This is a genomic window from Francisella sp. SYW-9, assembly GCF_008711465.1.
Classification (GTDB): domain Bacteria; phylum Pseudomonadota; class Gammaproteobacteria; order Francisellales; family Francisellaceae; genus Francisella.
The window spans coordinates 57,672-102,869 of the sequence record NZ_VXKQ01000012.1 but is presented as its reverse complement, the minus strand read 5'-3'; the positions used below and the strand labels follow the sequence as shown (position 1 = coordinate 102,869).

Below are 45,198 nucleotides of genomic sequence, written 5' to 3'. Positions count from 1 at the left end.
CTAAAGTATCTCCGTGTTTATCTATAGCTCTATATAAATAAACATCTTTACCTTTAAGCTTAAGGTAAGTTTCATCCATCTTCCAGCTTATATAGCTACCATATTTTCTAAAACTATTACTAAAAACTGTCTCTAATTCTTTAGCATATTTGATAACCCAACGATTGATGGTGCTATGGTCTACCTTAACTCCTCGCTCTTTCATTAACTCTTCTACTTGTCTATAACTTAACGGATATGATAAATACCATCTGATTGCTTGAAGTATCAATAATTTGGTAAAGTGCCTACCTGTGAAATCTATCATTTATATTTTGATATAAAATCTGTGATAAATTTATGCTACTAGCAGTTTGCGACAGAGCCCAAAATAGGCAGTTTGGATATTAGTGATTGCTAAATTAAATAGCCATAACTTATAAGTATGGGAAAAGTTGTTTCTATCTCTTGGTGCTTTTACCTATTTTTAGGATTCTATTTATATTTTATAATATAAATTATAAACCAAAATAGTGGTAAACCTGCTAAGATTATATAAGATATTACTAGTCCATTGTAGCCATATTGAGTTAAATAAGCTCCAAGGCTACTAAATATAAATGCTGCAAGGTTTTGTAGTAAGCCCATAAAAGAAGCTGCTGTACCTCTTCTGTGTGGATGTAGTGATAAAGCCTGACTAATTATATTAGGCATACCGATTCCAGAACCTATTGTGAAAATAAAGAAAGGTATAGCTAATAACCATCCAGAAAGAGATATGTTAATAAACTTGGCTATTAAAACTACAATTGCAGCGATGACGAATAAGCTAACAGGGAGCATAAACATTTTTTTGAATTTAGCTCCGCCCTTTAACAATCTCTTAGATATTATTCCACCTAATATAAAAGCAACAGATATTGGAATAAAGAACATACTAAATTCTTTTGTAGCAAAATGAAGCTTCGTTAATAAAAAAGGAACTTGTGATAGATATACATATACAGAGATATACATAGAAGCACTGGTTAGAGCTAAAACCATAAATTTAGAATCTTTAAGCAAATGCTTATATTGATGCAATATAGCTATGATAATATGTTGTTGTTCAAGTTGGTGCTCTTTTTTATGAATACTTTCTGGTGGGTTGGGTAGTCTTACAGTTATCAAAAATAGTATGGCTGCTACTATAATTAGGACGATAAAAATTCCATACCATGCTGAGAATGTTAAAATCACTCCACCAAATATTGGCGCTAAAGCAGGCATTGAACCGATAAGAATAAAACCAGTATTAATGATTTGAGTTGCTTGCTTTTCAAAATAGCTAAATGCTAGAACCTGCCATAAGCATAAGGCACTAGCAGCGCTTAATCCTTGGATTAAACGGGCTATAAGGAAAGTTGAAATGTTCGGTGAAAAAATAGCTATAAGGTTAGCGATAATGTATAGAGCAAGGCCAAATGCTAAAACTTTTGAGGTCTTAATATGGTCTGATAGAGTTCCATATACAGGAATACCAATAGCAAGTCCCAGCATATAGAAACTAACGGTTAATCCCATACTGGCCTTTGTTGTTGCAAACGCATGTTGCAACACAGGCATAGCAGGTAAATATACATTAGCTGTTAGAATTGATAGAAAAGCTAGTGTATAAATAAGAACCTTAATATTTTTACCCATAAAATTATTTTCCTGAAGCTTGTTTATGATAAGTTTGATATAGATTATTTGAATCTTCTAAAACTCTATAAGAAACAATTTTTTGATCTTTCACTTCATATATTGAGATCAGGTGCGTTTCAAAGAATTCATTATTATGCTGGAAAGTACACTCTAGATAAGCATATTCATATACAAAATTAGTTTCTTCACTTGCAACTAAGTCAATGGGAGTTTTTTTGAATTCTGAAACAGAAGCTTTAATATTAGTAAAGTGTTTGATAATAGCATCTTTACCGTGATGACTACCACTCCATGGTCCTTCGATGCTATCACTATGCCAAGCAGCATTGTTATCTATTAGCTCTATAGCTTTTTCAGGTTGGCCAGTTTTTTGGAAGTTTAAAAAGTTTTTAATTATTTCTAAGTTAGTTTTACTCATTTTATGAATCCATTTAATTTCTTTTGAAGTATAATCATAAAAAATATTTTCAAGTACGTAAATTGAATATTTTTTACCAACATGTTAACTTAATGTTAATAGCAATAGCTTGTATGGTAGTTTTCATGTCGTATACATTACATCAGCTTAGAGTTTTTTCATCTATTGTCGAGAATAAAAGTGTAAGAAAAGCAGCTGAAAGTATTTTTCTAACACCCCCAGCAGTAACTAAACAATTACAGAATCTAGAAGATATTGTTGGTGTAGAACTATTTGAAAGAAAAAATAATAGCCTTCGTTTAAATCGAAGAGGTAAATGTTTCTATGACCTTATAAAGCCAATACTTGATAAAGTTGATGAGATTAATAGGATAGAGTTGCCTTTATTAAGAGGCAAAAAGTCAAATATTAGAATAGGAATGGCACCAATTTTTGAGCAAAGTGTCTTTGATGGGATTAATAAGTGTATAGATCATGGATTTTCATTTGAGTATGATTTAAAAGTATATGAAAAGCTTAGACTTATAAAGATGTTAGAGAATTATGATATAGATGTTATATTGGCTGTAATAAGCGAAGATGAAGTACAAGATCTTAAGAATAAAGGGTTTTGCGTTAAGATGTATCATAAGATTGATTTTGAAATGTATGCATCCAAAAAGCTTTTAAGTCGTTATGGTGATTTAGATACAGTACTTAGAGAGTCAGCGTTAATTTTAGAGAGTAAGCATCGAAGTAAATTTGGCTTGTCAAATATTATAAGTTTTGACTGCTGCTTAAGTGTTTATAATGCTATTATTCAAGGTGTCGGTTATGGTTTTTTACCAACGTTTCCATTGAAACCTCAGGAGAGGGATGATCTAGTATGTATAGATAAAGGAGTATCTCTAGGTAGTCTCTGTAGTTATTACGCGTATCGTACCAAAGAGAATGATAAACTTAATATTATTAAAGAACTTTTTCAAGACGCCTAAAATATAGTTGGTGTAAAAGTAGTATGGTTCCTTTTACTATGGTATTATGGTATTATCTTTTGTCTAAAATAGTAGACGAAAATTACTTCTTAATTTTATAGGGTCAAATATGAATTTCGAGCTTGCTAGAGAAAATATGGTTAAACAGCAAGTCCTTACAGAAGGACTTTCTTTAGATGGTGTTGCTAAGGTTATGGCAGATGTTCCTAGGGAAAATTTTTTACCAAAGCATCTACAATGTCTGGCTTACTGTGACACAGCATTAACGATTGAGGATAAACTATTAAGAAGTCCGATGCTTACAGCTAGGCTTATAGAGGCTTTAGATATTAAAGTTAGTGATAATATCCTAAAACTTGGTCTTGAATGTGGTTATCCTGCAGCACTTTTAGCAAAATTAGCTAAGAATGTTGAATTGATAGATTATGATGAGCAAAGGCTTAGTCAAGTAAGAAGACAGCTTGCAAGTATTGGTATTTATAATATTGAGTTTAATAGTGCCGAATACTTAACAAACATTAAAAAGAATGAAAAAAAATATAACTGTATATATATATCAAACATTGTTGAAGAGGATGATATAGACAGCTCTTTACTTGATCTTTTAGAGGTAGGGGGTAGGATTGTTTTTGTTATTAGAAATAATGTATGTGATAAAGCTTATACGATAACAAAAATAGCTAATGAGAAGTTTGAAAAAAACTTTCTCTTTGATTCATACAATAAGTAAAGAGTAATTATGAAAAGGCTTGGTATTTATCTGGTAACTTTGTTTAGCTTTTGCTTAGCTTTTGCTAGTGAGGACACTGCAGTCCCTACATATAATGATGTAGGACGACCTGTGGGAACTGATATAGCATCAGATCCTTATAGTGTACAGAAGCAGTATGCAAAGGCAGATGAGATAAAAAAAGATAATCAATTTTATGACCTTAAAAAAGCTGATAAAGTTGCAATGGTTGGTAAAACCAAAGATAAGTTTTATAGTTTGATTGATATCTATGTACTAGCAGCCAAACATAATGCTGAGTATCAAGCTGCAAGATCAACTTTTGCGGCAAATGTTGAGACTGTCCCTACAGCTTTAGGTGCATTGCTACCACAAGTTAATTTTCAGTATAATTTAAGACGAGATTTATATAATCAGTTCGGTGGACAAGTCGATGATACTTCAAATATTATTAGCTTCCAAGGATCACAGGTACTTTTTGATTGGAGTAAATGGAAAACCTATACTCAAGCCACTTATTTACAAAAGTCTTATGCAATGATCTATGCTAAGGCCGAACAGACTTTGATTGTAAATACTGTTCAGGCATATTTTGAATTGTTAAGAGCTGAGCAGGCATTACAATTCCAGTTTGCAAACGAAGCTTGGAACAAAAAATTATATTTAACACAAAAATATCAGTATAAATCAGGAATGGTTTCTTATGCTGACTTTAAAACTACAGATGCGCAATATCGTCAAGCGATTGCAGATAGAGTAAGTGCACAAAGAAGCTTAATTAATGCAAAAGCTGTTATGGCAAAGCTTATTGGTAAGCGTATAAGTTCTATTCTGTATATTTCAAAAGATACAGAATTTGGCAATCCTATTCCAGATGATATCGACTATTGGTTAAATACTGCAGAAAAATATAATCTTGATATTGCTCAGAAAAAATTTGAGTATCAAGCAGCAACTGAAGGGGTTGGCATTGAGTGGGGTACTTTCTTCCCCCAAGTTAACTTAACTGGTGGCATAAATATGCAAAGGAACAACCTCTCTGGAGCACCTGGTCAAGTTCGGCTAATCCCTAAAAAATTTGATGTTGCAACTGTAGGTGGGAGTGTTAATTGGAATCTCTTGAGAGGTGGATCTGACTATGCACAGCTTAAGAAAGCAAGTTATGATAACCAAGCAGCTGATTATGCATTACTACAGACAAAAAGGGAAGTATACGCAGGTACAGTTCAGGCTTATCAAACAGTTGTTCTAGATGCAGTTAAGATCAAAGCATATAGAGAATCAGTATACTCGGGTATTGCATCTGTGAAGGCTATTTTGGAAGGCTTTGAAGCAGGAACACAGACGATCGTTGACTTGCTTAACCGTCAGGCAATCCTTGTCCAAGCGCAACTTTCTTTTGCTGATTCAATATTTAACTATGTTGAGGATTATGTTGCTCTTAAGCAATTTCAAGGTGGTCTTACCTATAAGGATGTAGCTTATATTAATGCTATATTAGGTAAGACAGATATTATATCTGAGATCGCAACAGAATAAATAGGTTTATTATTATGTCCAAAGTCTCAGTTTTTATTTTAGACTTTGAAAATTATCAGATAGAGCCAATTTTATCATGGTTAAACAATAAAATAGACCAAGCAAAACTCACAAATAAGCAAAAGATATTCTCACAATTTATAAGATATTTTGTTTTATCAGAAAAATTCTCTATAACAGATCCATTATTTGCCTTTGAAGATGGTAAGCCTTATTTGTGTAATAGTGATATTCATTTCAATATTAGCCATACGGGTAGTAAAGTAATAATAGCTATCTCTAATGAACCTGTGGGAGTCGATGTAGAACAAATATCAGGATCTCGAAAGGTCTTAAGAATTGCAGAGAGATATTTCAAAAAAGATGAATTCTTAGCTTTAAAAAAAAGTAATGACCTATATAGGGATTTCTACACACTATGGACATTAAAAGAAGCACAAGTTAAGAGAAGCTCTCTAGGAATTGCAAAAGGTTTAGATAGTGCCGTATTTAAAAGTGTTGGTAATACTAACTGGGCTAGCGAAGATTATCCTAATGATTTTATAACATTCTATTATGAAGGGTTGGTAGTATCGGTTTGCTCTAGTAATATTAAAGGGGAAACTTATAGCTTGTTTGAGGTTATTGATTTTCAATTCAAAGAGATAAAAAATTAGAAGGAGCAACGATGGCTTTACATAGTAGGAAGAATATTGTAGATGATTTTGAGTTTTTTGAAGAGTCGCTGCCAAAGGTTAGAATTCCTGTAGGATCACAAGACTCGTTACAAACCTATCAAGAGATAAAAGATGAGTTAATGTTAGACGGTAACTCAAAGCAGAACTTAGCTACTTTTTGTCAGACTCAAGTTGATGATTTTTCCCATAAGCTTATGGATGAATGTCTTGATAAAAATATGATTGATAAAGATGAGTATCCTCAGACTGCTGAAATAGAATCTAGGTGTGTAAATATTTTAGCAAATTTGTGGAACTCTTCAGCAGAAAATGCTATCGGCTGTTCAACTACAGGTTCATCTGAAGCTGCGATGCTTGGCGGTATGGCAATGAAATGGCGTTGGCGCGATAAAATGAAAGCTCAAGGTAAAGATTGCTCAAAACCAAATTTAGTTACAGGCCCTGTTCAGGTATGTTGGCATAAATTTGCAAAATACTGGGATATTGAGCTTAGAGAAATACCGATGTCACAAGAAAGTCTTATAATGACTCCAGAAGCAGTTATAGAAAGATGTGATGAAAATACCATAGGTGTGGTTCCGACATTAGGTGTTACATTTACAGGACAATATGAGCCTGTTGAAGAGGTTTGTAAAGCTTTAGATAGGTTTGAGCAAGAAACTGGAGTTGATATTCCCGTACACGTAGATGGCGCCTCTGGAGGCTTTCTTGCTCCATTTATAGATCCTGAGCTTAAATGGGATTTTAGACTACCTAGAGTTAAGTCAATCAATGCATCTGGGCATAAATTTGGTTTATCACCATTAGGTGTTGGCTGGGTTATTTGGTCAGATAAAAAATATTTACCTGATGATTTAGTTTTTAATGTGAACTATTTAGGTGGAAATATGCCTACTTTTGCATTGAACTTCTCTCGACCTGGTGGGCAAATCGTCGCCCAATATTATAACTTTGTTAGATTGGGTTTTGAAGGGTATAGAAAAGTGCATCAAGTTAGTTATGATGTTACAAAATATATTGCCGGACAGCTTGATGATATGGGTATCTTTGAAATTATTCATAGTGGTCAAGGAGGTATTCCTGCTGTTAGCTGGTCCCTTAAGAGTGGAAAGGATTATACTTTGTTTGATATTTCTGAGAAAATTCGCGCAAAAGGATGGCAAATAGCAGCATATTCAATGCCTAAAGATAGACAAGAGCTTGTTGTTATGAGAGTCTTAGTTAGAAGAGGGTTTACTTTTGATTTAGCTCAACTAATGCTTCGAGATCTAAAAGAGGTGATTGATTCTCTTGAAGGTAAAGCTACGACTAGCGGAGCTAGTTTTTCACATTAGTTTCTATAAGAAGATAGGTTCTAGTAGGGGGTTACAATTGAACACTATGAATATGAGCTTTTTAGCTCGAGTAGTCCATACTGTTGGCTTTGAGGTATTTGGAGTTGTTATTTTCACTCCAGTTGCAGTATATGTTTTAAATGAAAGTGTTTTTGATATTGGTCTTTTAGCTATAGCTATATCATTGATAGCAATGGTATGGAATCTTATTTATAACTATATTTTTGATTTTATAGAAAGTAGTTTTGGAGGGCATAGGTCAAAAAGGAAGTTACTTATGCGAATAACTCATGCGATTTCATTTGAGCTTGGATTACTTGTTGTAACTTTGCCAATAGTAGCCTGTTGGTTACATATGAGTATATGGAAAGCATTACTTACAGATCTTAGTTTTGTTGTTTTCTATCTGATATACGCCTTTGTTTATAATTATATATTTGACAAAATATATTTTGAGATAGTCGTTTCGAATAAAAATCGTAGAAGTTAATTTAATTAAATTTGTTACCACAGAGTTGGTTAAATATTGTTATAATGTTTTTGTTTGATAATTAAACTTTTTGGTGAATTATGTGCGGAGTAATTGGGGTTGCAGGACCAAATCAGGTCAGTTATGCATTGTTTTATGGCTTAAGTCTTTTACAACATAGGGGTCAAGATGCAGCAGGCATTGCTACTATGGATCAAGGACATTTCTTTATGCGTAAAAATACAGGTTTAGTTAGCGATGTTTTTACAGATGAGAAGCTTGAGAAATCAAAAGGCAATATGGGGATTGGCCATGTCAGATATCCTACCGCAGGAAGTCTTGGAGCAGCAGATAGCCAACCCTTCTATGTAAATAACCCTCATGGAATTGTTTTTGCTCATAACGGTAATTTAACTAACGTGCCTGAACTAGCGAAGATGCTACATGATATTGAAAGACGTCATTTAAATACAACTTCTGACTCAGAGCTTCTATTGAACTTCTTTGCTTGTGGCATGAATAAATCTAAAGGTAGTCCAACTACTCATGCTGTATATAAAGCATGTGAGTTCGTATTTAAGTATGCTAAAGGAGGCTATGCTTGTACAGCAATGATTGCTAATTTTGGTCTAGTAGCCTTTAGAGACCCGTATGGAATTCGACCATTAGTGCTTGGTGTTAAAGAGTATGATAATGGTGAAAAAGCTTATATGGTTGCAAGTGAAAGTGTTTCACTGGATATTTCAGGATTTAGAGTGCTAAGAGATGTAGAGCCTGGAGAAGTTATTATTATTACCGAAGATATGAAGGTTCATTCTAAAATATGTGCTAAAAAACCTATTTTAGCTCCTTGCTTATTTGAGTATGTATATTTTGCTCGTCCAGATAGTATTATGAATGGAGTAAGTGTTTATCAAGCAAGAGTAGATGCTGGTAAAGCTTTAAGTAAGAGAATCATTGAAGCTTGGAAAGACAAGGATATAGATATTGTAATACCTGTTCCTGAAACTGGTAGGGCATCGGCTCAAGAGATTGCGACAGCTTTAAAAGTCGAATATAGAGAAGGGTTTGTAAAAAATAGATATATCGGCAGAACATTTATAATGCCTGAAAATGTTGATAGAAAGAATTTTGTTAGAAGAAAGTTAAATCCTATCCCTGCGGAGTTTAAAGATAAGAACGTGCTACTGGTGGATGACTCTATTGTACGTGGTACAACGTCTAAGCGTATTATCGAGATGATTAGAGATTTAGGAGCAAAATCAGTATATTTAGCATCTGTATCACCAGCGGTATGTTATCCAAATGTTTATGGTATTGATATGCCGGTTAAGTCTGATCTTATTGCTCATGGTAAGTCTTTAGAAGAGATACGTCAGTGGATCGGTGTGGATGGACTCATATACCTGCCATTATCAGATCTAAAAGAGATTGTTCAAAAGCAAAACCCTGATATTACTGAATTTGAAGATAGTGTTTTCTCTGGTAATTATATTACAGGGGATGTAGATGAGGCTTATTTAGATGAGCTTGAGAGACATAGAAAAGAATTAAAAGAGTTAGAAAAGAAATACAAAGGGTTTGACAACTAATGATTAAGATTTTTAAAGGATTAAGTGCATTATCTCCATTTAGAAGAGAAAAGGTTTTAGCAGATGCTAAAAAAATATCTAGTAAAGTTGAGTCTATTTCTGCCGAATATATTCATGTGGTTGAAAGCTCTCAAGATCTTAGTGATAAGCAGATAGAGATTATAAGCTCGTTACTTAATTATAATAAAGAATATGGTTCAGTTGAGCCAAAGGGACATACTTTTATTACAGCTCCAAGAGTTGGCACAATTTCGCCATGGTCATCAAAAGCTACAGATATTATCAAAAATACTGGTATTGATGTTGTTAAAAGAGTTGAAAGAGCAGTTTTGTTTGGTGTCGAGGGAAATATCTCTGAGGCTGAATTAAAAGAGATAGAAGATCTTGTCCATGATCGTATGGTTGAAGAGGTTTTTGTTTGTGAAAAAGATCTTCAGCGCTTATTTGATGTTACAGCTCCCAAAGAGCTTGAGTTTGTCGATGTTTTAGGAAATGGTGCCGAAGCTATTAAAGATGCAGATAAGAAGCTTGGTTTAGCTCTAAGTGAGCAAGAGATTGACTATTTGGCTGATGAATATACAAAGCTTGGTAGAAATCCTACAGATACAGAACTATATATGTTTGCTCAAGCAAACTCTGAGCATTGTAGACATAAGATCTTTAATGCCAAATGGACTATAGATGGTCAAGAGCAAGATAAATCATTGTTTAAAATGATTCGTAACACTACTGAGAAATCTCCGAAAGGTGTGCTTTCAGCATACAAAGATAATGCTGCTGTAATAGAGGGTACAACGGCTCAGAGATTCTATTCAAATACACAAACAGGAGTTTATAACTTCAATCAAGAAGAAGTTGATATCCTGATGAAGGTTGAGACACATAACCACCCTACAGCAATTGCACCATTTAGTGGCTCAGCAACAGGTATTGGTGGTGAGATTCGTGATGAAGGAGCAACAGGTCTCGGAGCTAAGCCAAAGGCTGGCTTAACTGGATTTACAGTATCAAACTTAAATATACTAGGTTTTGAGCAAGCTTGGGAATGTAATAAGTATGGTAAGCCTTATCATATCGTAACACCGCTACAAATCATGTTAGAGGCTCCAATAGGTGGAGCTCATTATTCAAACGAGTTTGGTCGACCTAACTTAAATGGTTATTTCCGTACTTATGAGCAAGAAGTCAATACATCTACAGGTAAAGAGATGTTCGGTTATCATAAGCCGATTATGATTGCTGGTGGTATGGGTAATATCAAGAGAATGCATGTTGAGAAAGGCGATATTAACGTTGGTGCTAAACTAATCTGTCTTGGTGGACCTGCAATGCGTATTGGTCTAGGTGGTGGTGCTGCGTCATCTGTTGTGTCTTCTGATACTAACTCAGAGCTAGATTTTGCCTCTGTGCAACGTGATAATGCTGAGATGGAGCGTCGTTGCCAAGAAGTGATAGATAGATGTTGGCAAATGGGTGAAAATAATCCAATCACATTTATTCATGATGTTGGAGCTGGCGGTATTTCAAACGCATTCCCTGAGCTTGTTAAAGATGGTAATGTTGGTGGTCATTTTGAGCTTAGAAAAGTAAATGTCGGTGAAGAAGGACTTTCGCCATTAGAAATATGGTCAAACGAGTCACAAGAAAGATATGTATTATCAGTTGAACCGCAAAGCTTAGAGTTTTTTGAGCAGCTGAGTAATAGAGAGAGATGTCCTTTTGCAGTTGTTGGTGAAGCAATCTCTGAGAAGCATATTACGCTAAATGATGAATATTTTGATAATAAGCCAGTTGATTTACCAATGGGACTATTATTTGGTAATACACCACAAATGCATATTGATGTTAAAACTGTTAAAGTTGAGCAAGAAGTATTTGATACAAGTGCTATCAAGCTTGATGATGCGATTGAAAGAGTGCTAAAAGTACCAGCGGTAGCTTCTAAGTCATTCTTAATAACAATAGGTGATAGAAGTATTACAGGTATGGTTGCTCGCGATCAAATGGTTGGTCCATGGCAAGTGCCAGTTGCAGACTGTGCTGTGACGACAGCTACAGTAGATAGCCAAGCAGGTGAGGCTATGGCAATGGGTGAGAGAACTCCTGTTGCTAGTATCAATGCTGCCGCTTCTGGTAGATTAGCAATTGCTGAGACTGTAACAAACTTATTAGCCTCTGATATTGAGAAACTAAGTGATATTCGCCTATCTGCAAACTGGATGGTTGCTGCAAATCAGGGCTATGAAAACCAAAAGTTATACGAGACTGTAAAAGCTGTTGGTATGGAATTTGCACCAGAGTTAGGTATTGCAATACCAGTTGGTAAAGATTCAATGTCAATGAAAACTAAGTGGTCAGATAATGGTCAAGAAAAATCTGTTACATCACCTTTATCATTAGTGATTTCAGGTTTCTCACCAGTTGTAAATGCGCGTAAAACTCTTACGCCAGTTTTAGTGGATGATAGTGATACGACTTTATTACATATTGATCTATCAAATGATGCTGGTAGACTTGGAGCTTCATGTTTAGCCCAAGCTTATAACCAAGTTGGTAATGTTGCACCAGATGTTGAAGCAAGTAAGTTGAAAGTGTTATTTGAAAATATCACTAAGCTAAAAGCTGAGAATAAAATCCTAGCATATCATGATGTATCGGATGGAGGTGTATTTGCAACTTTAGCTGAGATGTCGTTTGCTGGGCGTAAAGGTTTAGATATTAAACTACAAACCAAAAAATCATCTGTCATTCCGGATTCTGATCCGGAATCTCTATCTATCTTGGAGAAGTTGTTTGCTGAAGAAGTTGGTGCTGTTATCCAAGTTAAAAATAGCGATGTAGCACTAATTGAAGAGATATTTGAAGATACTCAAATTCACCTGTGTGCAATAGCTAAGTTAAACTCTAGCGATGAGTTAAATATCTTTGCAAATGGCGAGAAAGTATACTCAAACACACGTGTGAATTTACAAAGATGGTGGGCGGAAACTTCTTATGAAATCCAATCAATCCGCGATAATAGCGAATGTGCAAAACAAGAGTTTGATAGTATTTTAAACACTAATGATAAAGGTATCCATGTTGAGGCTACATTTGATCTTGAAGAGGATATTACAGCTAAGTTTGTCAATGTTGAGAAGCCAAAAGTTGCAATCCTAAGAGAGCAAGGTGTCAACGGTCAAGTTGAGATGGCAGCAGCATTTACTACAGCTGGTTTTGAGGCTCATGATGTCCATATGTCAGATTTACATGCTGGGCGTGTATCGTTGGCGGATTTCAAAGTATTAGTGGCTTGCGGTGGTTTCTCGTATGGTGATGTTTTGGGTGCTGGCGGCGGCTGGGCGAAGAATATCTTATTTACAGAGAAGTTAAGAGATGAGTTTAGCAAATTCTTTGGTCGTGATGATACTCTAGCATTAGGTGTGTGTAATGGTTGTCAAATGCTTGCACAGCTTAAATCATTGATTAAAGGTGCTGAAAATTGGCCGATATTTATCAAGAATAAATCAGAGCAGTTTGAGGCGAGAGCTTCTATGGTAGAGATTCAAGAGTCTGACTCTATTTGGTTTGCTGATATGGCAGGCACAAAAGCACCAATCGCCGTAGCTCATGGTGAGGGTCGCCCACTATTTGAAAATGACAGGCAGCAACAAGCTATGCTATCAAGCTCACAAGTAGCTCTTAAGTATATTGATGGGCAAGGTCAAACAACAGAAATGTATCCATATAATCCAAATGGTGCAGTAGATGGTCTAACTGCAGTTACTGCATTAAATGGACGTGTCCTTGCAATGATGCCACATCCAGAGCGTGTTTATAGAGCGATTACGAACTCGCATATCCCAGCAGAGTATGATGAGTATTCTGTATGGATGAGGATGTTTAGAAATGCTAGGAAGTGGGTTGGGTAAGTGATGAAGCTCTTTAGTCAGAGACATAAAGAAGAGAATAACTTATATCCTGAAATTTATCAGTATGATGGTGTGCCTTCAGAGGTTAGAATTTTAGTTGAAAATACGCTTTTTATTTTATTTCCACTTCCTATAGAAAGATTGTTTGGCTATGTTAACTCTAGTCCTCAAGAGCAGAATATCCAACATTTAATGCAACAGTTGGTATACCAGTTTTTAGAAAACCATCCTACTAGAGCAATAAAGGATATTCATGATTATTTCGTTTTTTTTGAAGATAAAATAAAACATGGAGATCTTATAGAGTTTCTTGATGTTTACGAGTTACTAGTCAAGGGCATTAAAATCATGAATGAAAATATATTTGAGAATGGTATTCCGAGGTTTGGATTTAGTTCAAAAATAGAAATATCTGAAAAATTATGTTTTCTAAATAAAAAATTTCTTGAGTATGCATTTGGGTATGAGTTTAACCTAGATTGTGGACATATTATAAGAGTGGATAATAAGCTGACACACCAAGAAATTGTCAAACCTTGTTTACATCTACTTACGGATAAAAGATTCTTGTCAGCAAATGATGAATATCTAAAAGCACATGAAGCATATAAAAAAGGTAATTCAAAAGAAGTGTTTATTAATTGTAGTAGTTCTATAGAGTCAATAATGAAGATAATTATAGAGCTTAATAACTGGGAAATGCCAAAATCTTCAACATCAAGCTTGTTAATTGACACATTAATCAAAAATAATTTTTTAAAGCCATATTATTCGAATATACTCAATAACCTTAAAGAGGTTGTATCTATAACATCTAAGGTTAGGAATAAAGAAGGTGGGCATGGTGCAGGTACTGAAGAGCTTTGTAATGATATGTCTCTTATGACATATGTTATAAACATTACAGCATCAACGATACTCTTTCTGATGGAGCATCAAAAGGAGCTTGAGTTATCTAAATCGTAATTCCTCTTCATTTATATTGTGCTAAAATACTAATAGAGTATTTTAAATCATAGGTTTTGAACTACTCATTTTTTACTGAAGATATTGAAGTTAACCCTGAAGAGGAAATTGTTGAGTATGTATCGGTAAAGATTATCGATTTAATAACGACAGTCATTTCCATCAAGATGTGAATCTCTTAAATGGTTGAGAGATCCCCGTGTCAAGCACGAGGATGACAATGTTTCTTGATACAAAAACCCTCTTCATTAACAACGAAGGGGAATTCTTATGATTAGAATCAAAAATGATAACTTATTAGTAGAGATTAGTGAATTAGGTGCAGAAGTCAGAGCTGTTGTAAATATTGAGACAGATCATCAATATATGTGGTCTGGCGACGGACGAGTGTGGGCTGGAGTTTCACCGGTACTATTTCCAGTAGTTGGTAAGTCTCATGATAATAAGATCAAATACCAAGGTAAAGAATATCTTATGGGTAATCATGGTCTTGCTCGCCATACTGTATTTGATATTGTTTCACATGATGAGAATGCTGTTGTTTTGGCAATGGAGACTACCAAAGAAGATTATCCATTTAGACTAAGATTTGAAGTTACATATACTCTTGAGAGCAATAAACTTATTACTGAGTATAATATTGTAAACCTAGATGAAAGTGTTGCATCTTGTGGCTTTGGGGCTCATCCAGCGTTTGCTTGTCCTTTTGATGGTAAGCATAAGTTTAGTGATTATGAAATAACATTCTCAGAACAGAAACTAGATTTTCATACTATTACACCAGAGGCCTTTTATACTGGAGAAACTAAGCATTTAAAACTATCGAAGGTTGAGTTAGATAATCATACATTTGATAATGATGCATTAGTATATAGTGGTTTCACAGATAAAAAAGTTCGATTAGCTGAGAAAAACTCAGATAGATATGTTGAAGTGCTGTTTGATGGTTTTGAATATCTTGGCTTATGGTCAAAGCCAAAAGCTAATGCTCCATATGTATGTATCGAGCCGTGGTGTGGTAGAAGTGATACATTGGGTATGGATCTTGATATTGAGTATCGTATAGGCAATGTTGATATAGAACCTCAGCAAAACTTTTCTCGTTCATATACAATAGAGTTTGGATATTAATCTTTATAAAAAGCGAAACAAAATCTAAAAAGGAGATAGTGTGTTAGCTAATACTATAGGAGTTGGTGGAGATGTCCTTGTGATTATCGCCTTCTTCTTACTGCAAATAAATCGACTTAAATCTAATGATTTAAGTTACTTACTTCTAAATATATTCGGATCATTTGGAGTTTTATTTTCATTAATTTATCACTGGAATTTACCAGCTTTTATTATAGAAGGCGCTTGGGTGATGATTAGTGGTTATGGAATATATAATTACTTTAGAGATAATAGTACTGAATCTTCAGTTTAGCTATCTTTATGAGTAATACTTTGAAGAGTTTCTATATAGCTAGCGTTTAAGGCAAAATTGTTATACTCAGGGTTTTTAACAGGGATAAGCGAGTAGATAGACATTTCTTTTTTTACAGCACCTATATTTTCACAGTCTATCTCATTAGTGAGAATTTTGATCTTTTTATCATTAAGAGGCGTAATTGTTTCAAATATCATATTTAAACAGTTTTTATATTTATGCTTATTGATTTCGATATTAGGAACTTCTTTATGAACAATTAACCTCTCTCTAACATAACCAAACCTTTCTGAATGTTGCATATTTACTTCACGATTAAGTTGTAATTTTTCAGGAAGCAATATACTACTATCTTTATAAAAATTATCGGTTATGCGAACAGCTCCTTTAAAGAAAAAAGAACCTTTATCAATTGTATAGTGCATACTATATTTATTAATCATCTTGCCTGAAGAGTCAAAAATCTTTGTAGTGTATGAGCATTTTGATTTATCTGCATTACAGCTATCTACTGTTATATCTATAGAGATACTTTGCTTGGTTTTTAGTTCTACTCTTTTATAGTGATATGTTGTTCCAACATCCGTTGAAATATAATTACTTCCTTTGAAGATAGGACCGTTATATGTTGAGCAACTTGCTAGCAAAAAAATTATTATAATTAATGCTAATAAGTTTCTCATAGGCGTTAGTTTATGGTTTTTCCATCGACACTAGTATGCTCTTATAAACTATAGGTTTCTCTGAACCATCGGTTTCTTTGAAGTTTTCTTTTACTAAGCCAACCCCTTTACAATAAATCTCTTGGCTTAGTGTTTTGACAGGCTTGTCACCTATAGTCATATCTGATTTAGCCTCAAGCTCAATACAGTTTTTATATTTATTACCACTTATAGTGATTTCGGGAATTTGTTTTGTAAACTCATAAGAATTGGTAAGCTTCCCACCTTTATTTGAAGTATTTTCTTTTCTAACTTTATTAAACTCAATCCTTGCTGGGAGTAATAAGGTTTCTTTGTCTGAGTTTGGATATCTGATATAAACAGCGCCGTTTCTTATATCGTACGCATATATAGATTCTGAGCCGTCTATTTTTTCTTTCACAGGATCTTTTATTCTGCTGACATAGTTACATAGAGAGCTTTCATCATTGCAATTTTTTATTTTAGTTCTGATTGAAAAGTTATCATGGTCATTAGCCTCGACTCTTTGGTAAGTATAAATCGTACCAGCTTGAGTTGAAATATAGTCACTTCCTTTAAAGTCAGAGCTATAACCAAGTGTTACAATACCAATAAGAGCTGTAAAAATAAGTATATGCTTTTTCATATAAGTTGTTTCTTAATTTATCTACGTTTGACTTTATCATATTTGAGATAGAATCGGTATTTATAACTAAATAATTGATCAGAAATATTTACTTAATAAGTTAAATTTATAAGAAAAATTAAGTTGTGTTTAAATATTGAGGCAAGCTTTTGTGAATATGATAAATAGGTTGACAATAGGACTCTATTTGAGAGAATTAAATGTATATTTAACGTTGGTTTAGATAGTTTATCAAAATTTTAGCCGTATGCTTATGCCTTAGTTATTTTTGTCTAGGGTGTTTAAGCATGTGCTTGCTTATGATTTATCAAATAGGGATAGTGTAATGATAAAAAGGTATGATGTAGCAGAAATTTCAAAAATATGGGCAGATGAGAATAAATATCGTAAGATGCTTGAAGTTGAGCTAGCTATTTTAGAAGCTTTAGAAGATAAGATGGTTCCGAAGGGAACGGCTGCAGAGATTCGTTCAAAAGCAGAGATCAAACCAGATAGAGTTGACGAGATAGAAAAAGTTACAAAACATGATATCATCGCTTTTTGTACCTCAATAGCAGAACAATTTACTGCTGAAACCGGCAAATTTTTCCATTTTGGTGTGACATCATCAGATATTATTGATTCAGCTCTAAGTCTGCAGATACGCGAGTCTTTAGAGTTTGTAGTTAAAGATCTAGAGGCTTTATGTAATTCATTATTAGCAAAAGCACAAGAAACAAAAGAGATCATTACTATGGGAAGAAGCCATGGTATGTTTGCTGAGCCGATGAGCTTTGGGCAAAAGTTTTTAGGTGCATATGTTGAATTTAAACGTAGATTAAAAGATCTTAAAGAGTTCCAAAAAGATGGATTAACTGTACAGTTTTCAGGAGCTGTTGGTAACTACTGTATACTAACAACAGAAGATGAGAAGAAAGCAGCAGATATTTTAGGCTTGCCAGTAGAAGAAGTTTCTACTCAGGTTATCCCAAGAGATAGAATTGCTAAATTAATCTCTATCCATGGACTTATAGCTTCAGCTATTGAGAGATTGGCAGTTGAAATTAGACACCTGCATAGAAGTGATGTTTTTGAAGTGTATGAAGGCTTCTCTAAGGGGCAAAAAGGCTCTTCAACTATGCCACATAAGAAAAACCCAATTTCTACAGAGAACCTAACAGGTATGGCAAGAATGCTTAGATCACATGTATCTATAGCGTTAGAGAACTGTATACTATGGCATGAAAGAGATATTTCACATTCATCAGCAGAGCGTTTTTATCTTCCAGATAATTTCGGCATAATGGTTTATGCATTACGTAGAATGAAAAATACTATTGATAACTTAGTGGTTCAAAAAGATATTATCGAAGATAGAGTTAGAAGCACTAGTGCTTATCTATCAAGTTTCTACTTGCATTTCTTAGTAGCAAATACTCCATTTATGCGCGAAGATTGTTATAAGATTGTTCAACAAGTAGCCTTTGACCTTAAGTCAGGAGAGTCTTTCTCTAAAAACTTACAAAAAGTTATGCAAGATGAGCACAATATTATTCTTGATATTCCTGAGATGGATTTTGAAGGTATAAAGAAAACTTACTTAAAAGAAATAGATAATGTTTTTGAAAGAAGTGTAAAATAAGTTTTTTTAATAAAGAGATTGGTCACTTATGTTTTTTATGATGTTCCCTTGTATGCTCTTTATGATCATGTTGCTTTACTTTATGGTGCTTATGGCTTGATGGATCACTGTGGGTTTGTACCGAATGTTTATTGTGATTAGGATCTCCGCCATGTTGTGTATGAGGATGTGATTTTTGATGATCTCTATGATCTAAATGATCTTTGTTATGTTTGTGATCTTTATTATCATATTTATTATCCATTGTATTCGATGTGGATACTTTAGTTTTTTGCATTTTTTCTGACATAATATTCAACCTTTAATTTGATTAGTGTCAAATTAATACTAGCAAATAGTGATATTGTATGGAAGAATTTGGAGTATATTTGACAATTATTCTTAACAAAAATTAATTTTTCAAAGTAGATTTTATTATAATATAGACTATACTAAAGAAGTATAATTCATGATTAGCTTTTAGTATGTTATATAAGCAAATAAAAACTGTACTAAAGATACCAAGACATACTGTATATACTCTCGTTATATATAGCTTATTGTTGGGTTTTTTATCTCTTACAATCCCTGTATCAGTACAGACTTTGGTTAACTTAGTTGGGGTTAGTCTATCTATTCGACCTGTTATATCTCTTATCACTATATTATTTATACTTCTTACAGCAGCGTTTTTTGTGAGGATTTTTCAATTAAAACTGGTCGAGGACATTCAGCGTAAGGTTTTTGTCGAGACTGTTTTAAGGATCGTTTCAGCTATTCATAAGGTTGATTTTGATAAGCTTAAAAGGATAAATATTCGCGAAAAAATTAATAGGACTTTTGAGTTAAAATTTTTGCAAAAATCGGTAGCTGTGATTTTTATTATTTTGCTTGATATTTTCTTACAGACTTTATTCTGCGTAATTATTCTAGCGTTTTATCATCCGCTATTTTTGGTATTTGATATTTTACTTGTTACATGTATTGTACTGACTATATTCATTCCACTAAGAGCTGGCTATGAAGCTGGGCTTAAGGAATCTAACGCAGTATATGATGTTGTATATTGGTTTGAGGAGAAAACAGCAGAGTTTCTATCATTTCGTCAGCTTCCTGAAGAGAGTTCTGTAAACAAAGTTGATACAAAGTTATGTAACTATTTAGATAGTAGAAAAGACTTCTTCAGTGTTGTCTTTAGACAACATGTTTATATTGGGCTAACTTATATTTTTATTAATATTTTACTTTTAGGTATTGGAAGTTATTTGATAATAAATGGCCAGCTTTCTATAGGTCAATTGATTGCTGCAGAGTTATTGGTAAATATAGTTTTATTAGGATTATTGAAATTTAGCCAATATTTATATGACTGTTATGGCTTTTTAGTAGCGACTAGAAAAATATTGGATCTTCTAGAGATATCAGATCAACAAGAAATTACATCTGAACATAATAGCGCGGAGCTTACTGAGAAAGTTGATTTTTTAGAAATTAATTTAGGAAATTCTCAGGAATACTTGTTTGATTTTAATAAAAGTCATTTTAATAAGCTTTCTCTATCTACTCAAGCAGCTCAAACACTTTTAGGTTCATTTTTTGGTGACACATTGGATAAAACAGTTAAGATTAATGGAGTTTGCATTAGAAACTATAGGAAAGATCATATTAGTGATAATATCCATATTGCAAGTGGTATAGAGGTGGTTGCTGGTACAGTGCTAGACAACTTATGTGATGACTTCTCTCAAGAAAAGTTAAAATATCTAAATCAGTTATTAGAAATGTTCGACATCCGCTTTTTGGAGGAAAAATTTGAGAAGCGTATAGACTCTCAAACAATTAAATATAATGTCGTTTTTGATAGTGAAGTTGTTCTTAAAATGAATATCATAAGAGCTATTTTAAAAGATCCAAAGCTTCTAGTATTAATTGACACTTATGGATTAGCTAGTAAAGATAATGACTTTACAATTACACGAATTTTAGAGAAGTTGGATATACCAACATTAATAATATCTATTGATTAAAGAGGGTAACTATTTCTATGCAGCTAAAGTCGTACTCAATGCTAAAAAAGGATCCTAGTTTTAAGAAGATAATTTTTTTAGTGTTATTAAGTATTATCGTTGTTGGAATTGTTTTAGGAATGATTCCGTGGCAACAAACAGTCGATGGCTATGGAGATGTTACTACCTTATCACCATCGGAAAGACAACAAAATATTTCTGCACCTATTGGAGGGAGACTAGGCAAATGGTATGTCTTTGAAGGCGATAGAGTTAAAAAAGGTGATCCTATAGTTGAGGTTCTAGATTTAGATCCAGAGGTTGTATCTAGACTCGAAGATGAAAAGGCAGCTATAGAGCTAGGTATAAAATCTATAAAACTAGCTATCAAAAATACTAAGAGAAATATCGAAAGACATAAGTATCTTGTGACAAAAGGAGCAAGTACCCAAAGAGTTTATGAACAAGCTCAGATGGAAATGGTTAACTATACTAAAGATCTAGCTAAAGCAAATGTTGATTTAGCTAAAGTGAAAGTTCAGATAGCACGTCAGCAGAGCCGTCTGGTAAGAGCTCCAGCTAATGGTGTTATTGTTGATCGTATCCATGGAATTGGCGGTGTTATAGTTAAAGCTACTGATGTTTTAGCAACGATTGTACCTGATAGTAAGTCTCGAATAACTGAACTATGGTTAAACAGTATGGATATTCCTCTTGTCAGTATTGGAGATAAGGTAATGCTTCAATTTGAGGGTTGGCCTGCGATACAGTTTAGTGGGTGGCCTCAAGTTGCGATTGGAACATTTGAAGGAGAAATTATATTTATTTCGCCACAGAATAATGCTCGTGGGCAGTTCAAGATTTTTGTAAAACAAAGTGGTAGCCGTGACTGGCCATCTCCAGAGGTACTTAGATTGGGAACTAAAGTTCATGGCTGGGTGTTGTTAAATGATGTCAGCTTAGGTTATGAGTTATGGCGTAGATATAATGGTTTCCCTATAAATCTAAATAGTAGTGAACTTCATATTGGAGTCGATAAAAACAAGACTGTTAAGAAACCTACAACTATTAAAGAGCAAGTAAATAGCCAACCATCAAATATAAAATAACTTTAGTATGTCTTTCTTTATTTTTATGAGTATCTTATAATTTTAAAGGTATTTTTAGATAATTTATTTAGGTGTTTTAAATGGAGAAGAAATTAGTAAAGCATATTGCTAAGCTATCTAGCTTTGATTTGACTGATATTCAGTTAGAGCAATATACACAAGATCTTACAAATATCTGTGAGATTTTAGATACAGTTAAAGATTTTGATGCCCAAGGTGTACAACCTATGGTTTCGCCTATTAGTATGGATTTTAAATTTCGAGAAGATATTCCTCAAGATCAGGACAATAGAGCAAGTTTTGATAAATTTGCATGTGAAGTTGTTGATGATTATTTTATGGTGCCACAGGTTGTTAAATAGGTTTAGTTATGTCATATATTAAAAAATTAAGAGCTCGCCTAGATAGAGGTGAGATAACTTCTGTTGATTTAGCTAATCAGTATCTAGCTAAGATAAAAGATCAGGATAAGCAGATAAACTCTGTGATTACTTTATGTGAAGAGCAAGCTATAAAAGAAGCGCAAGAGGCTGATCGTGTTATAGCTACAGGTAAGCAGGGACTATTAACAGGTATTCCTATTTTACATAAAGATCTTTTTTGTACTAAAGATATAAAAACTACAGCAGCATCAAAAATGCTAGATAACTTTGTCGCTCCATATGATTCTACAGTAACTAAAAATTGTAAAGATCAAGGTATGGTAACTTTGGGTAAACTTAATATGGATGAGTTTGCTATGGGATCTACTAATGAGCATAGTTACTATGGTGCTGTGAGTAATCCTTGGGATTTAGAAAGAGTGCCGGGTGGTTCATCAGGTGGTTCTGCTGCTGCTGTTGCTGCAGGGTTTGCACCAGTTAGTACAGGTTCTGATACAGGTGGCTCTGTTAGACAGCCAGCTAGTTTTTGTGGTTTGACAGCAATGAAGCCAACATATGGTAGTACATCTAGATTTGGTATGATAGCTTTTGCATCATCTTTTGATCAGGCTGGGATATTTGGTCACTATGCTGAAGATGTAGCTATTATGTTAGATACTATTGCTGGAGAGTGTGAATTTGATTCTACTTGTGTTGGAGTAGAAGAGAATCTTTTTACTAAAGATTTAGAAAAAGAGATTGCAGGTAAGGTGATAGGTATAGATGAGAGCTTAATTAAAGATTTACCTACACAAGTTCAAGAAGCAGTACAAAAAACTCTAGAGACTCTTAAAGAGTTAGGCGCAGAGATTAAATCTGTAAAAGTACCAGATTTAAAAGAAGCTTTATCGACTTATTATATTATTACTCCAGCTGAAGCTGCGGCTAATTTAGCTAGATACGATGGTGTTAGATATGGTTATCGTAACCCTGACGCTAAGAATTTAGATGAGCTATATAGAAAATCACGTACAGATGGCTTTGGAGATGAGGTTAAACGTAGAATTATGATCGGGAATTATGTACTAGCTTCTAGTCAGTATGATTCATATTACAACAAGGCTCAGCAGTTGCGTAGAATGATGACAGATCAAATTAACGAGATATTTACTGAAGTTGATGCTATATTTATGCCAGCATCACCAAGCGAAGCTTTCAAAAAAGGTGATAAGCTTGACCCTGTTTCAGCATATCTGTCAGATATTTATACAATTACGGCAAATATTTCAGGCTTGCCAGCTATATCGTTCCCAATTGGCTTTGCAAATGGTTTACCTGTAGGTGGACAGCTTATGGCAAGAGCTTTTAATGATAATGTTTTAACGCAGATTGTAACACAGTATCAAAAGCATAATAGTGTAGAAGAGTTTATTTTAGAGCAAGCGAGGATTTAATAGTGAATTGGCAAATGGTAATAGGACTAGAGGTTCACATTCAGTTAAGTACTAAATCTAAGCTGTTTTCAACTTCTGCGACAAAGTATGGACAACATCAAAATACACAAGCAGCATTTTTAGATTTAGGTTTACCAGGGACTCTACCTGTAGTAAATAAAGAAGTTATTCGTAAAGCAACGATGTTTGGTTTAGCTGTTGATGCAAAGATTTCAAAAGATAGTTTCTTTGCTCGTAAGAATTATTTTTATCCAGACTTACCTAAAGGGTATCAAATAAGTCAATCAATAAATCCTATAGTACAAGAGGGTAGACTAGATATCGAGACTTCAAAAGGACAGAAAACAATCCGTATAGAAAGGGCTCATTTAGAAGAAGATGCTGGTAAGTCTGTTCATGGTTATGTTGCTGGAGAGACAGGTTTAGACTACAATCGCGCTGGGACTCCGCTTTTAGAGATTGTGACATATCCAGATTTTAGGTCAGCTGAAGAAGTTGTTGTATATCTGAAAAAGTTACATCAACTAGTTAAGCATCTAGGAATTTGTGATGGTAATATGCAAGAAGGCTCATTTAGGTGTGATGTAAATCTATCTATTAAGCCAGAAGGGCAAGTAGAGTTTGGTACACGTGCAGAGCTAAAAAATATTAACTCGTTTAGATTTATTGATAAAGCCATTGAGTATGAGTATGCTCGTCAAGTAGCTGTATTAGAATCAGGAGGAGAGGTTGTTCAAGAAACCCGCCTTTATGATGCTGATGCGAATGAAACTCGTTCAATGCGTGCAAAAGAAGATGCTTTTGATTATCGTTATTTCCCAGATCCAGATCTTTTGCCTTTGATAATCACAGATGAATATATTGAAGATATCAAAAAGCAGATGCCTCTTAAACCAGAAGAGCGAGAGGCTGTATATTGCGAACATTTAGTGGAGCAGGAAGTAGAGTTCTTGCTGTCAAATCTTGAGATTGCTGATTATTATGATAAAGTTGCATTAGTAATAGGTCATAAACCCGCATATAATTGGGTTACGGTTGATTTAATATCAACATTAAATAGAGCTGAAAAAGAGTTCTCTGTGGATGTTGTTCCAGCTGAAATTTTATTAGATATTATTAGCAATGTGCAAAAGGATGTAATATCTCAGGCAAATGGTAAAAAAATTATAGCTGAGTATATTAAGTCAGCAGATTCAGTTGAAAGTATTATTGAAAAACTAGGCTTAAAGCAGGTTTCTGATGAGTCAGCTATACGTGAGTTAGTCCAAAGTATAATAGCAGCAAACCCTCAACAAGCAGCAGACTTTAAAGCAGGAAAAACTAAGTTGATGGGCTTCTTTGTAGGACAAACAATGAAAGCAAGTAAAGGTAAGGCAAATCCTAAACAAGTTAACCAGATAGTTCAGCAAGAACTAAATAAATAGGAAAAGTATTATGAGAAATACAAATAAATTTTATTATGATCTTATGAAGTTAAATGTTTTAAGTAGTAGTTATGTCGATGATGCTTATAAAACTGCTTGGGAAGGTAATGTTTATCCATTTTTCCATGATAGTAAGTATGAATTTCATTATGAAACAGCTAAATATTTTGATAGAGCTGATGAGAAAACTATGGATAAGCTTTGCTCATTACTTGATGATTATATTGATGAGAAGTCAGACTTTACTGATTTTGAGAAGAAAGTAGAAAAAATCGTTGGTAAAGGTAATGTATTTTATGTTCTAAACTATATCTTTAAAGCTGGTCAGTATAAGAGACTTTTAGCAAATATTCAGTTAAATAAGCTACATTTTAGTCAGCATTTTATTGATCGTTTTGAAGCGCATGGCTATTGGGTTTAATATCTTAAATTTTTTCTAAGAACTTATACATATATAGAAAGATCTAGAGTCAATGTATTCATGTGTTTTTCATTATATAGCTCTTGATACGAGTATTCTAAACCGACTAATACATTGTTATCGAAATAAGCTCTTTGGGAAGAAAGTAGCAATTGTTTTTGTACCCCCACAGAAGATTTTCCAAGAGAGAGGGGAGATGCTGTCAAGGGCATAGGTATATTTGCAGCGTTATATGTTTGGCCATATGATATGCCAAAGTTGGTATTTCTACCTCTTAATGCTAAAGAATAGTTTGCAGCTGTATACCATCCTCCAGCTAAAACATCTTCATTTATATTATTGAAATCATTTCTATTTGTTGTACTTGCCCAACCAGCGCCAATATTCAAAAAGCCATCGTATATAGTATAAGTTAAGTTACCGTTTATATTAAAGCTTCCTATTTTATCGTTAGGACTATCTTTGCTTGCTAAAAATTGACTTATAGAAGCATTACCAGCCCCAGCTATATCGTAGACATATCCAGTATTTAAGCCAATTGCTAATTTTTCAGTCCAGCTCTCAGCATAGAATATTCCTGTTGAAAAGTTTGGCTGATTATTATTAGATCCAAAAACAGCGATATTTGCATTTAATATATCATCTTTATAATTAAGGGATATATTTGTTGTTCTTCCAGGTGCTAGAAACCCTGTTATTCCTCCAGTCCATGGCCCACCGCCACCAAATGCTCCAACAGAAAGTTTACTTCTTCCAGCAGTTAAAAAGAATGGTGATGTATCTAGGTTTCCAAATATAACAAAGGCATTTCCTAGACCGAAGTTATTTAGTTCGCTAGTACTAATATCAAATTGTGCTGTAACATAGTGTCCGATATTAGATAAAAAATATAAGGTAGATGATGTTAGGAATATATTTTGTCCATGATTTGCTAAAGTAGTATTGTTATTTGATATTCCACTACTACCAAACCATGTTTGGGCATCAACTTCAATCTTTCCACCGAAAAATATAGAATAGCTATCAAATTTATTTCGTTGACCGATTACTGTAGATGCAAATAAACTACCAGATATCATACCGATTGGTATACTGTTGTTACCTGAGTAGGCTCCAAGAAAGGTTACTTGTCCTCTAGTTGTAATTGCTGGAGCATCTCCTACATTGATTGCACCATTATGATCAAAGACATTTCCTATAGATTTATTTCTTAAATCAATAATTGAGTTATTACTATCAATACTTGTAGTAATTTCATAAGAGTCTTTATCGTCAATACTAGAGTAGAAGTCTGTTTCTCTAATTTTCGAGTTATACGTAGAGAAGGTTGTTTGATTTTGTTGTAAGCTTTGTATTTCAGATTTTAAGTTTTGTATTTCTAACTCTAGTTCTAATGCTTGCTCTAATGTGTTTAGTGCTTGACTTTTTGTTTTTGAAAAACTTATCTCAATAGTAAGAATAAAGATAAATAACATGTATATTATAGGAAGAATATTTATATGTATTGGCATAGCATTATAAATAAGTCATAGAATAAAACTGATAAACAAATACTATATTAAATAATAATGATAATCAATATCATTTAAGAGTAAATAATTATATCCCCTATTTTTATATAGCTATGTTGTGCGGTAATTTTCTTAGAAGGAAAAATGCAATTAAGAAACCTGGTATCGAAATAGTTCCTCCTAAGATAAAAAGCATTGAATATCCAATATTTACGGCTAAGAATCCACTAATAGACATACCTGAAATATATATTAGAAGCTCTGCACATACTAGTATGGTAAAATCAGTACCTGCTTGACTTTTTGAACTAAACTTCATAAAGATAGTATATAAAACAACCATCTCCATAAGACGTGAAGCCATATTTAATAAGATGATACTGAAAATTACTGTTTGATTACTTATGCTATATAAACTAATAACTCCTAGAGAAAAGTAACAAAATCCTCTTATGACAGCAAGTAATGTTAAAAGGGCGGTTTCTTTGAAAAATTTAAAGAGATAGCTTATTATTGCAGCTCCAGAAATTCCAATAATAGCACTTCCTATCCCCATTACGACTCCTATTGTACTTAAAGGGATATGAGAGTCTACTAGGAATGATGATTGCATACCCATTACTAATCCTTCACAAGCACGATAACATAAGCAGATGATTAGCAGCATTTTAGTTTCTTTTCTTTTAAAGAATGATTTCACTGATGGGATAGTATGCAGAAAACTATTATATTCATCTTCCTTTATAAATAACATATATAAGCAAATACAGATACTTATTATAGCCATGTATAAGGTAATATTATGCCAACCGAGTATTTTATATAGAGCAATTAACGATGCTCCACCTATCATGCTGCCTAAGGTAGTACCAATTATTCTAGAGAAATTACACCACTGTAGATTTTTAGTTTTTATTTGTTCAATTGAAAAACCATCAACGGCAATATCTTGAGTTGCTGCAATACCAGAGAGTAAGAAAGCTAATAGGAAAATATAGTTAGTATATTCTTTTGGGTTATAAATTGAGAATATTAAGAATAATAATACAGTAATAAACTGCATTACTAAAAACCAGCTTCTTCTTCGTCCAATCTTCTTGATATGTTTTTTATCAACAAATGGTGCCCATAAAAACTTTATAACCCAAGGGATCAATAAGATACCAAAAAGTCCAATCCTCTCTAGAGAGACTCCTTCTGATCGCAGGATAGTCGGTAACCCATAAGTACAAAAGTATAGTGAGATAGCTTGAGCTAGATATAGTATAGTTATATCAATATTTCTTTTTTTCATATTAGATTATTTTTCATTAATATTTGTTGGGCTTGTTTCGATGCATCATTAAAGTTATCAGCTACAATACAGCGAAAAGGCATTCCTTTGTGCATAGCTGGATTATTAATTTTTTCAATCATAATAGGGTCTTGTGTGATCCTAATCATCCCAAGACACCATTTTGAAAGTTTAGGCTTTGACTTTTTAAACCACTTAGCTTGTTTTACTCTAGCATTATGTTCAAACTGATATTTTTCTGAGAAAGAACTTATGATTAAAAATTTTTGCTGTTTTTCTAATATTTCATCACAAAAATTAAGCCAATTTAAAACATCATCATAGTTTGAATAGCTTCCAAAATGCATATTAACTATTGGCCATTTTGACATGTTACATTCAATCATGAATAAGTTTCCTCAATAAAAGTATCTTTAGAGCAACTAAATACATATGCTTGCTTCTCAGGAAGTGTTATTTTACCTTGATTTGAATAACCTATTTTTGGAGCTATCTTTTGAAAAGGTGTAACTCTAACATCAGGCTCAAAAATAACATTATTAGCATTAAGATCTAAAAAGCAATATTGACTAAGAGCTCTGACAAGAAGTTTAGAGTAGCCTTTACCGATAGCATTTTCAGGACCTATTAGGAGGTGCCAACCATAATCATTTTCTTTAGGCGTAAGATAGTTGGCAATACGATCTCCTTTAACTTTATAAATTTCAGCATATGCTATTTCATTTTGATCTACAGATAGTATAAATAAACTTTGGTTAGGTCTAGATAGCATGTTACAGAAGTGTTTTTTTAGTTCTGATTTTGAATTATTTAAGCCCCAAAATTTAGCAACGTGAGGTTTATTCATCCATGAATGAATAGTTTCTAAATCTTTTTCTAAACAAAAAGCTCTTAGAGATACTCTGCCATGAGTAAAGATGTTATGGTTTATGTTTTTGAAGTTTTTAGCAAGAAATAAAGGGTTATCAAGCTGACCTGTTGAGATAACTTTGGGTCTTTCATTATAGTCGTTATATCCTACCTCAAATATTCTTAATCTATTTAAACAAAGTTTTTCAAATGTTGGTTTATATAGATCAAAGCGTTTAAAGCGAGAATTTAGTTCGGGGTGATTAGTCTGATAACGTTGTATGCACTCATGTAATTTTTGGTAAAAGTGTAGTTCTGGATAATTTAACTTATCAGCAAGAATTGATGAGATATATCTATAGTGTACGACAAATAGCCCAGTATGAATGAATTGTAATAAATAATCATCTGTAACTTGAGGGATAGCATTTTTTACCTGCTGTGGTAATGATACTAGCTCATTGACAGGGTTTTGACAAATATTGATATCATCAACAAAATCTTTCATCGCTAAACCAACTGGGAGATTATCTTTAATTATTAATATACTATTCTCCCCATGTGGTGAGAAAACCATGCCATATTTATATAAGAAATGCAGTAGGGGAGGTACAGTGTTTTCAAAGAATATTGTTAACCACGGATCTATATCTAGAGAAGATTCTCTTATCATTTCACAAATAACACTTTTTTCATCACGATCTATGTGGGTTAGAGCTGCCATAGTTATAGCTTTCTCATTCTCTTGTAATCTACTTTGAATACTTTCTCTCCAGATCGCTCCTAATTGCTCTGTGAAGTAGTACGGGACTTTTGATATTTCAGAGTAGTAAGGGTGTTTACAATATGCACTAGCTAATTCTCCTAATAAGATAAAGTTACGATCAGACAAAAACTCATCTTTTTTAGTTATGGTTTTTACCCATTCAGTGAGTATGGGTGCATTGATAGTTTGGTCTTTAGGGAGTCCTCTATATACAGCGGTATTTAATATATTTAAGGGAAGCTTTATACTATGTTTTTCAGGGTAAGATATATTAGACATAGTTCTTATCGATTGCATAGCTAGATGCTGGTCTATTGATTTACCAAGAAATATAATATCTTTATCAGCAATATATTTAGCAAACTGTTGAGTTAGAGTATTTTTCCATTGCCATGGATGCACTGGTAGAATATAAAAATCATTAGGGTCTTGATCATTCTTTCTGATAGTTCTATGAAAACTTTGTAAAATTTCAGAATTAATCTCTTTATTTGTTATTTGTGAGTAGTTTAAGTTTGATACACATGAGAAAGTCACTAGATCTTTGTGTATAGCTATCCACGATAAATTTATGATTTTTTGCATTTCAGGAGCATAGTTTGCATAGTCAGGTGCATTGAATCCAATACGCCCTTTATTTATTACAAACCACGGATGACCAGTCATTACTCCTTCAATGTATGCATAAGGAAGCTTGTAAATATCTTTAGCAGCAGGACTATCTTTCTCAAGGATAGCCATATCTGCATATATAGTGTTATTAAGCTCTTTTATAAAGTGAGCAAGGGTTGTGGTATCAATTTTTGTAATTGGTAATATATCTAGGATAAGCTTGATAGCATCATTAGCAATTTCGCAGCTGTTATTTTCATATCTTGTCACAGAATTTCTATGGATAACTAAATTTCCATATATTCTTCTAGAGGCTTTGAACTTATAGTACAAAGAAGAGTTTATTTCTAATGTATAAAGCTCTTGATTTATATCTTTTTGAATAGGGTGGAAAATTTCTTCATAACTAAATTCAGATATTATCTTTTCTAATAAACGAGTGCTAGCTATTTTATAATAATTTGTATTATTCATAGAGTTTATCTCCTAATATGTTATGCCACTTCAATGTTTGTTTTGCGTGTTAAATACTTCTTTGGAACTCCAAAAGAGGAGAAAATGCAATTCGCGGGAATCTTATAAACTTCTTTATTAAGAAGTTTATTAGCTATAATAGTGTTTCTATATGCACCCAACCCTAAATCAGGAGCTCCAACACCATGGGTATGCATTTCAGCATTTTGGATGAAGATATTTAAGTTAGTATTTTTAGTTATTAACTTATAGTCTTTTGTTACTTTTAGGCAGCTATTTTCACCGCGGACTATAAGTTTATCTATATTGGTGATAGCTGGGTTAATATTTGTTTTATATCCTGTTGCTGCAATGACTCTATCTGTTTTTACTAAAAAGTCTTTGTCCTGTTGTTTATGATAAAAATAACAATTAAGTTCAGGACTATTATCAGACATTGCTATAAATTCAGCATTAGCAATAAGTTCAGCGGAATCTTTATTTTGTATTGTTTGATCGTAAAGAACATCATAAATATCTGAAATAGTTTGAGCACTTATGCCTTTATATAGTAGGTCTTGTTCTTTTATAAGCTTTGGCTTTTCTCTACTAGAGAGATTATAGAAATAATCAATATAATCAGGTGAGAAGTGCTCTAGCCCAAGCTTAGAGTATTCCATAGGGAAAAAGCCTTTACTTCTTGTTAACCACGTAATTTTTGTTGAATCACTTTTTGATCTCATTAAATCTAAAAATATTTCTCCAGCACTTTGTCCTGAACCGATTATAGTTATATGTGGATCTTTCAAAGCTTGAGTCTTTATATCTAGATACTCACTACTATGATGAACATTTTCTAGGTTAGAAAGTTGGGGTGGAAGTTGAGGTACTGTTCCTAAACCAAGTACTATATTTTTTGTAAAATACTCCTGTTTATTATTTTGCTTATCTTGAACTGTTACAGACCATAGTTCACTACTAGATCCTTCAATTCGTTCTATGTTTGTGACTTCATAACCAAATTTACAAGAGTTACAACTTTGTGCAACCCATAAACAATAGTCATTATATTCTTGTCTAGGAATGAAGAAATCTTCTTTGAAATAGAATTTATAAAGTCGATTTTTTTCTTTTAAATAATTTAGAAATGTGAATCTACTTGTTGGATCAGCCATAGTTACTAAGTCTGCTAAAAATGGTACCTGTAGTGTTGTCCAATCCATCATTAACCCTGGGTGCCAGCAAAATCCCTCTTTTTTATCAAAAAAAATACTATCTATAGGTTTGTCATCTAAAAGAGCTGCTAATCCTAAGTTAAATGGACCAATACCTATTCCAATAACATCATAAATTTTCATATAACCTCCTTAAAGGGATTGTTATTAGTATTAACGTAAATAGATTGACTTGTTAGCGGGGCTTGTAGTTCATCAAGGCCATTTAGCCTTGTACGAAGATTAGCTTTTAATGGTAGTTGATCTAGATCTAGAATCTTCTTTATGAACTTATCACATGTCTGATATTTCTCGGCAAAACTTTCAAGAAATGTAACAGTGATTTTAATTAAATCTCGTTCACTAATATATCCGGTATTAGCTATAGCCTCTATAACAGAGATCAGCTGATTGACAATAAAGTAGTAACAAAAATGATGATCTATAAACTCATTAGATCCTTCACATAAATCACTTATATTTCCAAAGCTAATGTCTTTCAGTTCAAGATGATCTTTTATATAGTAATATCCTTGGCTATCACGATAATAACTCTCAACAGGCAAGCCATGTTCTAGCTTAACTAGTAAATTTTGCTGATGTGCCTCTAGAGCAATCCCATACTTTGAGTAAAGCCATAGAATAGGAGCGATAGCCACTGATAGATATGTTTCAAACCAGTAAATCGCAGCATCATAAGTAGGCATATTATTATGTACACTAAAGTATAGTATCAGTGAGCAAATACGAGTTCTTTCATTAAAAGGGTTAGGTTCAGTTAAGCTAGCAATACAAGCTATATCATCTTGAGGGTTAAAACTTGAGTTACGAATGATGCATATACTTGGGTCAAAAATTTTATTATTAATTTTGATTGCAGAGTAAGCAGGATCTGTAATTAAACTAAAATACGGGAATTCTTTATTTAATATGGGTTTTAGATGGTCATTATATAATTTATGCACAGATAAACTTCTAGCACATTCTTTGGCTAGATTTATTCTTACTGAATTAGTAATCGCAATACTTAATGAAAACTTTAACATGATATTAAGATCTGGGGAATATAAAGTTCTAACTGATGTTGTTGGATAAAACCATGGTCCCATAATGCCAATATCAATTATTTTATTTTCAGCCTTATATTTTTTTATCTCATCTTGTTCTGCTAAATAGTTTGCTTGCCAAGGATGTAATGTAAAAAGTTCATAGTTCTTATCCTGTTTTATGTAAATATTTTCTTTTTCTAAAAAGCTTAAGAAAATATCATTAACGTTTTTATCAAGTAGAGAAGATGTTTCTAAGATTTCCTTATCAACATACATATAGTGAAGCTGTAATTTTCCATTTGTTTCAGGAGAATACTTAATAAATTCTTGTACTGATAGGCCTTTGCGACTTTTAGGGTCGGGTTGTTGTCTGTGACCTCTTATAAGGTTTTGTTCATTTAAAATAAAAGAGCTTTTACAGCCAAAAGCTTTATCAAGCTTGTGTTTTCTCTTTTGTAGTATAGAGGTAATATTAATTGTAGAATCTGATACTCTTTCTATAAGTTCATCAGACCCTTTTAGTTCTTTAATAATTAAAAGCACCGCTTCAAGAGGATCTAGTTTTGATTTTTCCCCTTGTTTGATTAGATAACAAGGTAGCTGCCATGTTGGAGATTTTAAGATTGGAGAAATCTTTACTGAGATTTCAAACCTTGATTTTATAGACTCTAGTTCTATACTAAATTGATATCCATCATCTAGATTCTTAACTAAGGTGTAGTCATCAAACTCTCGATAATAGCAGTTAAGGAAATTTTTTAGAGTGATTTCATTGGCGTATTTAATCATTTTTACTTACCTCTATTTGATTTTTGAGTAAATTACCATGCAGCTTTATTTGAGTAAGACAATCATTAATTAAACTTTGTGTGATCATGGGATTTACTAGAGTAATTTTTAAATAGATGTTTTTATTAACTTTTGTTTGTGCAATAGCAAAGCTACCACTATGAAATATAAGTTTATGAATCTTAATATTAATAGAGTCTAGATCAGATAAATCTAAATCTTTATTAAAATATCTAAATACGATGGTATTGAGACTATTATTGAGGTGTTGGTGTTCTTTAAAAGCTAGTTGTAAGTGTTCGTCATTATTTATTATTTTAATAGCACTCGTGGTTGTTTGGGCTATATGGTTAATCCACTCTGAAAAGAGTTTTGTACCACTAGATTGTAAAGAAATGAGGATTTTAAAAGCATCAAATCTACGTGTAGTTTGAATTGATTTATCTACTAAGTTTATACAATCAAAACCATCATTATCTGGATTAAGATAATCAGCATGATAGCTAAGTAATTTAAAAGATGATTTATCTTTGCAGAAAAAAGCTCCACAGCTAATTGGTTGGAAAAAAAGCTTATGAAAGTCTATTGTCACAGAGTCTGCCAACTCTAATCCATTAAGTCTATGTTTATGCTTATCAGATAGTATTAGAGCACCACCAACAGCAGCATCTGCATGTAACCAGATATTATTTTTATTGGCAATTTTTGCTATTTCTCTAATATTATCAATACAGCCAAAATCAGTGTCACCAACTGTTGTAACTATACATATAGGTATAAAATCCTGAGCTTTAAGTTTAGTTATCTTGGATATTAAGTCTTGTGTATCTAATTGAAGATTATGATCAGTTTTTATTAGTTTAATAGAGTTTTTACCCAAACCTAATATAGATAAAGACTTATGCACAGAGAAGTGTGTTTTTTCTGTGCATAATATTCGAAATTTGTTAGTAATATTTGGTAGCCCTAAGTCAGCTACTTTATGATTTAGAATGTTCTCGCAGTAGTGATCTCGAGCTAGAAGTAGCCCCATTAAGTTTGACTGAGTTCCTCCACTTGTAAATATACCATCTGAAAGAGAGTTATTTTTATAAATTAGAGAGCTTAACCAATTAGTAATATTTTGTTCAATATATGTTGCAATAGGACTTTGATCCCAAGAATCCATTGATTGATTCAGTAGTGATATTAATAGTTCAGCGACTAATGAAGGTATCATTACAGGGCAGTGTAAGTGTGCCATTGATGCTGGCGAATTTATATTTAGAGAGTTTTTAAAAATATTTTTAAATTGGTTTTGTATAACGTTTTCTAGGGTTTGAGGTTGTTCACCTATTTTGAAATTATTAACTATATTTATTAGCTGTTCAGCATTTTCACCGCTAAAAATAGTATCATCCTTTAGGCCTACGGTAATTTTCTCTAAAGCCTCATATATGCTTTGCCTATACAGATTGATACTCTCATCAGAGCTATTTAAAAAATACTTATTAAGATCTAAATTCATAGATTCTCCTTAATAGCGTTTTCTAATATTTCTACTACTTGATTAATTTGCTCCATAGTTATAGTTAGAGGGGGCAGAAACCTAATGGTTCCACCAAAACGTCCACCAAGCTCAACAATTAAGCCTTTATCAAAACAAGACTTTTTGATCTCTAGGGCTTTTTGACCATCTGCTGGTAGACTTCCAATTAGGTCAGGCTGAAATGTAGGATCAACGATTTCCATACCAATCATAAGTCCTTCTCCACGAACATCATCTATGATGCTGTATTTAGCTTTTAGATCGTTTAATTTTTCTAAAAAATATTTACCTTTTTTACTAACTTGTTCTAAAAACTTAGGATTGTTTACTTTATCTAACACAACGCTACCTGCAACCATTGCTAAAACATTACCTCGAAATGTCCCTGTATGTGCTCCTGGCTTCCAAGTATCTAAATAATTTTTATAAAGTATCACGGATATAGGAAGACCTCCTCCGAGTGCCTTTGATAGAACTATTACATCAGGATCAATACCAGCTTTTTCAAAAGCATAGAGATATCCAGTTCTACCTATACCACATTGCACTTCATCAACGATTAGAGGAATATCTAACTCTTTAGTGAGTTCTCTTATGGCTTGTAACCATCTTATAGGGGCAGGGATTGCTCCTGCTTCACCTTGGACTGGTTCTAAGATAATTGCTGCTGGTTTTTTTATACCACTTTCTGGATCTTTTAGTAGACGGGAAATCATTTGTATATTTACATCAATACTTTGTTCACCTTTCAACCCAAAAGGGCAGCGATATGAGTATGGAAAAGGAAGAAAATGTGTATAAGGTGTAAGTCCAACAATATTCTCTTTTGGCTCTAAATTGCCCATTAAAGAAAGTGTGCCTTGAGTCATACCATGATAGGCGCCATGAAAAGCTATAATATTTTCTCTACCAGTTGCGGTTTTACATAGCTTTATAGCAGCTTCAACTGCATCAGCACCACTAGGGCTGCAGAACTGGATTTTTGCTTTTTTATGATAACTCTTTGGTAAGCTAGCTAGTAGCTCTTGCATAAAACTGTGTTTTTCTTCCGTTAGAAGGTCTAAAGTGTGTATTGGGACATCTTTACTTATTGTTGAGATTATAGCATTTGTAATTTCTGGGTGATTATGTCCAAGAGCTATTGTGCCTGCTCCAGCTAGGCAATCAATATATTGTTTTCCTTGTATATCAGTTAAATAAACCCCTTGAGCTTTTTTGATTACAAGGGGATTTTTTCTAGGGTAGCTTCTAGCATTTGATTCCCATATCGATTGGTTTTGTAGCATGTTTTGTTGTGAAGGTTGGTTCATTTCTTATTAATGTTTTAATTAATATTGATAATCATTATCATTTAGAATATATTTAAATGCAACCATTAATTTCAAAAAAAATGAATTTATGAAAAAGAGTATTAGTGTAGCAAAGTTCGGAGGAACTAGTGTAGGAGATGTTTTTGCAATACAAAAGTGTATTGATATAGTGAAGAATAATAAAGATATAAGAATCGTTGTAGTTAGTGCTCAAGCTGGAGTCACTAATTTGCTTGACAAGCTATTAGTTAGTAATGTCACTAGCTATAGGGAACTTCTTCTAGAATTGCATAATATTATAGACCCAATAGTTGATTATGTTGGAAATGGTGTATACGGTCATATTAATTTTTTATTTAATGAGCTTGATGGCTTATGTAAGAGGTTATATCAGACTAGATTACAAAATCTAAAATTGCATGCCCAGATACTTGCTTTTGGAGAGAGAGTTTCAGCTTATATATTTAATCAAGCTTTGAAGAATAAGGAAATAGACTCAAGATATATTGATGCAAGATCTATTATAAAAACCCAAGGTTGTTACATTAAAGCTAGGCCTGTTTTGGAGGATCTTGCTAGCCAAGCAAAAAAATATTTAAAGAACGTTAACAAGATACTCGTGATGGAAGGGTTTATCGGTTCAAATTACGAAGATGAAACAACAGTTTTAGGTAGAGGGGGAAGTGATTATTCAGCGGCTCTTATCGCAGAAGCTATAAAAGCTGATATGTTATATATCTGGACAGATGTTACAGGTATTTACCAAGCAGATCCAAAGCTTATACCAGAGTCGCAGGTAATCGAAAGAATAAGTTTTTCAGAGGCTATTGAGCTGGCAAGTTTTGGAGCAAAAGTTTTGCATCCAGATACATTACAACCTGTATTAAGAAGTGGTACTAAAGTATTTGTTGGCTCTACCTTTTGTCCTGATAAAGGTGGAACGTATATAGATAATGATATGTTTGATAATAAAAGTATCATTAAGGCTGTTACTGAAAGAGCAGAGCAAACTTTAATTAACATAAGGTCTTTAAATGAAAATATGTTGAGTATGGCGAATCAGGTGCTTTTTATTTTAAAAAAATATGATGTAAATGCAGAGGTATTTAACCTGACTGAAGTAGCTTTTTCATTTGTGTTTACAGGGAGTAATGTTACAGAAAAATTAATTCTAAAAGATTTAGCACAACTAAAAGATGTTGATATAACTTCAGAACATAATTTACTTTTAACAACTATTATTGGTAATAACTTAGATAAAATACCGAGCCTACTAAATAATCTTTCAGAGAGTTTGGGACCTTTGAATATTAAATTATCAGGATATGGTGCTACAGGAAAAAGCTTATATTTGTTAAATAATACTTATAATTCTTTGGAAAAGGTATATAAAGAGTTATTTTAAAAAAAATAAACAAGAATTATTTTTCTCGGCAGGACTTACATTTTACATAGAGGTTTAAATTATGATCTATTAACTCTGCGCCAAATGATTCAACAATTTGCTTTTGAAGTTTTTCTATTTCTTCATTATAAAACTCTTGGATTTCACCGCATTCAACACATATGATATGATCATGATGTCCTCCTTGGTTCAACTCGTACATTACTTGGTCATTATCCAGTTTAAGACGATTTATTATCCCTGCAGATTCAAATTGTCCAAGTACTCTATATACAGTAGCTATTCCTGTAGTGCTTCCTTGTGATTTTAATTCTGAGAAAATATCGTCAGCACTAAAATGCTTGTCTAAATTTTCTTCAAACAACTTTAATATTTCCAATCGAGGTTGAGTGATTTTGAAACCAAATTTTTTTAGGTCAAGATTTTGAGAGTCCATTTTTTCTTTTTTTATCTACTTCTAAAATGAATTTTGACATAGTTTTTACCATTAATGCAAATATTTAGCTATATATTTTTAAGCATAGAGTGAAATAAAGAATATCCAAAATCACCAAATATTAATAATATGTTGTTTTAAAATTAATAAATAGTTAACAAAAAGTTGACTTAATTTTTATCGTAACCATCTACTGTATAAATATTCTTCTGATTTTGTACTTAGGGCTTAATTATGCTATTATTGGCGGTACTTGAATTACTATTTATAATTTTTCTATGGCTACGAATATTTACGGGCAATTCGCTCCAATTTTGATATTTCTCATTATTGCTTTTGGATTAGGTGCTACTTTTGCAATCGTAGGTAAGGTTCTATCTACAATTGTTGGCGCGAACAACCCAGGAGAAACAAAGGGTGAGACATTTGAGTGCGGCTTTCCAACTTTTGGTGATGCAAGAGAGAAGTTAGATGTGAGATTCTACCTTATTGCAGTGCTATTTTTGATTTTTGATTTGGAGTTGGCGTTTATTATTCCTTGGGGAATAAATTTAAGAGCTAGTGCTGGCTTTCCAGCTATTTCAGGCCATGCTTTTGTGGCAATGATTATATTTTTAGTAGTGCTATTTCTAGGGTTGATTTATGCCTGGAAGAAAGGAGCTTTGGAATGGGAATAGGTAACGAAAATAAAGGATTTATAACAGCTAGTGCAGATGCTTTGATAAACTGGGTTCGAACTGGGTCTTTATGGCCTGTTACAACAGGTTTGGCATGTTGTGCTGTTGAGATGATGCACGCAGGTGCGGCAAGGTATGATTTGGATAGATTTGGTGTTGTTTTTAGACCATCTCCAAGACAGTCAGATGTTCTTATTGTTGCTGGGACTTTATGTAACAAAATGGCTCCAGCATTGCGACAAGTTTATGATCAAATGCCAGATCCTAAGTGGGTAATATCTATGGGATCATGTGCAAATGGCGGAGGGTATTACCACTACTCTTATTCTGTTGTTAGAGGTTGTGACAGGATTGTTCCTGTTGATATATATGTTCCAGGGTGTCCTCCTACAGCTGAGGCATTGGTTTATGGGATTATACAGCTTCAAAACAAAATTGTTAGAACAAATACTATAGCGAGGAAGTAGTAGTGAGTGTTTCTTTACAAAACCATTTTGATAATTTAAATAAAATTCTTGATGGGTTAGGTGTTAAAAGTTATATTGCACATAATGAAATAACTATTTCAGTGAGAGATCAAAGAGATATTCATCTTGTTCTTAAAAGACTTAAAAAGAGGTATTCATTTGAACAATTAACAGATGTAACCGCAGTTGATTATTTGACTTATGGACAGTCTGATTGGCAAACAGGTAAGGCAGTGTCACAGCAAGGTTTCTCAAGAGCTCGTCAGCAGGATTTCAAGACTGTTGATGTTGTAAATAGGTTTGAAATTATCTATCAGCTGTTGAGCATGGCAAATAATGTTCGTGTTAGGGTTAAGTGCAAATTAAAAGATGCTCAAATAATATTGATTGACTCTGTTAGTGATCTTTGGTCTTCAGCTGATTGGGCTGAAAGAGAAGTGTATGATATGTTTGGAATCTATTTTAACAATCATCCAGATCTAAGAAGGGTTTTAACGGACTATGGTTTTGTAGGACACCCTTTGAGAAAAGATTTCCCTCAAACAGGATATGTTGAAATGCGCTACGATGAAAACCTTGGTAAAGTTGTGTATGAGCCTGTAGAGATTGATGACAGGGTTAATGCTCCGAGAGTTATTCGTAATTAAATAAAACTGTGGATTTATAAAATGGCAGAGTATAAAAACTATACGTTGAATTTTGGTCCAGTACACCCAGCAGCACATGGTGTTCTTAGGCTTATTTTAGAACTAGATGGTGAAAATGTTGTTAGAGCGGACCCTCATGTAGGATTACTGCATAGAGGTACAGAGAAGCTTGCTGAATTTAAACCATATAATCAAAGTATTGGCTATATGGATAGGCTAGATTATGTATCAATGATGTGTAATGAACATGCCTATGTTATGGCAATAGAAAAGCTACTTGAATTAGAAGTGCCAGAAAGAGGTCAGTATATTCGAGTATTATTTGCTGAGATGACAAGGATTCTTAATCATCTTTTATGGGTTGCAGCATGTGGTATCGATCTAGGTGCAATGACTGTTTTCTTATATGCTTTTAGAGTTAGAGAAGATCTTTTTGACTGTTACGAGGCTGTTTCTGGTGCGCGAATGCATGCAGCCTACTTTAGACCAGGTGGTGTAGCAAGAGATCTACCAACACAAATGCCTCAATATAAGCAGACTAGGTTTACTAGCAAAAGAAAGACTAAAAAGATAAATGCTAATAGACAAGGTAGTATGTTGGACTTTTTAGACTCTTTTGTTGTTGATTTTGAGAAGTCTTTAGATGAGATTGATACTCTTTTAACTGATAATAGACTTTGGAAACAAAGAACAGTTGATATTGGGGTTGTTTCTGGTGAAAGGGCTAAGGAGCTTGGTTTTACAGGTCCTATGCTTAGAGGTAGCGGAGTTGCTTGGGATATCAGAAAAGCTCAGCCATATGAAGTCTACGATAAGTTAGATTTTGATATTCCTGTTGGTGCTAATGGTGATTGTTATGATAGATATCTTGTTAGAATGGCAGAGATGCGTGAGTCGAATAAGATTATGAAGCAGTGTGTTGATTGGTTAAGAACTAATCCGGGGCCTGTACTTTCAGATGATCATAAAGTTGCTCCTCCAAGAAGAAATGCAATGAAAAACAATATGGAAGAACTTATTCATCATTTTAAACTTTTCTCAGAAGGATATTGCACTCCGGAGGGGGAAGTTTATGTTGGCACAGAGCACCCTAAAGGTGAGTTTGGTGTGTATATAAAATCAGATGGTGCAAACAAGCCGTATAGGCTAAAAATGAGAGCTCCAGGATTTGCAAATATTAGTGCGATGGATGAGCTATTAGCAGGGCATATGTTAGCAGATGCTCCGGCAATTATCTCAACAATAGATGTTGTGTTTGGTGATGTAGATAGGTAGAGGAAGGATGTCTTTAGTAGATTTAATATCGCCGCAAGCGAGAGAAGATATTGATAGAGTTTTAAGTAAGTTTCCAGCAGATCAAAGAAGATCAGCTATATTAGAAGGCTTGCATATTGTACAAGATCAAAATGGTGGTTTTTTGACTGATGATTTACAAACAGCTTTAGCAGAATATTTGCAAGTTAGTAAAGTCGATGTCTATGAAGTTGCTACTTTTTACTGTATGTATGATCTTCAGCCAGTTGGTAGACATAAGCTGAATCTTTGTACTAATGTTTCGTGTATGCTAAATGGGGCATATGATATTTTGAAACATATCGAGAAAAAACTTGGTATCAAGCCCGGCCAAACGACAAAAGATGGTCGTATAACTCTGAAAGAAGTAGAGTGTCAAGGTGCGTGTTGTGGTTCACCTATGTTAGAGGTGGATAAAGTTTTTTATGAAAATTTGACTATAGAAAAAGTGAATCAGCTTATTGATTCTTTGGAGTAGTGGTAAATGGCTAATGAAGTTTGTTTTCGTACCCTACATTTAGATGAGTCTTATAGTTTGGAATCTTATTTATCTGTAGGAGGTTATTCTTATTGGAATAGAATATTAACCGAAAAAATTCCTCCTGAGCAGATAATAGAAGAGTTAAAAACATCAGGGCTTAGAGGTAGAGGTGGTGCAGGTTTCCCTACTGGGTTGAAGTGGAGCTTTATGCCACGTAATACTCCTGGACAAAAATATGTTGTTTGTAACTCAGATGAAGGTGAGCCAGGAACTTGTAAAGATAGAGAGATCTTAAGAAGAAACCCTCATCAGCTTATTGAAGGTATGGCTATTGCTGGTTATGTGGTTGGAGCTACAGCTGGTTATAATTATACTAGAGGTGAGTTCTATGAGCCGATAAGAAGGTTTGAAGATGCTCTTATAGAAGCATATCAAGCAGGTATATTAGGTTCTAATATAAAATCTTCTGGAATTTCTTTTGATTTGTATTCTGCTGTGGGCGCTGGTGCGTATATCTGTGGTGAAGAGACTGCACTTTTAAACTCTCTTGAGGGTAAAAAAGGCCGTCCAAGATTTAAACCGCCTTTCCCAGCATTTGTGGGTTTATATGGTAAGCCAACAAATATAAACAATACCGAAACATATGCATCTGTACCAGCAATATTGCAACATGGTGGCGAATGGTTTAAGAAACTAGGCACTGAGAAAAGTGGTGGTACAAAGCTATTTTGTGTTTCTGGTCATGTTGAAAGACAAAGAGTTGTTGAGATTGGCTTAGGTATGCCTTTTAAAGAGTTGCTAGAAATGTGTGGTGGTGTACGTAAAGGACACAAGTTAAAAGCTGTAATCCCTGGAGGAAGTTCTTCTAAGATTTTAACTGGCGAAGAAATGATGAATGCTAATATGGATTATGAATCTATAGCTGAAGCAGGTTCAATGCTAGGATCTGGAGCAGTTGTTGTGTTAGATGAGACTACATGTATGGTTAGAACGCTAGCTAGATTGGCAGATTTCTATCATGAAGAGTCTTGTGGTCAGTGTACCCCATGTAGAGAGGGGACAGGCTGGTTAGCTCGCACATTGCATAGAATAATAGCTGGCGAAGGTAGACCTGAAGATATAGATAGTCTCGTAAGAGTGGCGACGAATATTGAAGGAAATAGTATTTGTGGCTTAGGTGATGCAGCTGCATGGCCAGTACAAAGTTATATAAATAAGTTTAGAGATGAGTTTGTTTATATGATTGAGAATAATGGTAAAAGTATAGTGGATCAATAGTTGATTGAGGTAGTTCTGTGTCAGACAATAAAGAATCCAAGAGAATAAATATAGAGATTGATGGTAAGAATTATGAAGCTTTACCTAATCAGTCAATTATAGAAGTTGCAGATGAGAATGGTATTTATATTCCAAGATTCTGCTATCATAAAAAATTATCCGTAGCTGCTAACTGTAGGATGTGTCTTGTTGATGTTGAAGGTGCTAGAAGAGCATCTCCAGCTTGTGCAACACCTATTATGGATGGCATGAAGGTGAAAACTCGTTCTGAAACAGCATTAAAGATGCAAAAAGATATGATGGAGTTCTTGCTGATAAACCATCCATTGGATTGCCCAATATGTGATCAAGGTGGTGAGTGTGAGCTGCAAGATATTGCTATGGGATATGGTAAAACTGCTTCTGATTATGTTGAATCAAAAAGAGCTGTTGCAGATCCTGATCTAGGCTCACTAGTAGCTACTGACATGACAAGGTGTATTTTATGTACACGTTGTGTACGTTTTGGTGAAGAGGTTGCTGGGATCAAAGAGTTGGGTGTTATGGGTAGAGGAGATCATTCTTCTATTAGCACTTATGTTTCTGGCGATATGCTTGATTCAGAAATATCTGGAAATGTTATAGATTTATGTCCAGTTGGAGCTCTTACATCAAAACCCTTTAGGTTTAAGGCTAGAGCATGGGAACTTAAACAATATCCAACAGTTTCATCAGGTGATGCATTGGCTGTAGATATAAACGCCCATGTTTATCAAAATAAGCTAGTCCGCGTTGTACCAAGAGAAAGCGAGGTAACAGGAACATGGATAGCAGATAGAGATAGGTTTGAGTATTCAGGGTTATATAGCCAAGAAAGAGTTCAACAACCAATGATTAAAAAATCTGGTGGTTGGACAAATGTTTCTTGGGAAGAGGCTCTTGATTTCGTTAAAGTGGCTATTGAAAAAACTAAAGAAAAAGATGGAGTTGAAGCCATATCTGCTATTATGTCAGAATCTTCAACATCAGAAGAGATGTTTTTAATGAAGAAGCTATTGGCATCAGTAGGTTCAGATAATATCGATGCTCGTGTGCGACAATATGCTGATATTTCAGGAATTAGCTCTGGTAAAGGCTTAAGCTGTTCTTTGGAGGATATCCGAAATAGTGATTTTGTATTAGTATTTGGTTCAAATATTAGAAAGGAATATCCATTAGTAAATTTGGCGGTTAAAGATGCTGTTGAGAAAAATAATGCTAATGCAGTTGCTTGGAATGTTTGCGACTATAGTTTTAACTATGATATTAAACAAGTTAGATTAGCTGCTGATAATATTCAGTACATTGCATTATCTTTACTTAAAGCAATTTTTGTTAGAGCAAATTTACCTTATGGTGATTTAGATGAAATTCTAAGGAAAGTTGATCCAGCTGCAGAAATAAGAGATGCAGCAGATAAAATAATAGCTGCAGAGAATCCTAAGATAATTATTGGCCAAGATATCGTCAACTCTGATGGTTTTGAAACAGTTTTCTGTGTACTAGATGTTCTAGAGAAAGTTACAAATATCAAAGGTGGCGTGTTAGCAAGTGATGTTAACTCAGTAGCTGCAGATAGAATTCTTAGCTCATCTAAGACAAAATTCAGTACTTATAAGTGTTTAAATGCTCAAACAAAAACTAAGCTTCTTTTAACAGCGCATACTGAGTTATCTAAAGATAGCTTATATGGTGAGCAAAAACTTAGAAAG

The 45,198-nt window shown here is 33.6% G+C and carries 41 protein-coding genes (1 of these 41 cut by a window edge); 26 read left to right on the top strand and 15 right to left on the bottom strand.

Translation table 11 applies throughout. From position 1 onward, the window contains the following. From F3D62_RS07230 to F3D62_RS07220, 3 genes are all read right to left on the bottom strand, one after another. Positions 1-307: IS6 family transposase (locus F3D62_RS07230; RefSeq protein WP_150467583.1), on the bottom strand; the 307-nt coding region annotated here is incomplete at its 3' end. 167 nt (positions 308-474) lie between these two features. After that, the gene (locus tag F3D62_RS07225; protein ID WP_150467582.1) at positions 475-1,662 is read right to left on the bottom strand and encodes an MFS transporter; all 1,188 of its coding nucleotides are present in this window, start codon (positions 1,660-1,662) and stop codon (positions 475-477) included. A gap of 4 nt (positions 1,663-1,666) precedes the next feature. After that, positions 1,667-2,083 (bottom strand): nuclear transport factor 2 family protein, encoded by a 417-nt coding sequence (locus F3D62_RS07220; protein ID WP_150467581.1) that lies wholly within the window; start codon positions 2,081-2,083, stop codon positions 1,667-1,669. Between the two features lie 92 nt (positions 2,084-2,175). On the opposite strand from F3D62_RS07220, the gene F3D62_RS07215 reads away from it, so the two are divergent. The 11 genes from F3D62_RS07215 to F3D62_RS07165 all read left to right on the top strand — a co-directional run bounded on the left by F3D62_RS07215 (position 2,176) and on the right by F3D62_RS07165 (position 15,701). After that, positions 2,176-3,057 (top strand): LysR family transcriptional regulator, encoded by an 882-nt coding sequence (locus F3D62_RS07215; protein WP_150467580.1) that lies wholly within the window; start codon positions 2,176-2,178, stop codon positions 3,055-3,057. Between the two features lie 109 nt (positions 3,058-3,166). Then, on the top strand, positions 3,167-3,787 hold the full coding sequence (locus F3D62_RS07210) for a protein-L-isoaspartate O-methyltransferase family protein (protein ID WP_150467579.1): 621 nt from the start codon (positions 3,167-3,169) through the stop codon (positions 3,785-3,787). Positions 3,788-3,796: 9 nt separating this feature from the next. Then, positions 3,797-5,326 (top strand): TolC family protein, encoded by a 1,530-nt coding sequence (locus F3D62_RS07205; protein WP_150467578.1) that lies wholly within the window; start codon positions 3,797-3,799, stop codon positions 5,324-5,326. A gap of 14 nt (positions 5,327-5,340) precedes the next feature. After that, a complete protein-coding gene (locus F3D62_RS07200) occupies positions 5,341-5,982 on the top strand; it encodes a 4'-phosphopantetheinyl transferase family protein (protein WP_150467577.1) in 642 nt (213 codons plus the stop codon). Between the two features lie 11 nt (positions 5,983-5,993). Beyond that, positions 5,994-7,337: a glutamate decarboxylase gene (locus F3D62_RS07195; protein ID WP_150467576.1), complete on the top strand. Its 1,344-nt coding sequence runs from the start codon at positions 5,994-5,996 to the stop codon at positions 7,335-7,337. A 37-nt stretch (positions 7,338-7,374) separates the two neighbouring features. Further along, positions 7,375-7,827 (top strand): PACE efflux transporter, encoded by a 453-nt coding sequence (locus F3D62_RS07190; RefSeq protein ID WP_150467575.1) that lies wholly within the window; start codon positions 7,375-7,377, stop codon positions 7,825-7,827. Between the two features lie 80 nt (positions 7,828-7,907). Beyond that, positions 7,908-9,398: an amidophosphoribosyltransferase gene (purF, locus tag F3D62_RS07185; RefSeq protein ID WP_150467574.1), complete on the top strand. Its 1,491-nt coding sequence runs from the start codon at positions 7,908-7,910 to the stop codon at positions 9,396-9,398. Continuing rightward, positions 9,398-13,309, top strand: coding sequence for a phosphoribosylformylglycinamidine synthase (gene purL, locus F3D62_RS07180; protein WP_150467573.1), 3,912 nt, complete (start codon positions 9,398-9,400; stop codon positions 13,307-13,309). Before purF ends, purL begins: the two co-directional genes overlap by 1 nt. Before the next feature lie 3 nt (positions 13,310-13,312). Next, positions 13,313-14,275 (top strand): STM4504/CBY_0614 family protein, encoded by a 963-nt coding sequence (locus F3D62_RS07175; protein ID WP_411961317.1) that lies wholly within the window; start codon positions 13,313-13,315, stop codon positions 14,273-14,275. Positions 14,276-14,545: 270 nt separating this feature from the next. Then, positions 14,546-15,406, top strand: coding sequence for an aldose 1-epimerase family protein (locus F3D62_RS07170; RefSeq protein ID WP_150467571.1), 861 nt, complete (start codon positions 14,546-14,548; stop codon positions 15,404-15,406). Positions 15,407-15,446: 40 nt separating this feature from the next. Continuing rightward, positions 15,447-15,701, top strand: coding sequence for a CBU_0592 family membrane protein (locus F3D62_RS07165; protein ID WP_150467570.1), 255 nt, complete (start codon positions 15,447-15,449; stop codon positions 15,699-15,701). On the opposite strand, the gene F3D62_RS07160 is transcribed toward F3D62_RS07165, so the two are convergent. After that, positions 15,698-16,387 carry a hypothetical protein gene (locus tag F3D62_RS07160; protein ID WP_150467569.1) on the bottom strand — a complete coding sequence of 230 codons (690 nt, stop codon included), beginning with the start codon at positions 16,385-16,387 and terminating at the stop codon, positions 15,698-15,700. The genes F3D62_RS07165 and F3D62_RS07160 overlap by 4 nt on opposite strands. A gap of 10 nt (positions 16,388-16,397) precedes the next feature. Next, positions 16,398-17,033 (bottom strand): hypothetical protein, encoded by a 636-nt coding sequence (locus F3D62_RS07155; RefSeq protein ID WP_150467568.1) that lies wholly within the window; start codon positions 17,031-17,033, stop codon positions 16,398-16,400. A 325-nt stretch (positions 17,034-17,358) separates the two neighbouring features. On the opposite strand from F3D62_RS07155, the gene purB reads away from it, so the two are divergent. Further along, entirely contained in the window at positions 17,359-18,654 is a 1,296-nt protein-coding gene (gene purB / locus F3D62_RS07150; protein WP_150467567.1) for an adenylosuccinate lyase, read from the top strand. A 22-nt stretch (positions 18,655-18,676) separates the two neighbouring features. Here purB and F3D62_RS07145 read toward each other — a convergent pair whose 3' ends face one another. Continuing rightward, entirely contained in the window at positions 18,677-18,943 is a 267-nt protein-coding gene (locus F3D62_RS07145; RefSeq protein ID WP_150467566.1) for a hypothetical protein, read from the bottom strand. A gap of 175 nt (positions 18,944-19,118) precedes the next feature. Between F3D62_RS07145 and F3D62_RS07140 the strand changes: the two genes are divergently transcribed. The 6 genes from F3D62_RS07140 to F3D62_RS07115 all read left to right on the top strand — a co-directional run bounded on the left by F3D62_RS07140 (position 19,119) and on the right by F3D62_RS07115 (position 25,409). Next, on the top strand, positions 19,119-20,660 hold the full coding sequence (locus F3D62_RS07140) for an ABC transporter ATP-binding protein (RefSeq protein ID WP_150467565.1): 1,542 nt from the start codon (positions 19,119-19,121) through the stop codon (positions 20,658-20,660). A gap of 17 nt (positions 20,661-20,677) precedes the next feature. Further along, positions 20,678-21,748, top strand: a complete 1,071-nt coding sequence (locus F3D62_RS07135; RefSeq protein ID WP_150467564.1) for an HlyD family secretion protein — start codon at positions 20,678-20,680, stop codon at positions 21,746-21,748. Positions 21,749-21,828: 80 nt separating this feature from the next. Continuing rightward, complete coding sequence (gatC, locus tag F3D62_RS07130) at positions 21,829-22,110, top strand: Asp-tRNA(Asn)/Glu-tRNA(Gln) amidotransferase subunit GatC (protein WP_150467563.1); 282 nt, start codon at positions 21,829-21,831, stop codon at positions 22,108-22,110. 8 nt (positions 22,111-22,118) lie between these two features. Next, on the top strand, positions 22,119-23,564 hold the full coding sequence (gene gatA, locus F3D62_RS07125; RefSeq protein WP_150467562.1) for an Asp-tRNA(Asn)/Glu-tRNA(Gln) amidotransferase subunit GatA: 1,446 nt from the start codon (positions 22,119-22,121) through the stop codon (positions 23,562-23,564). A gap of 2 nt (positions 23,565-23,566) precedes the next feature. Beyond that, entirely contained in the window at positions 23,567-24,988 is a 1,422-nt protein-coding gene (gene gatB / locus F3D62_RS07120) for an Asp-tRNA(Asn)/Glu-tRNA(Gln) amidotransferase subunit GatB (protein ID WP_150467561.1), read from the top strand. A gap of 10 nt (positions 24,989-24,998) precedes the next feature. Next, the gene (locus F3D62_RS07115; protein ID WP_150467560.1) at positions 24,999-25,409 is read left to right on the top strand and encodes a hypothetical protein; all 411 of its coding nucleotides are present in this window, start codon (positions 24,999-25,001) and stop codon (positions 25,407-25,409) included. A 23-nt stretch (positions 25,410-25,432) separates the two neighbouring features. Here F3D62_RS07115 and fslE read toward each other — a convergent pair whose 3' ends face one another. The 8 genes from fslE to F3D62_RS07075 all read right to left on the bottom strand — a co-directional run bounded on the left by fslE (position 25,433) and on the right by F3D62_RS07075 (position 36,784). Beyond that, on the bottom strand, positions 25,433-26,920 hold the full coding sequence (gene fslE, locus F3D62_RS07110) for a rhizoferrin import outer membrane protein FslE (protein WP_150467559.1): 1,488 nt from the start codon (positions 26,918-26,920) through the stop codon (positions 25,433-25,435). Between the two features lie 103 nt (positions 26,921-27,023). After that, positions 27,024-28,214, bottom strand: coding sequence for an MFS transporter (locus F3D62_RS07105; protein WP_150467558.1), 1,191 nt, complete (start codon positions 28,212-28,214; stop codon positions 27,024-27,026). Beyond that, positions 28,211-28,600, bottom strand: a complete 390-nt coding sequence (locus F3D62_RS07100) for a hypothetical protein (protein ID WP_150467557.1) — start codon at positions 28,598-28,600, stop codon at positions 28,211-28,213. The genes F3D62_RS07105 and F3D62_RS07100 overlap by 4 nt, the downstream gene beginning before the upstream one ends. Then, on the bottom strand, positions 28,597-30,915 hold the full coding sequence (locus F3D62_RS07095) for a GNAT family N-acetyltransferase (RefSeq protein WP_150467556.1): 2,319 nt from the start codon (positions 30,913-30,915) through the stop codon (positions 28,597-28,599). Before F3D62_RS07095 ends, F3D62_RS07100 begins: the two co-directional genes overlap by 4 nt. A gap of 20 nt (positions 30,916-30,935) precedes the next feature. Then, positions 30,936-32,252, bottom strand: a complete 1,317-nt coding sequence (locus tag F3D62_RS07090; protein WP_150467555.1) for a lysine N(6)-hydroxylase/L-ornithine N(5)-oxygenase family protein — start codon at positions 32,250-32,252, stop codon at positions 30,936-30,938. Continuing rightward, positions 32,249-33,946 carry an IucA/IucC family protein gene (locus tag F3D62_RS07085; protein WP_150467554.1) on the bottom strand — a complete coding sequence of 566 codons (1,698 nt, stop codon included), beginning with the start codon at positions 33,944-33,946 and terminating at the stop codon, positions 32,249-32,251. The genes F3D62_RS07090 and F3D62_RS07085 overlap by 4 nt, the downstream gene beginning before the upstream one ends. Continuing rightward, on the bottom strand, positions 33,939-35,453 hold the full coding sequence (locus F3D62_RS07080) for a pyridoxal phosphate-dependent decarboxylase family protein (RefSeq protein WP_150467553.1): 1,515 nt from the start codon (positions 35,451-35,453) through the stop codon (positions 33,939-33,941). Before F3D62_RS07080 ends, F3D62_RS07085 begins: the two co-directional genes overlap by 8 nt. Further along, positions 35,450-36,784: a diaminobutyrate--2-oxoglutarate transaminase family protein gene (locus F3D62_RS07075; RefSeq protein ID WP_150467552.1), complete on the bottom strand. Its 1,335-nt coding sequence runs from the start codon at positions 36,782-36,784 to the stop codon at positions 35,450-35,452. Before F3D62_RS07075 ends, F3D62_RS07080 begins: the two co-directional genes overlap by 4 nt. Before the next feature lie 88 nt (positions 36,785-36,872). On the opposite strand from F3D62_RS07075, the gene F3D62_RS07070 reads away from it, so the two are divergent. Beyond that, positions 36,873-38,189: an aspartate kinase gene (locus F3D62_RS07070; RefSeq protein WP_150467551.1), complete on the top strand. Its 1,317-nt coding sequence runs from the start codon at positions 36,873-36,875 to the stop codon at positions 38,187-38,189. A gap of 16 nt (positions 38,190-38,205) precedes the next feature. On the opposite strand, the gene F3D62_RS07065 is transcribed toward F3D62_RS07070, so the two are convergent. After that, positions 38,206-38,625, bottom strand: a complete 420-nt coding sequence (locus F3D62_RS07065; RefSeq protein ID WP_150467550.1) for a Fur family transcriptional regulator — start codon at positions 38,623-38,625, stop codon at positions 38,206-38,208. Positions 38,626-38,903: 278 nt separating this feature from the next. On the opposite strand from F3D62_RS07065, the gene ndhC reads away from it, so the two are divergent. The 7 genes in view from ndhC to nuoG are tightly spaced (at most 21 nt apart) and all read left to right on the top strand, a layout consistent with a single transcriptional unit that may run on beyond the window. Beyond that, positions 38,904-39,302: an NADH-quinone oxidoreductase subunit A gene (ndhC, locus tag F3D62_RS07060; RefSeq protein WP_150467549.1), complete on the top strand. Its 399-nt coding sequence runs from the start codon at positions 38,904-38,906 to the stop codon at positions 39,300-39,302. Further along, the gene (locus tag F3D62_RS07055; protein WP_072713368.1) at positions 39,293-39,769 is read left to right on the top strand and encodes a NuoB/complex I 20 kDa subunit family protein; all 477 of its coding nucleotides are present in this window, start codon (positions 39,293-39,295) and stop codon (positions 39,767-39,769) included. The genes ndhC and F3D62_RS07055 overlap by 10 nt, the downstream gene beginning before the upstream one ends. A gap of 2 nt (positions 39,770-39,771) precedes the next feature. Next, on the top strand, positions 39,772-40,416 hold the full coding sequence (locus tag F3D62_RS07050) for an NADH-quinone oxidoreductase subunit C (protein ID WP_150467548.1): 645 nt from the start codon (positions 39,772-39,774) through the stop codon (positions 40,414-40,416). 21 nt (positions 40,417-40,437) lie between these two features. After that, positions 40,438-41,691, top strand: a complete 1,254-nt coding sequence (locus F3D62_RS07045; RefSeq protein ID WP_150467547.1) for an NADH-quinone oxidoreductase subunit D — start codon at positions 40,438-40,440, stop codon at positions 41,689-41,691. 7 nt (positions 41,692-41,698) lie between these two features. After that, complete coding sequence (nuoE, locus tag F3D62_RS07040; protein ID WP_150467546.1) at positions 41,699-42,187, top strand: NADH-quinone oxidoreductase subunit NuoE; 489 nt, start codon at positions 41,699-41,701, stop codon at positions 42,185-42,187. A gap of 6 nt (positions 42,188-42,193) precedes the next feature. Continuing rightward, on the top strand, positions 42,194-43,468 hold the full coding sequence (gene nuoF / locus F3D62_RS07035) for an NADH-quinone oxidoreductase subunit NuoF (protein ID WP_150467545.1): 1,275 nt from the start codon (positions 42,194-42,196) through the stop codon (positions 43,466-43,468). 17 nt (positions 43,469-43,485) lie between these two features. Beyond that, positions 43,486-45,198, top strand: partial view of an NADH-quinone oxidoreductase subunit NuoG gene (gene nuoG, locus F3D62_RS07030; RefSeq protein ID WP_150467544.1) — the 5' portion only. The gene runs 654 nt beyond the window's last position; the window shows 1,713 of its 2,367 coding nt (coding positions 1-1,713); its start codon is at positions 43,486-43,488; its stop codon lies beyond the right edge, outside the window.

Bases quoted from the DNA above. Each gene is read 5' to 3' on its own strand.
- F3D62_RS07085 (WP_150467554.1), bottom strand. From the start codon at position 33,946: ATGATTAAATACGCCAATGAAATCACTCTAAAAAATTTCCTTAACTGC.
- F3D62_RS07170 (WP_150467571.1), top strand. From the start codon at position 14,546: ATGATTAGAATCAAAAATGATAACTTATTAGTAGAGATTAGTGAATTA.
- ndhC (WP_150467549.1), top strand. From the start codon at position 38,904: ATGGCTACGAATATTTACGGGCAATTCGCTCCAATTTTGATATTTCTC.
- F3D62_RS07095 (WP_150467556.1), bottom strand. From the start codon at position 30,915: ATGAATAATACAAATTATTATAAAATAGCTAGCACTCGTTTATTAGAA.
- F3D62_RS07200 (WP_150467577.1), top strand. From the start codon at position 5,341: ATGTCCAAAGTCTCAGTTTTTATTTTAGACTTTGAAAATTATCAGATA.
- F3D62_RS07225 (WP_150467582.1), bottom strand. From the start codon at position 1,662: ATGGGTAAAAATATTAAGGTTCTTATTTATACACTAGCTTTTCTATCA.
- F3D62_RS07140 (WP_150467565.1), top strand. From the start codon at position 19,119: ATGTTATATAAGCAAATAAAAACTGTACTAAAGATACCAAGACATACT.
- F3D62_RS07160 (WP_150467569.1), bottom strand. From the start codon at position 16,387: ATGAGAAACTTATTAGCATTAATTATAATAATTTTTTTGCTAGCAAGT.
- nuoE (WP_150467546.1), top strand. From the start codon at position 41,699: ATGTCTTTAGTAGATTTAATATCGCCGCAAGCGAGAGAAGATATTGAT.
- F3D62_RS07105 (WP_150467558.1), bottom strand. From the start codon at position 28,214: ATGAAAAAAAGAAATATTGATATAACTATACTATATCTAGCTCAAGCT.
- F3D62_RS07210 (WP_150467579.1), top strand. From the start codon at position 3,167: ATGAATTTCGAGCTTGCTAGAGAAAATATGGTTAAACAGCAAGTCCTT.
- F3D62_RS07075 (WP_150467552.1), bottom strand. From the start codon at position 36,784: ATGAACCAACCTTCACAACAAAACATGCTACAAAACCAATCGATATGG.
- F3D62_RS07080 (WP_150467553.1), bottom strand. From the start codon at position 35,453: ATGAATTTAGATCTTAATAAGTATTTTTTAAATAGCTCTGATGAGAGT.
- purB (WP_150467567.1), top strand. From the start codon at position 17,359: ATGATAAAAAGGTATGATGTAGCAGAAATTTCAAAAATATGGGCAGAT.
- F3D62_RS07090 (WP_150467555.1), bottom strand. From the start codon at position 32,252: ATGAAAATTTATGATGTTATTGGAATAGGTATTGGTCCATTTAACTTA.
- nuoF (WP_150467545.1), top strand. From the start codon at position 42,194: ATGGCTAATGAAGTTTGTTTTCGTACCCTACATTTAGATGAGTCTTAT.
- F3D62_RS07055 (WP_072713368.1), top strand. From the start codon at position 39,293: ATGGGAATAGGTAACGAAAATAAAGGATTTATAACAGCTAGTGCAGAT.
- purL (WP_150467573.1), top strand. From the start codon at position 9,398: ATGATTAAGATTTTTAAAGGATTAAGTGCATTATCTCCATTTAGAAGA.
- F3D62_RS07070 (WP_150467551.1), top strand. From the start codon at position 36,873: ATGAAAAAGAGTATTAGTGTAGCAAAGTTCGGAGGAACTAGTGTAGGA.
- F3D62_RS07115 (WP_150467560.1), top strand. From the start codon at position 24,999: ATGAGAAATACAAATAAATTTTATTATGATCTTATGAAGTTAAATGTT.
- F3D62_RS07145 (WP_150467566.1), bottom strand. From the start codon at position 18,943: ATGTCAGAAAAAATGCAAAAAACTAAAGTATCCACATCGAATACAATG.
- F3D62_RS07100 (WP_150467557.1), bottom strand. From the start codon at position 28,600: ATGATTGAATGTAACATGTCAAAATGGCCAATAGTTAATATGCATTTT.
- F3D62_RS07065 (WP_150467550.1), bottom strand. From the start codon at position 38,625: ATGGACTCTCAAAATCTTGACCTAAAAAAATTTGGTTTCAAAATCACT.
- F3D62_RS07135 (WP_150467564.1), top strand. From the start codon at position 20,678: ATGCAGCTAAAGTCGTACTCAATGCTAAAAAAGGATCCTAGTTTTAAG.
- F3D62_RS07045 (WP_150467547.1), top strand. From the start codon at position 40,438: ATGGCAGAGTATAAAAACTATACGTTGAATTTTGGTCCAGTACACCCA.
- gatC (WP_150467563.1), top strand. From the start codon at position 21,829: ATGGAGAAGAAATTAGTAAAGCATATTGCTAAGCTATCTAGCTTTGAT.
- F3D62_RS07205 (WP_150467578.1), top strand. From the start codon at position 3,797: ATGAAAAGGCTTGGTATTTATCTGGTAACTTTGTTTAGCTTTTGCTTA.
- purF (WP_150467574.1), top strand. From the start codon at position 7,908: ATGTGCGGAGTAATTGGGGTTGCAGGACCAAATCAGGTCAGTTATGCA.
- F3D62_RS07155 (WP_150467568.1), bottom strand. From the start codon at position 17,033: ATGAAAAAGCATATACTTATTTTTACAGCTCTTATTGGTATTGTAACA.
- F3D62_RS07175 (WP_411961317.1), top strand. From the start codon at position 13,313: ATGAAGCTCTTTAGTCAGAGACATAAAGAAGAGAATAACTTATATCCT.
- gatA (WP_150467562.1), top strand. From the start codon at position 22,119: ATGTCATATATTAAAAAATTAAGAGCTCGCCTAGATAGAGGTGAGATA.
- fslE (WP_150467559.1), bottom strand. From the start codon at position 26,920: ATGCCAATACATATAAATATTCTTCCTATAATATACATGTTATTTATC.
- F3D62_RS07220 (WP_150467581.1), bottom strand. From the start codon at position 2,083: ATGAGTAAAACTAACTTAGAAATAATTAAAAACTTTTTAAACTTCCAA.
- F3D62_RS07215 (WP_150467580.1), top strand. From the start codon at position 2,176: ATGTTAATAGCAATAGCTTGTATGGTAGTTTTCATGTCGTATACATTA.
- F3D62_RS07195 (WP_150467576.1), top strand. From the start codon at position 5,994: ATGGCTTTACATAGTAGGAAGAATATTGTAGATGATTTTGAGTTTTTT.